A 55,385-nucleotide genomic window follows, 5' to 3' on the forward strand; every position below is an offset into this window, starting at 1 on the left:
TTCTGCGTAAGGAGTTCATCCAGATGCGCCGTGACCGGCTGACCTTCGCCATGATGCTGGGCGTGCCGATCATGCAGCTTTTTCTGTTCGGCTATGCGATCAACAGCGATCCCCGGAACATGCCCGCGGCGCTGGTCGCCCCGGTGCAGGACCGCTTCAGCCGCAGTTTTGCCGCGGCGCTGGAAAACAGCGGCTATTACCGTATCACCCACCCGGCCGCCTCGGCCGAGGAAGCCGAGCGGCTGATCACCCGGGGCGAGGTTTCCTTTGTGGTGACGGTGCCCGCCGATTTCGGCCGGCGCATGGAGCGCGGCGACCGGCCGCAGATCCTGGTCGAGGCGGACGGCTCGGACCCGTCGGCGACCAGCGGCGCCATCGCCGCGCTGCCGCGCCTTGCGGACGGCGCCTTTCGCCGCGACCGCCCCGGCGAGCCGGCGCGGACCGGCCCCGAGATCGTCATCCACCGCCGCTACAATCCCGAGGGCGTCACGCAATACAACATCGTCCCCGGCCTGCTGGGGGTGATCCTGCAGATGACCATGGTGATGATGACCGCCATGGCCCTGACCCGCGAGATCGAGCGCGGCACCATGGAGAACCTGCTGGCCATGCCCGCCACCCCGGCCGAGATCATGCTGGGCAAGATCACCCCCTTTCTTGCCGTGGGCGCGGTGCAGGTTCTGGTCATCCTGGGCGCGGCCTGGGCGGTGTTCGGCGTGCCTTTCGTGGGTTCGCTGGGACTTTTGCTGGCGGGGGTGATGGTCTTCGTGCTGGCGCTGGTGCTGCTGGGCTATCTGATCTCGACCGCGGCGCGCACGCAGATGCAGGCGATGCAGATCGCGATCTTCGTCTTCCTGCCCTCGATCCTGCTTTCCGGCTTCATGTTCCCGTTCCGCGGCATGCCCGGCTGGGCGCAGGCCCTGGGCGAGGTGCTGCCGGTGACGCATCTGCTGCGGCTGGTGCGCGCCATCATGCTGAAGGGTGCCGGCCCGGCCGATGTCGCGCCGCAATTCGCCGCGCTGTCGATCATGGTGGCGGTGCTGGGCGGGCTGGCGTTGCTGCGGTTCCGCCGCACGCTGGACTGAGCAGGCCTTTGCCCTTCACCCCCCGCCAAGGGGCGGCCAGATGCGCTGCCAGACCCCGTCGCGGCGCAGCAGCGCGTGCTGCAGCGCCGCCGAGACATGCACCGCCAGCACCGCGATCAGCAGCAGGGCGGCAAGGAAATGCAGCCCCTGCGCGGCGCCGGCCAGGGCCTCGGATTTCGGCAGCCAGCGCCCGGCCCCCATCGCGTCGAGCAACTCGATGGGAAAGCCGCCTGCCCGCACCCGCACGAAGCCGCTGAGCGGCATCACCACCAGCAGCACGTAAAGCGTCAGATGCGAGACCGCCGCCGCCCGCCGCTGCCAGCCGGGCACCGAATCCGGCAGCGGCGGCGGCGGGTGCAGGCGGCGATAGACGATCCGCGCCAGGATCAACGGGATCAGCAGCGTGCCGGTATTCTTGTGAAAGATGAACAGCGTGTCCTGCAGCCCGCGGTCCAGCCCCTCGCGGGTCATGATCAGCCCGGCCGGGATCATCAGCAGCACGGCAAGCGCGACGATCCAGTGGAACAGGCGGGCGGGCGTTCGGTAACCGCATGCGGACTCGGTCATCGGCTGGCTCCTTTGCGCCATCCTAGCGCAACCGCCGCCGCCCGCAAAGCCGTGGCATCTTGACGGAATCCCTGCTTGGCGTAGCATTTTTCCATGTCCGATCACGATCACGGCCCGCTTGCGCCGCCGCCTCGTCCGGCGGCCGGAATCCCGGCGCAGGTTGCCGCCAGCACCGCCATGGGCGTTTTCGCCATGCAGGCGCTGCGGCTGGCCGGCATCGGCGGCACGGCCGCGGGCTGGCTGGCCGCCAGCGCGCTGTATCTGGGCGGCTGCGCCATGATCCTGGCGCAGATGCGCCGCAGCTATCCGCATGACCGGATCGGCGGCTGCAACGCGGTGACGCTGCTGCGCGCCGCCATCGCCTGCGCGTTGCTGGCGCCGCTGGCGGACGGGGCCGCGGCGGGATGGGCGGTCGCGATCGTCGGGGGTGTGGCGCTGGCGCTCGACGGGGTGGACGGCTGGCTGGCGCGGCGCTCGGGGCTCGTCTCGGGCTTCGGGGCGCGGTTCGACATGGAGGTGGACGCCGCTTTCGCCCTGACCCTGGCGCTGCACGCCTGGCTGGGCACGGCGCTGGGGCCCGGGGTGCTGCTGCTTGGGGTGCTGCGCTATGGCTTCGCCGCCGCCGGGCTCGTCCTGCCCTGGCTGCGGGCCGAGTTGCCGCAGCGGCAGCGGCGCAAGGCGATCTGCGTGCTGCAGCTTGCCACGCTGATCCTGTTGCAGACGCCGCTGCCGGGCCATGCGCAGGCCGGGTTCCTGGCCTGGTTCGCCACGGCGGCGCTGGCGCTGTCCTTCGCGCTCGACATCCGCTGGCTGTGGCGGCGCCGGTCATGACGATGCGCCGGGCGCTGCCCTTGCTGGTTGCGGCGCTGGCGATGCAGCTGGCGCTGATCCTGCCCGGTGCCGCGTTGCGCCCGACGCCGGAACTGCCGCTGTTGCTGCTTGTCCTGGTCCTCGGCGGCGGCGTGGCACGCCTGCCGGTCGCGGCGGCGCTGACGCTGCTGGCGCTGCAGAAGCTGGCCGATCTTGGCATGGGCGCGGCGCTGGGACGGCCCTTCAACCTGGCGGCCGACCTGCCGCTGCTGGACGCGGCGGTGCGGCTGCTGGCCGGCAGCCTTGGCACGCCTGCGGCTTTCGGCGCCGTGCTCGCCGCCGCCCTCGCCGCCCTGGGCATCGCCGCGGCGCTGTGGTGGGCAACCGGGCTGTGGACCCGCCCGGCCTCGGGGTGGCGCGGTCGCATCGGTCTGACGGCGGCGATCGGGCTGGTCCTGCTGCCGGCCATGGCGCCGGGGCTCGGGAATGCCCGCTATGCCAGCCAGCGCGCCGGGTTGGTCGCCGGCACCCTCGCCGCGCTGCGCGACTTCCGGGCAGTCGCGGCAAACGACCCGATGGCCGACCGGCCGGGCCTGCTGGGCGCCATCGACCGCGACGTGCTGGTGATCTTCGTCGAAAGCTATGGCCGCGCCAGCTTCGCGACGCCCTTCTACGCCGAAACCCACCTTGCCACCCTGCGCCGGGCCGAGGCCGATCTGGCGCGGGCCGGCCTTGCCATGCGCTCGGGCTTTCTCGCCTCGCCGACGCAGGGCGGGCAAAGCTGGCTGGCACATGCGACATTCGCCTCGGGCCTGTGGATCGGCGACCAGCCGCTTTACCAGGCCATGCTGGCCAGCGGGCGGCTGGGGCTGTTCCATTACGCGCAGCGCGCCGGGTTCCGCACCGCCGCCGTGATGCCGGCCATCACCCGCCCCTGGCCCGAGGCCGCGCGGATGGGTTTCGACCGCGTCCTGGCCGACGCGGATCTGGGCTATCGCGGCCCGCCCTTCAACTGGGTGACCATGCCCGACCAGTTCACCCTGGCCGCCGCAGACCGGCTGCTGCGCCGGCAGGACGGCGCGCCGCTTTTCGCGCAGGTGGTGCTGATTTCCTCGCACGCGCCCTGGGTGCCGGTGCCGCGGCTGATCGGCTGGGACCAGGTCGGGGACGGTTCCGCCTTCGCCGCCATGGCCGCCGCCGGGGAAAGCCCGCAGGCGGTCTGGCGCGACCCGGCAAGCATCCGGCGGCATTACCGGGACGCCATCGACTATGCCCTGCAGACGGTGACGGCCTATGCGTTGCGTCACGCCGACGAGGCGCCGCTGATCCTGGTTCTGGGCGATCACCAGGCCGCGCAAAGGATCGCGCCGGATGGCGGGCGCGATGTGCCCATGCATGTGATCGGCCCCGCGGCGCTGGTCGAACGCAGCGCCGCCTGGGGTTTTGTCCCCGGGCTGATCCCCGGCGCGGACAGCCCGGCGATCCCGATGGACCGGATGCGCGACCTGATCCTGCAAGGCTTCGCCGCGCCGGAGCCGGGGCCGAGGGAACGCCTCGCCGGGCACGGTCGTTCGTCCCCAACCCCATGATGACCGAAACGGAGGTGCCCCGATGACCCATCCCCCGATGACACGCCGGCGGCTCTTGCGGACGGGGGCGGCGGGGCTGGCGCTCGGCCTCTCCGGCCTGCCGCGCGGGGCGCGGGCGCAGGAAGCGGTGGCGCTGCAGCTCTCCTGGCTGCATTCGGTGCAGTTCGCCGGCAGCTATATCGCGCTGCGGAACGGCTGGTGGCACGAGGCGGGGCTGGAGGTTTCGCTGCTGCAGGGCGGCCCGAACGCCCCGGTCGAGCCGCCGGTGGTGGCCGGGACGGCGCTGGTCGGCATCTCGGCCGCCGATTATGCCGCGGCGGCGGTGGCGCAGGGCGCGCCGTTCCGCATCATCGGCGTCGCCATGCAGAAGAACCCCTTCGCCATCGCCTCGCTGCCGGGCAATCCGGTGGAAACCCCCGCGGACCTGCCGGGGAAAAGCATCGGCATGGCCATCGCCAACACCCCCGTGCTGCAGGCGCTGTGCAAGCTGAACGATGTCGATTTCGACGCCATCCGCATCGTGCCTACGCAATATTCCGCCCAGCCGCTGATCGCGGGCGAGGTGGACTGCCTGCTCTGCTGGGAAACCGACCTGCCGGTCGCCATGGCGATCCAGGGCATCGAGGCCCGCACCATGCTGATGGCCGATCACGGCTATGCCCTGCATTCCCAGACCTATATCGCCACCGAGGACAGCCTGGCCCACCGCCGCGGGGCGCTGGTGGCGCTGATGGCCGGCGAGGCACGGGGCTGGGAGGCCTGCCGTGCCGACAGCGATGCGGCGGCCGAACTGACCGTCGCCCTGTTTCCCGATGCCGGGCTGGACCTGCCCACGCAGAAATTGCAGGCCCGCCGGCAATTGCCGCTGATGTTCTCGGATCTGACCGACAGGCACGGGTTCGGCTGGTGGAGCGACGAGGCGGTCGAGGCCAATATCCGCACCCTCTCGCTGCTGGGGCGCGAGGTGACGCCCGCGCTTTGGGACCGCTCGATCCTGGAGGCGGTCCATGCGGGATAGCGGCGCCGGGATCGCCTGCCGGGCGCTGACCAAGACCTGGCCCGGCGGCGTGCGGGCGGTGGCAGAGTTCGACGCCGATTTCGCCGCCGGGCAAACCACGGCGCTGATCGGCCCCTCGGGCTGCGGCAAGTCCACGCTGCTGCGGCTGATCGCCGGGCTGGAACTGCCGGACGGCGGGCAGGTGCGCATCGGCGGGCTGGACCCGGCCCGGCAGCGCCGGCAAGGCGCGATCTCGGTGGCGTTCCAGGATCCCTCGCTGCTGCCCTGGCTCAGCGCCGCGCAGAACGTGGCGCTGGCGCGCAAGCTCGTCCGCCAGCCCGCCGATCCGGGCAAGGTGGCGCGGCTGCTGCGGCTGGTCGGGCTGGAGGGCTTCGCGGCCGCCCGGCCGGCGGCGCTGTCGGGCGGCATGCGCCAGCGCGCCGCCATCGCCCGGGCGCTGGTCACCGCGCCGCAAGTGCTGCTGCTGGACGAACCCTTCGGCGCGGTCGATGAACTGACCCGCCGCCAGCTGGCGCAGGATCTGCCGCCGCTCTGGCAGGCGCAGGGCACCACGGCGCTGCTGGTCACCCATTCTCTGGCCGAGGCGGTGTGGCTTGCCGACCGCATCCTGGTCCTGTCGCCCTGCCCGGCCCGGATTACCGCCGACATCGCCGTGCCTCTGCCGCATCCGCGTCGCCCCGGGCTGGCCGACAGCCCCGACTTCCGCCGCATCGAGGCCGCGGCGCGGGCGGCGCTCTCTGCCCCCGCTGGCGCGGCATGAGCGTGCGGGCCGCGCTGGCCGGTCCGGTCCTGCTGCTGGTCCTGTGGCAGGGGCTCGCGCTGGCCTTGGCGGGCCGCTACCTGATCGCCGGCCCCGCCGAGGTCGCGCAATGGACCGTTGCCCATGCCGGCCTGCTGTCGCGGGCGCTGGCCGTCACCGGGGCCAATGCGGCGGCAGGCTTTCTGCTGGGCAATCTGGCCGCCGTGGCGCTGGCCGGCCTGGCGCTGCTCTGGCCCCGGCTGGCCGGGCTGGTCTCGGGCCTGGCGCTGGTGGTCTTCTGCCTGCCGCTGGTGGCGACCGGGCCGATCCTGCGGGTGATGATGGGCCCGGGCGACGGGCCGCAGATCGCGCTGGCGGCGCTGGCGGTCTATTACACCACGCTGATCCCGCTGCTGGCCGGCCTGCGCGCCGTGCCTGCCGCCTGGCTGGACCTGATCCATGTCTATGGCCGCGGCCGCATGGCCGAACTGCGTCATGTCCGGCCGCGCGCCGCCCTGCCCTATCTGGTCGCCGGGCTGCAGATCTCGGCCCCCGCCGCCTTCCTCGGCGCGCTGGTGGGCGAGTTCACCGGGGCCGAGCGCGGCATGGGCGTGCTGACCATCCGCTTCACCCGGGCGCTGGACTTGCCCGCGCTCTGGAGCATCGCCGTGCTGGCGGCCGCCGTCGCGGTCGCGGCCTATGCGCTGATCGGCGCGGCGGCCCGCCGCTTCCTGGACGAATCGCCGCCCGTGCTGCTGGCGCCGCCGGGCGCCGCGTCCGGTTCGCGCCGCGCGGCGCCGGCCTTGGCGCTGGCGGTGGTCGCGCTGGTGCTTGGGGCTTGGTGGGCGGCGCTGCGGCTGGCCGGGCTCAGCCCGTTCTTCGCCAAGCGGCCGGGCGACGTGCTGGCGGCGCTGGCCTTCGCCCCGGATGCCGCCCAGACCCGGCAGACCCTTGCGCAGGCGCTGGTGCAGTCCGGCGCGCATGTGCTGCCGGGCTATGCGGCGGGGCTGGCGGCGGGGGCGGGGCTGGCGGTCCTGCTGGGGCTGCTGCCGGCGCTTTCGGCGCTGGTCACGCCGCTGGCCATCGCGCTGCGCGCCATCCCCATCGTGACCACGGCACCGCTGATCGTGCTGCTGGTCGGGCGCGGCGCGGCGGGGGTGGTGGTGCTGGTCGCGGTCATGGTGTTCTTTCCGACCTTCGTCGCCTGCCAGCAGGGGCTGCGGCAGGCGCCCGGCCAGATCCTCGACGTCTTCCGCAGCTATGCCGCCGGTCGTTGGCGGCAGATGATCCATGTCCGCATCCCGGCCATGTTGCCCGCGCTTTTCGCCTCGGCGCGGATGAGCGTGCCGGCGGCGGTGCTGGCCGTGACCGTGGTCGAATGGCTGGCGACGGGTGGCGGCATCGGCGGGCTGATGGCCCTGTCCGCCTCGGTTTCGGATTACGACATGCTCTGGTCCGCGGTGGTGCTGGTGACGCTGCTCTCGTGGCTGGGCCATGCCGCGGTCGGCGCGGCCGAGCGTCGCGTTCTGGCCCGCTATGCCCCCGAACAGGTGCGCCCATGACCCGGCCTTGCGCCGCCGCCTTCGCCATCCCTGGCGACATCGCCACGCTGACCGGCGGCTATATCTATGAACGCCGGCTGCTGGAGGGGCTGCGCGCCCTGGGCCACGACATGCGCCACCTGCATCTGCCCGCCGGTTTCCCCGACCCGACCCCGGCCGAGATGGCGGCAGCCGTAACGGTGCTGGCGGCCGAAGACCGGCCGCTGATCATCGACGGGCTGGTCTTCGGCGCCATCGACACGGCCGGCCTTGCCCGGGTCCGCGCCCCCGTCGTGGCGATGATCCACCACCCGTTGGCGATGGAGACCGGGCTCGACCCGGCGCGGCGCGCGCATCTCTACCGGACCGAGCGCGACAACCTGCAACTGGCGCGGCATGTTCTGGTCCCCAGCCGCCATGCCCGCGCCATGCTGACCAAGCGCTACGACGTGCCCGCCGAGCGCATCACCATCGCCCGGCCGGGGGTGGATCCGGCGCGGCTTGCCCCGTCGCCGGCCAACCCGCCGCTGATCCTGTCGGTGGGCATCCTGCATCCGCGCAAGGGCCACGACCTGCTGCTGACCGCGCTGGCGGAATTGGCCGATCTGGACTGGCGGGCGGTGATCGTCGGCAATCCCTGGGACCGGGCCCATGCCGCCGCGCTGGCCCGGCAACTGGCCGAAAGCCCGGTCGCGAACCGGGTCACGCTGGCGGGGCGGGTCGATGCCGGTCGGCTGGAGCGGCTTTACGCGAGGGCCTCGATCTTCGCGCTCGCGACGCGATACGAGGGTCACGGGCTGGTCTTTGACGAGGCCCTGGCGCATGGCTTGCCGATCGTCAGCTGCGCGACCGGTGCCGTCCCCGACACCGTGCCCGCCGCCGCGGGGCTGCTGGTGCCGGCCGAGGATCCGCCGGCCTTCGCCGCCGCGCTGCGCCGCCTGCTGGGCGACGCGCCGCTGCGGGCGCGGATGGGCGATGCGGCAGCCCGGGCCGGTGCCGCCCTGCCCGGCTGGACGGCAACTGCGGCCACAGCCAGCCGCGTGCTGCAAGACCTTGCCGCGCCGCGATCCCGTCCCGCCGCCCGCCCCCGGCGCTGAAGGCAGGATGCTGCCAAGCCGCGCAGACCTATCGGCGGATTGCCGCGGCCGGCCGGGGCGGGGCGTGGGCGCGGCCGCGAAACACGATAAGGTTGCAACGTCTGTCACCGTTTCACCCAAGGTTCCGCCATGTCCTTTGCATCCGCGCACGAGCGCTATTTCGCCAGCCTGGTCAACCAGTCGCGCCGGGCCGAGGGCCTGCCGGCCCTGGCGCTGGAAAAGCGCCTGAACGATTCGGCCGAGAGCCACAGCCGCTGGATGCTGAACACCGACGTGTTTTCGCATACCGGACGCAACGGCTCGTCCTCGCGCGAGCGGATGGAGGCGGCGGGCTTCGACCTGGCCGGGGCCTGGATGACCGCCGAGAACATCGCCTATGTCAGCATCCAGGGCGAAGCCGACCTGCGCGACGAGATCCGGCAACTGCACCAGAACCTGATGAACAGCCCCGGCCACCGCGCCAACATCCTGAGCGACGCGGCCTTCGTCGGCATCGGGCTCGAGGTTGGCTATCTCGAGCTTGGCGGCCGCCAGTACAAGGTGCTGATGGCGACGCAGAACTTCGCCGACACCGACGGGCCGGTGCGCGTCGATACCGGCACCTTCATGCGGGTCGCCAATCCGGGCGCCGACCTGTCGCTGCAAAGCCGCGCCGACTGGCTGGAGGACTTCGACGGCAAGGTCTTCGTCACCCCCGGTCCGGCGCAGAACACGCCGCGCGCCGACGATTACCGGCTGACGGCCCGGAACGACATGGCCATGGCCGGGAACGGCAACGACTGGATGGACGGCAAGGCCGGCCACGACACGCTGAACGGGGCGGCCGGCAATGACCGCATCCTGGGCGCCGACGGCTTCGATTCCCTGTTCGGCGGGCTGGGCCATGACACGTTGCAGGGCGGGAACGGCAACGACACCCTGGCCGGCGCCGACGGCAACGACCAGCTGCGGGGCGAGGTCGGCAACGACCTGCTGCGCGGCGGCACCGGCCAGGACACCATGCTGGGCGGGCTGGGCGCCGACCTGCTGGATGGCGGTGCCGGCGATGACTGGCTGCGCGGCGAGCTCGGCAATGACCGGCTGCTGGGCGGGGCTGGCCGCGACACGCTGCATGGCGGCCAGGGCAATGACCTGCTGAACGGCGGCGCCGGGGCGGATGCCTTCGTCTTCCAGGACGGGCACGGCGCCGATACGATCAACGGCTACCAGCGCGGCCTCGACCGGCTGCTGATCGACGATGCGCTGCTGGATGCGAACCCGGCCGCCTTCATCCGCGATCACATGCGCAAGACCGCGACCGGCGTGGTCATCGACTTCGGCGATGGCGACCGGATCGTCGTCAACGGTCAGGGCCTGACCGTCGCCGGCCTGGCGGACGACATTTTCGCGATCTGACCGGCCCCGCCGGCGGCCCGCAGAAAAACCCGGATGGCGGGGAACATTTTTCGCGATGCCGCATCCAATCCGGTATGAGCCCGACCAGCGGGCTCGGATCGGAAAGGACAAGACATGCGCATCATCGCCCCCGTTCTGCTGGGCTCGCTGGCCGCCGCCGGCATGGCGCTGGCCCAGGACGCCGCCCTCACCGCACCGCCCGCCGCCCCCTTCGCCAAGGTCAGCACCCTGGTCACCCTGCCGGATTTCATCCCCGGCCTCGGCACGCTCTATGTCGATCCGGCCAGCCTGCCGGCAGGGCCGTTTCTGGGCTACGACCATGACGGCCGGCTTTCGGCCACCATCTACATGGTGCCGATCGAGGATCTGACCGCCGGCAAGGCCTTCGACAAGCTCGCGGTCGGAACCGACAGCGTGGCCGGCGTCGATATCTATTACAATGCCGGCCATCCGGGCGTGGAAAAGCCCCATGCCCATGTGGTGCTGTTCCACGACGCCGACGCCCGCGCCCGGCTGGCGAAATGAGGCTGTCGCGCCGCCATCTTCTGGCCCTGGGCGGCGGCCTGGCCGCCCTGGCAGGCGGCGCCGGCGCCGCCGGCCCGCCCATCGAGATCGCCATGCGCGGCAGCGCGCGCGGCGAAAGGGTCTGGTTCTCGCCCCGGGGCCTGGCGGTGGTGCCCGGAACGACCCTGCGTTTCGTGAACCGCGATCCCGGCAACAGCCATACCAGCACCGCCTATCACCCGGCGCTTTTCGATCGCCAGCGCCGGATTCCGGCGGCGGCGCGGCCGTGGGACAGCGGTTTGCTGTTGCCGGATCAAGCTTTCCAGATCACCCTGACCCTGCCCGGCGTCTATGACCATTACTGCCAGCCGCACGAGATGGCGGCGATGGTCGGGCGGATCGTGGTGGGCCGGCCCGGCGATCCCGGCTGGGAAGGCCCGGCTCCGGACAGCGAGGATCTGATGCCCGAGGTGCTGGCGGCATTTCCCCCGGTCGACGCCATCCTGGCCGCCGGCCGGGTCGAGGCGGAGGGCGCGGCATGATCCGCGCCCGCCCGCTGGCCGCCGCGCCGGACGACCCGGACTGGCAGCTGGTCGCGGCGGCCCGGGCCGGGGACGAGGCCGCCATCCGCGAGCTGGTGCGCCGCATGAACCCGCGGCTGTTTCGCATCGCCCGCGGCATCCTGCCCTCGGACGCCGAGGCCGAGGAAGCGGTGCAGGACGCCTATCTGGCCGCCTTCACCCATCTGGACAGCTTTCGCGGCGAGGCGCGGTTTTCCACCTGGATCAGCCGCATCGCCATCAATGCCGCGCGGATGCAGGCCCGCCGCCCGCGCCCCGACAGGGACCATGCCCCGGTGAACGACGACCTTGCCGCCTCGGCCGATGTGCTGGCCTTTCCCGGCGCCGAAACCGCCGAGACCGACGTGGCCCGCCACCAGGTCCGCGCCCTGCTGGAGGAGACGCTGGCCCGCCTGCCGCCCGAGTTGCGGCTGCCCTTCCTGCTGCACGAGGTCGAGGGCCAGCCGGTGCTGGCCATCGCCCATGATCTGGGGCTGAACCCGATCACCGTGCGCACCCGGCTGTTCCGCGCTCGGCGGCAGTTGCGCCGAGCGCTGGAGGTCCGGCTGCGCGGCGGCTTCGACGCGGTCTTTCCCTTCGACGGCGCGCGCTGCGCCCGGATGGCGGATCGCGTGATCGTGGCCTTGCGCGGCCGGCCGTGACCGCCGCGCCCCGGCCGAGGCCGGCAGCAAGGCCGCGTTCAGTCCTCGCTGGCGGCGTCGGCCGGGTTGACCATGGCGTCCAGGATCGCCGGCAGGTCGATGGTTCCGACCAGCCCGCCATCCGCGTCGCGGACCTGCGCCTCGGACACGCCGGCCTTGGTCATGCGGCGCGCCACCAGGTCCAGCTTCGAGCGCGCCTTGACCGTGAAGCCGGGCAGCTCGCCCCCCTCGGCGGCGGGCGCGGCGATGGTCTGCGCCTCGATGATGCGGCCGCGGTTCACCTCGCGCACGAATTCGGCGATGTAGTCGTTGGCCGGGCGCAGCACGATGTCCTGGCCGGTGCCGACCTGCTCCATGGCGCCGTCGCGCAGGATGGCGATCTTGTCGCCCAGCCGCAGCGCCTCGTCGAGGTCATGGGTGATGAAGATGATGGTCTTGCGCAGCTCCTGCTGCAATTCCAGCAGGATCGCCTGCATGTCCATGCGGATCAGCGGGTCCAGCGCCGAGAAGGCCTCGTCCATCAGCAGAATCTCGGCATCGTTGGTCAGCGCCCGCGCCAGCCCGACGCGCTGCTGCATGCCGCCGGAAAGCTGGCGGGGATAATAGTCCTCGTAGCCCTGCAGGCCGACGCGGCCGATCCAGTGCCGGGCGCGGTCCTCGGCCTCGGCGATGCCCCGGACGTTCAGCCCATAGGCGGCATTGCGCAGCACCGTGCGATGCGGCAGCAGCGCGAATTTCTGGAACACCATCGCCGTCTTCTGCCGCCGGAAATCGCGCAGCTGCGCCGGCGTCATCGTCACCACGTCCTGCCCGTCATACAGCACCTGCCCCGCCGTCGGCCGGATCAGCCCGTTGATGTGGCGGATCAGCGTCGATTTGCCCGAGCCCGACAGCCCCATGATCACGGTGATCCGGCCATGCGGGATGGTCAGGTTGATGTCCTGCAGGCCCAGGACGTGATTGTGCCGGTCGTTCAGCTCGGCCTTGCCCAGCCCGGCCTTGACCGCCTCGACATGGCGGGCCGCCTCGGGGCCGAAGATCTTGTAGAGGTCGCGGATCTCGATGTCGTGCTTGCCTGCTTCGGTCATTTGCCGGCCTCCGCGTGCTTTTGCAGCCGCTTGCCATAGGCTTGCGTGGTGCGGTCCATGATGATGGCGATGGCGACGATGGCCAGCCCGTTCATCACCCCCATGGTGAAATATTGCTGGTTGATCGCCTGCAGCACCGGCTGGCCCAGGCCGCGCACCCCGATCATCGAGGCGACCACGACCATGGCGAGGCTCATCATGATGGTCTGGTTCACCCCGGCCATGATCGTCGGCAGCGCCAGCGGCAGCTGCACCTCTCGCAGCTTCTGCCAGCTGGACGAGCCGAAGGCCTCGGCCGCCTCCAGCACGTCGGGCGCCACCTGCCGGATGCCCAGATTGGTCAGCCGGATCACCGGCGGGATGGCATAGATCACCACCGCGATCACCCCCGGCACCTTGCCCAGGCCGAAGATCATCACCACCGGGATCAGGTAGACGAAGCTCGGCATGGTCTGCATCATGTCGAGGATCGGCGTCACCAGCCCGTTCATGCGGTTCGATTGCGCCATCAGGATGCCGACGGGAATGCCCAGCACCACCGCGACCAGGGTGCAGACCGCAACCATGGCGATGGTGCGCATCGTGTCCTCCCACATGCCGAAATAGCCGACGACCAGCAGCGCCAGCACCGCTCCCAGCGCGATCCTCCAGCTGCGGCTGGCCAGCCAGATCGCCACCGCCAGCACCGCCAGCACCGCCACCCAGGGCGAGCGGATCAGCAGGTTCTCGATGAAGGTCAGCAGGCTTTGCAGGGGCGCGAACAGCGCCTCGAGCGTGTCGCCCCAGGCGCGGGTGAAGTCGCGGAAGGCGCCGTCGACGGTCTGGCGCATGGCGCGCAGGCTGCCGCGGCTCATTTCCGGGAAGCGGATCAGGTCCATGTCTTTCGTCCTTTGGAAATGGAAAGGGGCAAGGCCGCGACCCGCGACCTTGCCCGTCAGGCGCGATGGCGCGGCTTACAGCGCCGCCTTGACCTTCTCGGCCACCTCGGCGGGAACCCACTCGGTCCAGACATCCTCGCGGGTTTCGAGGAATTCATAGGCGGCGTCCTCGTTGCTGGCCTGGTTCTCGGCCATCCAGGCCAGCATGGCGTTCACCGTCTCGTTGCTCCAGGCGCGGGTCTCGACATAGTCCATGGCCACGCCGGCCTTGTCGGCGAATTCCTTCGTCACGGCGGTATAGACATCCGAGACCGGCCATTCCGTCACCTGCGGATCGGCGCAATCGGGCTTGACCATGCATTCGTCCCAGCGTTCGCGGTCGAGCCCGGCCTCGAGATCCAGCCGGGTCATGTCATACTGGCCCAGGATGGCCGTCGGCGCCCAGTAATAGCCCAGCCAGCCCTCTTTGCGGTTGAAGGCCCGCGCGATCGAACCGTCCAGCGCCGCGGCCGAGCCGGAATCGACCAGCTCGAAGCCCTTTTCCTTGGCGCCCGAACCCAGGAACTGGTTGCGGTTGATGGCCTGGCAGGCCCAGCCCGAAGGGCAGCCGAACCAGGCGCCCTTGCTGTCATCCTCGGCGCCGGGGAACAGCTCGGGGTGTTCCAGCGCGTCCTTGAGCGTGCGGATGTCGTGCTCTTCGGCCAGCCAGGTCGGCACCCAGATGCCCTCGACGCCGCCATCGGACAGGATCTTCGAGGCGATGACGATGCGCCCCTCGGCCACCGCCTGGTCGAGCGGCTCCTTGACGGCATTGACCCAAAGCTCGGGCGCCATGTCCGGCTCGGCCTTTTCGTTCATCGAGGCGAAGGTCGGCATGGTATCGCCCACCACCAAGGCCACGTCGCAGCCATAGCCTTCCTCGAGGATGATCTTGTCGACCCAGGCCGCCAGCCCGGCCGAGGCCCAGTTCATCTCGGCCACGGTGATGCTGCCGCATTCCTCCTCCTCCGCCAGCGCGGGTGCGGCCAGTGCGAAAAAGGCAAGCGAGGTCGAAGCAAGAAATCTGCCCATTAAACGATATCTCCGGATTGTCAGCGCGCCGGCGCAAGGCGGCGCAAGGGGGGGCGAAACCGACCGGCGCTGGATGCCGGTCACCTCCGCGGGTCTGTCGCGACCCTGTTGCATGGAATGGGGCAAGGCCCCGATTTCGAGGCGGTCAGTATACAGTCCCGCGGGAAAAGTTCAAATCCCTGCCGGCATTTGGCCGGATCAGTGCGCGCCGGGCCGCATGCGGGGCGGCGCGAGGCGGGGCGGGATCCAGCCCGAAAGGCCCTTGTTCGGCGGCCTGGTCCCGGGGGTCAGAACGGTCGGGACGGGCCGGATCGTGCAGGCCCGTCCATGCCCCGGCGCACCCTGCTGCGGGCGGTCCGGCATGGCGCCGGGGATCGCCAGACCAGCCGCCGCAAGCGCGCCGCCGCGCCAGGTGGCGGCGACCGGCGGGAACATCCCGCCGCCATGCCGGTTGATCCGGCGCAGGCCCGAAGCGCTTGGGAGGGAAAGGCCAATGTCGGATGCAGAGGTCGTGGCGGACTCGCTCGGCGCGCTGGCCGAGGCCGAGACCGCCTGCACGCGCTGCCCGCTCTATCGAAACGCGACGCAGGTGGTGCCGGGCGAGGGACACCGGCAGGCGCGGATGATGGTGGTCGGCGAACAACCCGGCGACAAGGAAGATCTGGCGGGGCGGCCCTTTGTCGGCCCGGCCGGGCGGCTGTTCGACCAGGTTCTGGCCGAGGCCGGCATTCCCCGCGACCGGATCTTCGTCACCAATGCCGTCAAGCATTTCAAGTTCGAGCCGCGCGGCAAGCGGCGCCTGCACCGCAGCCCGAATGCCGGCGAGATCGACCGCTGCAGATGGTGGCTGGGCCAGGAACTCAAGCTGGTCGCGCCGGCGGTGCTGGTGGCGATGGGGGCGTCCGCGCTGCGCAGCCTGCTGGGCCGGCCGGCCACTATCGCCTCGCTGCGCGGCGCCATCCGCGAGATCGAGGGCGGCACACCGCTGATCGCGACGATCCATCCCTCGCTGTTGCTGCGTCTCCGCGATGCCGAAGCGCGGGACCGGGAAAGGGCGCAGTTCATGGCCGACCTGCAGCGCGCCTGGCAGCTGACAGGGTGAACCGCCGCTGCGGCGCCGTCGGCGCCGGCAGGTCGGCGGGGGCGGCCGGGACGCGCCCGGGGCCATCGACCGGATCGGAAAACGGAAGAATAAGCCATGCGCTGGCTGCTCGCGACCGGCGGGGTGCCGCTTGCTATCCGGGTGCCTTTCCGTCGGCGCGATCGACCGTGACGGCGGGAAGATGGGGCAGGACAGCGCCAATCCCCTTTCCGGCAGGAACAGGCCGGGGCGGCCCGGAGCCCGGAAACCGCTGCCTTATCGGGTCATCGCCTCGATGGGCCGCGGCGGAACCGCTTGCGTCACCAGATGGCTTTTCCGCTTCTCGTAGAAGGCATTGCCGCCCGCGACCAGGACGTAATGCATGTTGTCATAGGGGAATCTGTGCCCGGCGGTGTGGAAGAACATGGCATTGCCGATCAGCGGGTGGCGCTCGCCGCGCAGGACCGACCGCGCCGCCTCGCGGACCTGGGGCGGAACCCTGTCCATGCGCCGCGTCATCACCCCCGGCGCAAATTGCCGCTTCTGACCCACGACGCCGCAGACGGTGTTCGGGTACTGGTCCGAACGGACGCGATTCATCACCACGCTGCCGACCGCCACCAGCCCGTCGCGGCTCGAGCGGTTGGCCTCGAAATACATCGCGCGCTCCATGCATTCCAGCTCGCTGTGCCGGCGGAAGGAACAGCCGGCCAGAACCAGCAGCGCCGCGGCCAGCAGGGCGCCGGCGCGCAATTTCGGGATCGTCATCATCTGCCCATCCTGCCGTGCATGGCATGTTATTGTGGTTTGCCCTTGCCGGCAGAATAGCAGCAGCCGGAACGCCGCATCAACCCTGCCCTGCCCCGCCGCCTGAACCGGCCCTTACGCGGTCAGATCGTCGCCGGTGGCATGTTCATGGCCGCAAAGCGCGTGGTTGCCCAGCACCTCGATCACCCGGCAATCGGCGATCCGCCCCGAGGAGCAATGCGCCAGCATCCGTTCCAATTCGTCGCGCAACGCCTCGAGCCGGCGCAGGCGGGCGTTCACGGCGGCAAGCTGTCGCCCGGCGATGCGGTCGGCGGCGGCGCAGGACCGGTCGGGATTGTCGGACAAGGCCAGCAATTCGCGGATATCCTCCAGCGCGAAGCCCAGTTCGCGGGCGTGGCGGATGAAGGCCAGCCGCTCTTGCGTGCGGCGCCCGTAAAGCCGCTGGTTGCCGCTGCTGCGCTCGGCCTCGGGCAGCAGGCCGATCTGTTCGTAATAGCGGATGGTCGGCACCTTCACCCCGGTCGCCCGGCTCAGTTTTCCGATACTCAGCATGAAATGACCCTTGAAGCTCTAGCGACTAGAGATCCTATCTTCCCGAATCGAAGAAGGCAATTGAAGGGAAATGAGATGACGGAACGGCTGGAATGGCGGGTGACCGGCATGGATTGCGCGGGCTGCGCGCGCAAGCTGACCGATGCCGTGGCTCGGCTCGATGGCGTGGAACAGGTCAATGTCGGCCTGATGGCCGAACGCCTGTCCCTGACCCTGCAGCCCGGGCCGACCAGGGCGCAGGATATCGAGACGGTGGTGCGCCGGCTGGGCTACGGCATTGCCGTGCCGGCCGGGGACACCCTTCCGATCCGCGACGCCTGCTGCGGCGGCGATCATGCGCGCGCCCAGCCAGAACCGTCGCCGCGCTGGTACGAAACGGTCCGGGGGCGGCTGGTCCTAGGCACCGGCGCGCTGCTGGCCCTGGCCTGGGCGGTCACGCTGTGGGGGCCGGCAGAGGCCGGGCGATGGGCCTTCGTGCTGGCCTGCCTGATCGGCACGGCACCGGTGGCCTGGCGGGCGGCGCAGGCCCTGCGCATGGGCCAGCCCTTCACCATCGAAAGCCTGATGACCATCGCCGCCATCGGCGCCCTGGCCATCGGCGCGGCCGAGGAGGCGGCGCTGGTGGTCTTCCTGTTCGCCCTGGGCGAGCTTCTGGAAGGGTTCGCCGCCAACCGCGCCCGCGACGGCATCCGGGCGCTGGCCCGGCTGGTGCCGCAGACCGCCCTGCTGATCGAGGGCGAGCGCCTCCGCGAGATCCCCGCCGGCCGGCTGCGGCCCGGCGATCCGGTGCTGGTGCGGCCCGGGGCGCGCATCCCCGCCGATGGCGAGATCGTCGAGGGGCTGGGCGGCATCGACGAAAGCCCGGTGACCGGCGAAAGCCTGCCCGTCACCCGCGGCCCGGGCGATCCGGTCCTTGCCGGCACCGTCAATGCCGAGGCGGCGCTGCGCATCCGCGTGACCCGCGCCGGCGCCGACAACACCATCGCCCGCATCATCCGCCTGGTCGAGGAGGCCGAGGAGGCGCGTGCCCCGACCGAGCGCTTCATCGACCGCTTCAGCCGCTGGTACATGCCCGCGGTGGTGCTGCTCGCGGCGCTGGTCATGCTGCTGCCGCCGCTTCTGGCCGGCGAGCCCTGGGGCACCTGGATCTATCGCGGCCTCGCGCTGTTGCTGATCGGCTGCCCCTGTGCGCTGGTGATCTCGGTGCCGGCGGCCATCGCCTCGGCGCTGTCCAGCGGCGCGCGGCGCGGCCTGCTGCTGAAGGGCGGCGCGGCACTGGAGGCGGCGGCGCGGGTGCAGAGCCTAGGCTTCGACAAGACCGGCACGCTGACCGTCGGCCGCCCCGAGGTGACCGGCATCGTGGCCCTGGCCGCGGCCGAGCAGGAGGAGGTGCTGGCGCTGGCCGCCGCGGTCGAAAGCGCCTCGAGCCATCCGCTGGCGCAGGCGATCCTGCGCCGGGCCGAAGCCCTGCCCCTGCCCCTGCCGCAGGCCAGCCAGGCCCGCGCCATCCCCGGCAAAGGCGTCGAGGCGGTGGTTGCCGGCCGGACCCTGACCGTCGCCAGTCCCGGCCATGCCGTGGCGGCCGGGGTGCTGGGCGCTGCCGAGACTGCCCGCATCCGGGCGCTGGAGGAACAGGGCCTGACCGTCGCCGTGCTTTATGACCGGCAGGCGCTTGGCCTGATCACCCTGCGCGACGAACCCCGCGCCGACGCCGCCGAGGCGATCCGCCAGATCCGGGCGCTGGACATCGCGCCGCTGATCCTGACCGGGGACAACCCGCGCAGCGCCGCCGCCATCGCCGGTCCCCTGGGCACCGATTGGCGGGCCGGCATGCTGCCCGAGGACAAGCTGGCCGCAATCCGCGACCTGGCCGCCCGGGGCGGGGTGATGATGGTGGGCGACGGCATCAACGATGCCCCGGCGCTGAAACAGGCCAGCATCGGCGTGGCGATGGGCTCGGGCGCCGACGTGGCGCTGGAGACGGCCGACGCGGCGATCCTGCGCGACCGGGTCACGGATATCGCCGCGCTGATCCGGCTGGCCCGCGCCACCATGGCGAATATCCGCCAGAACGTCGCTATCGCGCTGGGGCTGAAGGGCGTGTTCCTGGTCACCTCGGTCCTGGGGATCACCGGGCTGTGGATCGCCATCCTGGCCGATACCGGCGCCACGGTGCTGGTGACGCTGAACGCGCTGCGCCTGTTGCGGCTGGACCCGACGCGGGAATAGGCGGGGCGCGCGCGCAGGCGGCCCCGCCGCCGCTCAGCGCGCCTCGTTCACGATGCGGATCTGGGTGAATTCATGCAGCCCCTCCTCGGCGAATTCGACGCCGAGGCCGGATTGCTTGGCGCCGCCGAAAGGCATGTTCGGCCCGAAATCCAGGTGCTTGTTGATCCAGACCGTGCCGCTTTCCATGCGCTCGGCGACGCTGCGGGCCAGGGCGCGATCCTCGCCCCAGACCGAGCCGCCCAGACCGAGGTCCAGCCCGTTGGCGCTGGCCACCGCCGATTCCACATCCTCGAAGCGGATCACCGGCAGGATCGGGCCGAACTGCTCCTCGTCCACGATGCGGTCGCCGTCCCTGACATCGGCGACGATGGTCGGGCGGATGAAAAAGCCCGGCCCCTCGGACACCTCGCCGCCGGCCAGGATGCGGCCATCGGCGCGGGCCGAGTCGAGGAAGCCCCTGACCTTTTCGAACTGCATGCGGTTCTGCAGCGGGCCGATGGTGGTGCCCTGCTGCAAGCCGTCGCCCACCACCGCGGCCTCGGCCAGCGCGGCCAGGCGGGCGCAGACATCCTCGTAGATCGAGTCGTGCACATAGGCGCGCTTGATCGCCAGACAGACCTGCCCGGCATTCATAAAGGCGCCGGCGAACAGCCCCGGCGCGACCTTGGCGGGGTCGGCGCCCGGCAGCACGATGGCCGCGTCGTTGCCGCCCAGTTCCAGCGTCAGCCGCTTGATGGTGGATGCCGCGCTGGCCATGATCTTCTGCCCGGTCGCGGTCGAACCGGTGAAGGAGATCTTGGCGACATCGGGATGCGCGGTCAGCGCCGCGCCCAGATCGTTCTGGTCGGTGACGATGTTGACCACGCCCGGCGGCAGGATCCCGGCGATGATCTCGCCCAGTTTCAGCGTGGTCAGCGGCGTGGTCGGCGCGGGCTTGACCACCATGGTGTTGCCGGCCAGCAGCGCCAGCGGCAGCTTGAAGGCCACGATCAGCACCGGGAAGTTCCAGGGGATGATCGCGCCCACCACGCCCAGCGGCTTGCGGAACTGCCGCACCAGCCGGCTGTCATTGTCCTCGATCACCTTCACCGGCAGGTCGTAGCCCGCCAGGTGGCGGATGAAGGCGCAGGTATACAGGATCTCGGCCTGGGCCTCGGGCAGCGGCTTGCCCTGCTCTTGCGTCAGCAGCCGGGCGAATTCCTCGGCCCGGGCGTCAAGAGCCTCGGCGATCTGCAGGATCAGGGCGCGGCGCTCCTCGATCGGGCGGGCGGCCCAGCCTGGAAACGCGGTTCTGGCCGCCGCCACCGCCGCGTCGAGTTGCGCCCGCGAGGCGCGCGGCGCCTCGGCCAGCACCTGTTCGTTGGCGGGGTTCACGACCGCCATGGTCATGTCGCCCGCGACCAGCTTTCCGTCGATCAGCAGTCTGTATTCGGTCATCTTACCCCTCCCGGAACCTGGGCGCGATCCTGGACCAGGCCGGCGGCGCGATTCTTGCCAAATCCGGCCAATCGTCGCAGCGGCGCGGAAATCTGGCCGGAAATGTCAGGTTGCCCCCGGCCGCGATCTGCCGCGATCCCTGACAAAAATGACGCATTTGCAAAGGTTTCAGGACAATCTCCCTGCTCCGCGGTCCCATCGCGGGTTTCTTGGGGATCGCGGCGCGGCTGTGCTACAGTTTGTCGCAACAGGGAATTGCCGGGCCAAGGCGCGAGACAGCGGCCGACCCGGCGCAGCCACGGGAAATGCCATGCAGACGTCATGGATTCGCGGAGCCGTCGCATCGATGCTTCTGGGGCCGGAGGCCGAGCCCGTCCTTGCGGCGGCCGAGCCGCCGATGCCGCTGGAAACCTTCGTCGGCCGGTTGGAGCGGGAACGCGCCACCAGCACCGACAGCCTGCAATGGTGGCGCTCGGGCGAGGCCATCCGCCTGACCAGCATCGGCACCCTGGGCGAGGCCGTTGCGCCGCGCCGCACCCTGGGCGAGGCGCTGCGCACCTTTGCCCGCGGCTTTCCGGTGCTGCAATCGAACAGCACCGTCTCGCTGGAGGTGACCGGGGACGAGGCGCATGTCTCCTATCGCGTACTCGACCCGCGGATCTGGCCGCGCCGCTCGGATGCCGAGCTGACGCTGGGTCTGATCCGCGGCATCTGCGACCGCTACGGCGTCCCGCGCGAGGCGATCCAGGACCTGTGTTTCGAGCATGAGCCGGACCGCGACCTGCGGGCGCTGGCCCGCCACCTGGGCCGCGCGCCGCGTTTCGGCCAGGACGAGAACCGCATCACCTTCCGCGCCGAGGTGCTGGCCCACCGGCTGCGGGCCGAGCCGCAGGGGGATGCGGCGGAAAGCGTCAAGCGGCTGGATTCGGCGCTGATCGAGCTGCGCCGGCAGACCCCGGTCGCGCAGCGGGTGCATGAGCTGATCCTGGCGCAAATGGAGCGCGGGCTGGTCAACCAGGGCCATATCGCCGCGCAGCTCGGCATGTCCGAGCGGTCGCTGCGTCGGGCGCTGGCCGCCGAAGGCCAGCCCTTTCACGAGATCCTCGAGGAATGCCGCCGCGCCCATGGCTTCGCGCTGCTGGTGCGCAGCGACCGGCTGTTCGGCGAGATCGCGCTGCTTCTGGGCTATTCCGATCAGACCGCGTTTTCGCGGGCCTTTTCGCGCTGGTACGGCGCCTCGCCGCGCGAGCTGAGGAAGATGGGCGCCGAGGAGGTCAGCGTGATCCGCTGATCGAAGCGGCCCTCGCGCGCCGGGCCGCTATGGGCGATGAAGATGCGCGTGGCATCGCCGCGCCGCGCCTCGATCGCGGCCAGGATGCGCCGGCAGGCGGCATCGTCGATTTCCGAGAAGGCCTCGTCGAAGACCAGCACCTCGGCCGGGCGCAGCATCGCGCGGGCGATGGCGATGCGCTGGCGCAACCCGCCCGAGAGATTGGCCCCCGTCTCGCCGATGGGCGTGGCCAGCCCCGCCGCGGCCCGCGCCCAGCCGGCCAGGTCGGCGGCCTCCAGCGCCTGCCACAGCGCCGCGTCATCCGCATCCGGCGCGGCAAGGCGCAGGTTTTCGGCCAGCGTGCCGCGCAGAATCGCCGGGCGCTGCGCCAGGTGAGTGATGCGCGCGGCCAGCGCCAGCGGCCGCAGATGCGCGACCTCGGCGCCCGCAAGCCGGGCCGATCCCTCGGCCAGCGGCGCGTCGCGGGTCAGCACGGCCATCAGCCGCGACTTGCCGATCCCCGACGGCCCGTCCAGCAGCACGCGCTGGCCGGGCAGGATCGCGGCCGTCACCGGATGATGTGCGGCACCCTCGGCGCGGGCCTCGCGCAGGGCGATGGCCAGCGGCGCCGCGGGCGGCTCGGCGCCGGCGTCCGGGCGGGCCGAGGCGATTACCGCGCCCAGCCGGTCCGCCGCCACCCGCGCCCGGGCCTGCGCGTGGTAAAGGCCCAGCAGGTTGCGCAGCGGCCCCGACATCATCCCGGCATAGGCCAGGAAGGCGACCAGCGTGCCGATCTGCCATTCGCCGCGCACCACCTGCCAGCCGCCGACCAACAGAATGGAGCCGCGCAGGATGGCGGTGATGGTCTGGCTGACCGCGCCCACCGTCTCGGACCAGAGCCGCTGGCGGGTCAGCCCGGCGATCTGCGCCTGCTGTGCGGCGCCGAAGCCGGCCGCGCGCTGGTCCAGCGCCCCCAGGCCGCGCAGGGTGGCGCGGGCCGACAGCGTCTCGGCCATCTGCGCGGACAGCGCCCCGCGCTGGCTGCGCACCTCCTCGGCCAGCGCGCGGGTCCGGGGTCGGGCGCGGGACAGGAACCACAGCTCGAACGGCGCCGCCAGCAGTGGCAAAAGCGCCATGCGCCAGTCCAGCGCGATCATCAGGACCAGCCCGCCGGCCAGCCGGAACAGCGCGCCGACCGCGACCAGGGCGGTGTCGAAGGCGAAGCCCTGGATCTCGGCGCAATCGCCGTCGAGCCGCGCCATCGCCTCACCCAAGGGCAGGTCGGGGCGGTCAGGGTCGCGTGCCAGTGCCGCGCCGAACAGCCGGCCGCGCAGGTCGGCCAGCATCCGGGCCGAGGCGCGCAGGTGCAGCATGGCGTTCACCATCCCGAAACCCACCGCGCAAAGGCCGAGCGCAAAGGCCAGCCCGGCCCAGAAGATCAGCGCGCCCATGTCCCGCGCCATGATGCCGGCGTCGATCACCTGCCGGGTCAGCATCGGCATCGCCAGCCCCAGCGCCGCTGCGGCAAGCGATGCCGCCAGCACCACCAGCCCCGAGGGCAGCGCCCGCGCCATCACCGGCGCCAGCCAGCCCGCCGCTTCGGCGCCGAAGATCAGCCGTGCCATCCGTGCCGCCAGCCTATCCATGGCCGCTTTTCCGTTCCGGCCCGTGATGGAGCGCGCGTGCCGCCAGCGCCGCGATGGCGGCCGGTCCGTCCAGCCGGCCCGCCCCCGTCATGATCGCCGCCAGATGGCCGGCGACGCGGGCCGCGCCAAGGCTGGCGCCGCCCAAGCCGGGCGGGGCGTGCTCGGGCGAGTTGCACCAGGCGCCGAACAGCGCCGGGCCAAGCTGCGACAGATCCTGCCAGCCGCAGCGGGCATCGCCGGTGGCGGCGATGACGCCGGGATAGGCGGCCGGAAAGCAGGGCGCGCCGCGGGCCGGATGCGCCGCGACCAGCACCGCCCCGCCCGCCACCAGCGCCTCGCAGGCTCGGCGCAGCGGCGCCCGGTCGGCGCTCAGCCCCAGGCTCATGCAGATGACATCGGGCCGCCGCGCCCCCATGGCACCGAACCAGCGCAGCGCGGCGGCGACGCGCAGCGCGCTGGTCAGCGGCCGCGCGTCGAAGACCTGGGCATGGATGATCGCCGCGCCCGGACAGGCGCGGCGGATGATCGCGGCGACGGCGGTGCCGTGGCCCAGCCGGTCGGGCCCGGCCGCGATGGCCGCGCCGTCGGCCATGAAGGCGCGGGCGGCGTCGGCCTGATCCTCGGGGCCGGGGCCGCTGTCGATCACCCCCACCCGCAGCATGTCATTCGTCCCGCGTGAACAGCCGCACCGAGGCCAGCGACATCGAGGCGTTGCCGGGCAGGTCGACCTGGCCCTTCTTCTCCAGCGTTTCGGCGTCATAGGCGGCAAGGTCGCCAAGCGCGCCGCCCAGCCAGACCGTGCTGCCGTCGGTCGAGACGTTCACCGAATAATAGCTGTGCGGCAGCGGCACCCGCCGGATCGAGGCGTTCCTTTCCAGATCGAAACTTTCCAGCACGTTATAGGCGCCGAAGGCACGGGTCTTGGCCGGGTTCACCGCGGTCGAGAAATAGAACACGTCCATGATGCGCACCTCGCGCATCGCCATCTCGCCGGTCGCCAGATCCATGGTCAGCAGCCCGGTGCGATAGGCGGTCGGATCGGCCGGGTCGATATCCTTGCGCGCGGTATAGAAAGGCGTCGCCATCACCCCCGAGCTTTCGTGCTGGTTCCAGACCGCCAGCACGTCGGGCTGGGCATAGGTTTCGGATTCCCAGCTCTGGATCGGCTTGTCCTCGAGCAGCGTGCCGGTCTCGGGGTCCATCACATGCAGGTTGCGGCCCAGCCCGTAAAGCTTCGAGCCGTCGCGGGCCCAGGCCAGCATGGTGACCTGGCGCGGCGCCTCGAAATCCTTGCGCCGCGTCAGCGTCTCGGCGTCGTAAAGCGCGATGCGGGTGGGCTGGACCTCGAAATACGTCAGCGCCAGCTTTACCGGACTTTCATAGATGGCCAGCGTCTTGCCATCGGGGGACAGCGCGGCGCCGAACAGGCTTTTCACCCGCTCCTCGGGGGTGGACAGGTCGATGCGGCCCAGCGTCTCGCCGGTCAGCAGGTCGATCTTGACCAGGCTTTCGGACTTGTTGACCGTGGCATAGGCGATCTTGCCGCCCGGCGCGACCATCGGCACCATGGGCGTGGGGCCGGCGTCGTCGATCTCGATCACCTTCTCGACCGCCATTTTCTCGGTATCGACGACGACCAGCTTGTTCGGCCGCGCCGGGGCCAGGATGTAATCGCGCGCCAGCGCAGGGCCGGCCAGCAGCGCGGCGGCGGAGGCCAGGAGCAAAAGCGATGTGCGCATCAGGACGAGCCTTTCGTTTCCGGAAACACCGATTGCAGCTTGCGCCAGTCCTGCATGACGTCGTCGGCGCCGGCGCTCCAGTTCGGATAGGTGTTCAGCGTGTCGGCGACCTGCGCCGGCCACCAGCAGGGATCGGCGCAGCCGTACAGGTCCGCCTCCATCGGCTGGCACAGGTTCGAGACGGCGCCGAAGGCGTCCACCTCCCAGCCGGGGTCGAAGGAGGTGGTGCAGCCGACCAGCGAATTCATCGCCACGACCTCCTCCTCGCGGCCCTCGGCCTCGGCTTCGACAAAGGCCTTGGCCTTGGCGTTGGCGGGCGTCAGATGTTTCATTGGAGAACCTCCCTTGCTGGGCCGGACCGGGTGATCCGGGGCTCTAACTGGCTGCGGAAGAAGGACGGGTTGGCCTGCATGATGCGGACATAGGATTCGATGCCGAAATCGACCCAGTCCCGCATCAGGTCGCAGTAATGCCAGACCGGCGCGAAGGGATCGCCTTGCCGGGCATAGCTTTCGTGATAGCAGCCGCCGGCGCAGATACTGCGGATGCGGCAGGTCTTGCAGCCGAAGGCGCTGCGGTCCTGTGCGGTCTCGATGAAGCCGGCGAGCTTGGGGATGTCGATGCCGGTTTCGACATTGCCATAGGTCGGCTGGTTCGAGCCGACGAAGCGGTGGCAGAGGTGCAGCTCGCCCTCCTTGTCCACCGCCAGCATCCCCAGGCCCGCGCCGCAGGGCACCGCCTTCTTGGTGCCCTGGGCGATGTCGGTCAGAAGCTGGTGCATGTTGGAAAAGCCGATGTTCTCGCCCCGGCAGGCGGCCTCGACATAGCGCCGGCCCAAGGTCTTCATGTCCTCGAAGGCGGATTTCAGCGCCGCATCGTCCAGGTTGAAGACCGCGATCGGCCCCGAGGTCGCCGGACCGAAGCCGACCTCGTGAAAGCCCAGCTCGTTCTTCAGGTGGTCGTGGATGCCGATGACGTCGGTCACGCCCCGCGTCAGCGTCACCCGCACGCCCACCGGACGCGAGCGATAGCGCGCGAGCAGCATCCGCACATTGCGCGCCACCAGGTCATAGGTGCCCTTGCCGCCCACCGTCTTGCGGTTCGCGTCATGCAGCGCCTTGGGCCCGTCCATGCTGACGGTCAGCGCGAAGCGATGCGCGTCGAACCAGTCGACCAGTTCCGGCGTCAAGAGCGTCGCATTGGTGGTCAGCGAGAAATCGACCGTCTTGCCGAGTTCCGCCGCGCGCGGCAGGGCATAGGCCACCACCTCGCGGATCAGGGCCATGTTCGACAAGGGCTCGCCGCCGAAGAACACCACGTTCACCCGGTCCCGGGCATGGGCCTGTTTCAGCAGCAGCTCGAAACTGGCGCGCGCCGTCTCGAAGCCCATTTTCTGGCCCTTGGCGGGGGTGGTCAGGTCTTCCTTGTAGCAATAGGTGCAGGCCAGGTTGCAGCCGGTGTTCACGTTCAGGATGATCGTGGACAGCGGGATTTCCTCGACCTTGGCGATGGGGCGCGGCATCTCGGGCGTCTCGGCGTCGCGCAGGATGTCGAGCGCCAGGAAACTTTGCAGGCAGTCGGCCAGGGTGTCGGGGGCGTGATGCGCGCCCAGCTCGGCGCGCATCACATCGGGATCGACGGCGGACGAGCGGCGGAACAGGTCGTAGACGTCGCGCGCCACGCCGTCGAGCTCGAACAGGCTGGTCGTCGGCACATGCATCAGCATGGCATGGCCGTCGACATCGACGCGGTGGGCATTGTGGCGGATCAGGGTCAGGGCTCCCATGGCGTCACCGGATCGGCGCATCGACGAAGCGCTGCACCGTGGCGTAAAGATGCGCCTCGGCACTCAGCGGCCCGCCTTCGGCATCGACGGTGGCGACGACCTTCAGATTGCCGGCATTGTTGGTCTGCATCGGGCGGTCCGGATTCGGCCCTGCATCGGAGGGCGTGAACAGCCCCGTGTCGTCGATGGAGCCCGCATATTTCGCGTCCTGCATCTTTTCCGCCTCCTCGTCGAAATTGTCGGTGGCCCAGCTGGCCGGGAAGGCGCCCAGGGCGATGTCGTCCCCGGTGCCGGCCTGGCCGTCGGGGCCGTTCAGCCAGCCCATCGCCTCGAACTGCGCCGGCACCTTGGGGATCGGGCCGCCATTGCCGCCGATGCGGGCGATGGTCAGGTCGGGCACGATGCTGATGCGGTCGGGCCGGTCATAGGCCACCAGTTCGACCTTTTGCCCGCCCAGATCCAGGCTGACCGGGCCGGGCGCGCCGCTGGCGGTCAGCTTCAGCACCGTCACGCCGTCCGCGGCGCTTTCGACGCGGCCGGCGACGCCCTCGGGCAGCACCAGTTCATCGCCAAGGCCGGTGCCGGCGACGCGGACCCGGGTTTCCTCGCCGATCTTCAGCCGCGCGGGGGCCGTCGCCAGAACCTGCGGCGCGGCATCGGATTTCACCGCCGCCAGCCGCCCGCCGATCACGTCGCTGTCGGCATGATACCAGCGGCCCGAGAAGCGGCCGTCCTCGAAGGCCAACACTTGGCGGATGGTGGTCTCGCCGTCGCTGAGCGTCGCCCGCCATTCGCCGGCCCCCAGGATGCGGCCGGTGCCGGCAAAGCTCCGGCTGCCATCGGCGAAGTCGAGGGTCATGGTCACCTCGTAATCCTCGCCCGCCTTCTTCAGCGTCAGCCGGCCGGTATAGTCGCCGCGTCCCGGCTGCCGTCCGGCCAGCACGTAATCGCCCGAAGCATCGCCGGCAAAGGCGGCCGGCGCTTCGCCCAGCGGATAGCTTTTGGCAAGGAAGGGGATGATCTCGGCCTGGGCGATGCCCCACCAGTCGCGGTCCCGGGCCAGCGCCTGATATTCCAGCGTCGGGAACTGGCCCAGGTGGAAGTTGACCAGGTGCTTCCAGTCCTCGGGCGCGCGGCGCTGCAGGGCGACGCGGGCATAGGAATGGCAGCGGCCGCAGGTCTGGGTCATCAGCGTGTCGGGGCCTTCGTCGAAGGCCACCGGCTCGCGCTCCAGGATGTAGCGGCGCTCGGCGGTTTCCGCCAGGGTCAGGCCGCGCGTGTCGGACAGGTAGCGCACCACGGCGGCACGTTCCTCCGGCTCCAGCGCGACGCCGTGGTTGCGCATCATCCGGGTCACGGTCATGTCCCAGCCCTCGGGGGTCTTGCGGGCGGCGTCGATGCGCTCCCATCGGCCGTCCTCGTGCTTGACATGGCAGGCGGCGCAGGCGTTCTCCAGCACCTCCTCGCCGGACACCGCCAGCGCCGGGGCGGCGGCGGCAAGGGCGGCGACAGAGACCAGCGCGGTTCGGGTAAATGGCTTCATCTGGCGGCTTCCTCTGGCTCGTCGGGATGGATGGCCCGATTGCGTTGGCCTTTAGAAAAGCGCCGGGGGGCGACAGGATTCTTGTCATTCCCGGCCAGAGTCGCGGCAGATCGCCGCGCCGCGCGGCTTTGGCCGCAAATGTCAGGTTCGCAGGCCGCAAGCGGGCGCAGACTGCCGGTGGGCGGGCGACCGAAAGGGGAAGCGCATGGGCACGGATGCCGATCTGATCGTGCTGGGCGGCGGGCCGGCGGGTGCGGTTTCGGCCTGGCTCGCCGCGCGCGACGGGCTGCGCGTGCTGCTGGTCGATCCCGGCCGCGGCCGGCCGCGGCTCGAGGGGCTCAGCCCGCGCCTGCATCGCTGGCTGGCCGGCCAGGGCCTGCTTGATGGGTTCGACGGCATTACAGGCCCGCTGCGGCGGCAGGTGGACTGGGCCGGGATCAGCGAAAGCAATGCCGAGCATGTGGTCGAGCGAGCGGCGCTGGACGCGCATCTGCGCCGTTGCGCCGAAGCCGCCGGCGCCCGGCTGGTGATCGGCAGCGGCCGGCCGGAGCCGGGCGGGGTCTGGCTTGGCGGCGCAAGGCTGCGCGCGCCCATGGTCATCGACGCCAGGGGCCGCCGGTCGCCCGCTGCGGGCGGCAAGGCCCCGGCCACCCTGGCGCTGTCCGGCTGGGTCGGGGCCGCCCTGCCCGCCGGCATCCGGCTGACGGCGCTGGCGCAGGGCTGGCTGTGGCGCGTGGCGCTGCCCGATGGGCGGATCTGGGTGCAGGCGATGCTGGATGCCGCCGGCGACGGCCCGCCGGCGGACCGATTGCGGGCCGCCATGGCCGCGGCCGAGCCTATGCTGGCCGATGCGCCGCTGACGGGCCCGCCGCTGCTGCGCGAGGCGGCGCCGCGCCTGCCCGCGCCGGTTGGCGCGCTGGACCTGCTGCGGGTCGGCGACGCCTTTGCCGCCATGGACCCGCTGTCCGGCCATGGCCAGTTCTGGGCGGTGTCGAGCGCGCTGGCCGTCGCCGCCGTGCGCCGCACCCTGGCGGCCCGGCCCGGCGCCGAACCGCTCTGCCGGCGCTTTCTGGCCGAGCGCGCGCTGCAGACCAGCCTGCACCAGGCCCGGATCGGCCGCGACTTCCTGCGCGCCGAGCCGCGTTTCCGCGCCGCGCCCTTCTGGGCGGCGCGGCTGGGCTTTCCCGACGACCGGCCCGCCGCCGCGCCGCCGACCGCCCCGCATGTCGCCCGCGCCATCCTGGTCGAGAACGGGCTGCTGGCCGAGCGTGCGGTGCTGCATACCCCCGGCGCGCCGCAGGGCGTCGGCTGGTTCGGCAACATTCCGGCGGCCGAGGCCTGGCGGTCATGGCAGCAGGGCGGCGCCCCCGCCCTGCAGGCCCGATGGGGCGAGACGGGGGCCCGTCTCGCCCGGCAGTTTCAGGCGCTGGCGCAGGTCGGGGCTCAGGTCGGCTGACCCAGCGCCCTGGTCCGGCGGCGCAGCACCGCATAGGCCAGCCCCGCGATCACGAAGGTGGCAGGGGCCGAGAAGGATGCGGCAGCGCCGCCGATGAAATGCAGGGCCAGCCCGCCGGCCGAGGCGATCAGCCAGGCCCCCAGCCCGGCGGGGTTGACGGCGCGGACGCGCTCGGTGTCCTCGGGCTCGGCGCGCTCGCCGCCGGTGATGTGGACCAGGGCGATGGCGACCCAGGCCACCACGAAGATTCCCTGATAGGCCAGCGCTTGCAGGATATAGGCGAAGACATCGGCCAGCATCAGCGCATAGGCGATGGCGCCGACCACGCAGGCCCAGACCCATTTCGGCAGGCGCAGGCGAAACACGGTGCGGGCGAAGCTCTCCATGTTCACGGCGGCGAGGTAATAGTTGGCGGTGTTGATCCGGGTCTGCGAGATCCAGACGAAGGCCAGCCCGGCCACGCCCATCAGTTGCACCAGCGCGAAAACCACCGAGACTTCCGAGATGCTGCCCTGGCTCGGCAGGCTGGCGGCCAGGAAGATGCCGACCAGGCCGTTGAGCAGGAAGGCCACCGCATAGAAGGGCGCGCCGAAGCTGAGGGTGGCGTGGAACGTTGCGTCCTCGGGCCGGCCGAAGCGGGCATAGTCATAGGTGAACATCATCAGGATCCAGACGCCCATATAGGCGGTGAAACAGTCCCACCAGCCGCCGGCCGGCGCGCCGCCCGGCGGGCCAAGGGTCAGCCAGGCATCCGAATAGCCGTATTCCGCCACCGCCAGCGCCACCGCCGCGACCAGCCCCAGCAGGTAGAAGGGCAAGAGCACGCCGTTGAACCGGTCCAGCCAGTTCTGGATCGAGCCGAAGATCAGCGCCACCGAATAGACCGCCACCACCAGCGCCGCCAGCGGATAGGCGATGCCGGCATATTCGCGCAGCGCGACCGCGATCACCGAGCCCTCGAACACCGCGTAATAGATTGCGGTGGCAAAGAAGATCAGCGTCGCCACCGCCGCACCGCTTCGGCCCAGCAGGATGCGCGAGAACAGCGAGACGCTGAGCCCGGTGCGGATCGCGTGCCGCACCAGCACCGCGTTCACCGCGGCATAGGCGATGACCGACAGCACCAGGCCGATGATGGCGTTCCTTGCGCCATAGGCCAGCGCCAGCGAGGCGGCGATGACCAGGTAGAACATGGCCGAGCAGACCGACCACCAGGCCATGGTCAGGGGCAGCCGGCCCATGCGCTGGTCGCGCGGCACCGGCCGATCCGAGAATTCCAGTTCTTCCGCATTGTCCAAAGATCCAGCCATGGCTGAAACTCCCTGTTTGGTTTTTTGTGATTGTTTCCGGATGGGCGGGGCCTTGGGGCGGCCCCGCCCGGCCTGTGCTCAGGCCTCGGCCAATGCGGCGGCCCTTTCGGGCGCAGCCTCGGCGGCGTTGGCCACGGTCACGACATAGACGCCGTTCTGATCCAGCTCGGCGACCCAGCCCGGCTCGATGACGATGGTGGTCGTCACCTCCTGGATGACCGCCGGGCCGGTGACGACATCGCCCGCGCCCAGCTTCGCGCCGTCATAGACCGGGGTTTCGTGTCTGCGGCCCACGGCGTCGAAGATCATCTCGCGCGTGCCGGCCAGCGCCGCATGGGCGCCCTGTCCCGCGGCGATGCGCATCCGCGCCGGCCGCTCGACCGCGCCCGAGATGGCGCTTTCCACATTCACCACCTCGACCGGGCTGTGCGGCTCGGCATAGGTGTAGAGTTCCTCGTGGCGGGCGTGGAAGGCGGCCTTGAGGCGCTCCAGCGCCGCCTCGTCGATGGCGAAGGGATCGACGCTGACCGTGCATTCGTGCACCTGCCCGACATAGCGCATGTCGAGGCTGCGGCGAATGCCGACCCGATCGGGGGCGAAATCGTCGGCCAGCAGGTCGGCGCGGCCCTTGTCCTCGAGCCGGGCGAAGGTCTCGTCGAGACGACGGGCCGCCTCGGCCCCTTCCAGCCGCGCGGCGATGGGGGCCATGTAGTTGTATTTCACGTCCGAGATGATCTGGCCAAAGGCGCACAGCCCTGAGGCGAGCTTCGAGACCAGCACCTTGCCGATCCCCATCTCGCGCGCAAGCGCCGTGATATGCGCGCCGGTCGCGCCGCCGGCGCAGTTCAGCACGAAGTCGCGCGGATCGTAGCCGCGCTCGACCGAGACGCGGCGGATCGCGTTCACCATGTTGTGGTTGACGATGGTGAACATGCCGTAGGCCGCGGTCTCGACGCTGATGCCCAGCGGCTCGGCCAGATGCCGGCGGATCGCCTCGCGCGCCTTCTCGACGCTGAGCGGCAGCCGGCCGCCCACCAGCCCCTGCGGGTTGAGATAGCCCAGCACCAGGTTGGCATCGGTGGTCGTCGGCCGCTCGCCGCCCTTGCCATAGCAGGCCGGACCGGGTTCGGAGCCAGCCGATTGCGGCCCCATCTGCATCAGCCCCATCGAGTCGATCCAGCCGATCGAGCCGCCGCCCGCGCCCAGGGTCTCCACCTGGATCATCGGGATTCCAATGCGATAGCGCAGGAAGTCGATGTTCTTTGAAACATTGGCTTCACCGTCGCGGGTCAGGGTGATGTCGAAGCTGGTGCCGCCCATGTCGACGGTGATGATGTCCGAAAGCCCGTAGGGCTCACCCAGGTAAAGCGCCGCGCGCGGCGCCGAGGCGGGGCCGGAATTGATCGCATAGACCGATTGCTCCGAGACCACCGACCCCAGGGCGAGCCCGCCGTTCGACTGGAAATAGCGCACCGGCTGGCGCGCGCCGAGGCTTTGGAAATAGCCGTCCACCGCCCGGACATAGCGCGACAGGATCGGCGCCAGATAGGCGTTCACGATGGCGGTCGAGGTGCGGGTGTATTCGCGCACCTGCGGATAAAGCTGGCTGCCGACGGTCAGGCGCACCTCCGGCATCATCTCGCGCACGATCTCGGCGGCGCGGCTTTCGTGGTCGGGATGCAGCACCGACCAGACGAAGCTGATGGCGACCGATTCGACGCCTTCGCGCAGGAAATGCCGGCAGGCCTCGCGCACCTCCTCCTCGTTCAGCGGTGTGTGGACGGCGCCGGTCGAGATCACCCGCTCTGAGACCCCGCGCCGCAGGTAGCGCGGCACCAGCATGGTGGCGGGCGGATAGTCCGGATCGTAGCGGTAGCCGTCCTCCTTGTGGCCGAGGCGGATCTCGATGCTGTCCTCGTGACCGCGGGTGGCGATCAGGCCGGTCTTGGCGCCGGTATGGGTGATCAGCGCATTGAGCCCGACCGTGGTGCCGTTGATGCACAGATCCGCGTTCGAGACCAGCTCGCGCGGGCTGATGCCCGTTTCCTCCTCGATCACCGCGAGGCCGTTGCGGATCGCCAGGGTCGGATCCTGCGGAGTCGACAGCGCCTTGAAGATGCGCAAGCCCCCTTCGCGGTCGGCGAGGATGAAATCGGTGAAGGTGCCGCCGGCGTCGATGCCCAGGCGATATTGGTGTTTCATGGCGGGTTCCATCTTTGGCTGGCTCCGGCGGGCCTGGCGCCGGGGGCTTCGCGCCCCCGGACCCCCGCGGAGTATTTGGAAAACGGTGAAAGGCTTACGCGGCGCGCAGGGCGGCGGTGGCGGCGTGATCGACGGCGAGGGTCGCGGCATCGGCGATGACCACGCCGTAATCGAGCCGGGCGCCCTCCAGGCTGACGAGGCCGTTCCTGACATCCTCGACCACCTTCTCGACCGGGCGGGCATAGGGGTCGCCATAGCCGCCGCCGCCGGGATTGCGGTTCGCGGCACGCTCGCCGGGCTGGATGGTCTCGATGACGTTTTCGGTGATGATCCGGGTCTCGCCATGCCGGGTCAGTTCCAGCCGGCCGACCTTGGGCGGGATCAGGGCCGAGCGTGCGCCCGCCGCGCCCATGGCCGGGATGCGCCGGCCCTCGCCGAAGGTGACGAGCGTCATCGGGCTGTCCAGCGGCTCGACCTCCCAGCAGGTGCCGGAGCCGCCGCGGAACTGGCCGGCGCCGCCCGAATCCTGCATCAGCGAATAACGGTGGATGATGATCGGATAGCTGTGCTCCAGCATCTCGATATCGCCCGAGGTCAGCGCCCCGAAGCAGCATTCCGGCCCGCAGGCGTGCCAGCCGTCCTGGCTGGCGGTGGCCCCGGCGCCCGAGATGATCGAGGCCAGCACCATGGTGACGTATTCCTCGTCATGGCGCTTGTCCCAGCCGGCGATGTTGCAGCCATTGGCATGGCCCCATGAGGCCGAGACCTTGGCCGGCGCCGCCTGTTCGAAGGCGAGCCGCACCGCGTCGGTGAGCGTTTCCATCGGCGTCGTGGTGCAGTTCATGTGCGGCGCGGGCGACTTCGCGTTGCAGAGCGTGCCCTTGGGGCCCATGTCGGTGGTCACGCAGCGATAGAGCCCCTCGTTATAGGGCGGCGGCAATTGCGCGAACATCATCAGGCCCAGATAGACGCCGGAATGGCTGTTGCCTTCGTAGCTGTTGATGAAATAGGGCACCTGCGGCGGCGAGCTGACGGCGATGTGGCAGCCGTCGCCCTGAATGGTCACCGTGGCGGTGATGTCCATGTCGCCGAAGCCGTGGCCGGCATCCTCGAGCACCGCCGTGCCGGTATAGGTGCCGTCCGGAACCTGGGCGATGAGCTTGCGCATATGCGCCTCGGCCATGTCCAGAAGCTCGGCGATGCAGTCCTGCACCACCTGCTTGCCGTATTTGTCCATCAGCCGGACCAGATTGCGCGCGCCGACCTGGCAGGCGCCGATCAGGGCGTTGAAGTCGCCCTCCTGGTCGCGGCGGGCGCGCATGTTGGTCAGCAGCAGGTTCATCACGTCGTGGCGCGGCTTGCCGCGGTCCCAGAGCTTGACCGGCGGGATGCGCAGCCCCTCGGCATAGATCTCGGTGGCGTTGGGGTTGTAGCCGGCCGGGACCGGGCCGCCGACATCGGTCAGGTGGCCCTTGCAGACGGTCCAGAACACCAGCTCGCCCTGGTAGAAGACCGGGTAATACATGCAGGTGTCGATGATATGGCTGCCGCCATAGGCCGGGTCGTTGTGCAGGATCAGGTCGCCCTCGTGGATGTCGCCCTGGAAGAACGCCGCCACCGATTTCATCGCCGGGATCAGGCTGCCCAGATGGATGGGAATGTCCTGGCCCTGCAGGATCATCTCGGGCGTGTGGTTGAACAGCGCGGTCGAATAGTCATGCGCGAGGTTGAAGACCGAGCTGCGGGCGGTCTGTTCCAGCGTCAGCGTCATCTCGCACTGCGTGGTCTCGAGGACGCCCCGCACCACCGAAAGCGTGATGGGGTCGGGTTTGGGTCTGGTCATGGCTCTTTCCCTGTCTGGGCCGCATGGGCGCACGTCAGGGCAGGCCGCGAGGCGGGCGGCGCCGGTCATGCCGATCTCCCTGTGACGTGCCGTCTTGCGCGGCATCTTTTCGTGCCTGCCATGGTGCGCTGCGCCAGCGGACCGGTCTTGGCGGCAGCTGCGCATAAACTTGTCAGCCAGCGCAGGGCCGGCAGAAACTTGCCGCTGCGCGCAGGAAAACTTGTCGGGCCGCGCAGCCCTCGCGGGCGCGCGCGAGAATCCTTTTGCCCGAATGTCACGCACAGGTTACGAATCGCCAATGTCTGTGCGTGGAGGCGCCGCATGGTCCTGGAAAGCTACAGCACGGCTGCGGCCGCCCCGCCCGAGCGCGCGGCGCATTGGTCCGCCATCATTGCCGACACCTATTTCCCGCTGCAGTTGAGCTATCGCGATCCGGCCACCTTCCAGGGCCGGCTGGAACGGCGCAGCGCCGGCCCGGTCTCGCTGTCGCGGCTGCGCACCGAACCGGCCTGCTACGAGCGGGTGCCCGGCCTGATCCGCCATGGCGAGGCCGAGGAATATCTGGTCACCATCCCCAGCGTCGCGCCGGTGCTGTTCCGGCAGCTTGGCCGCGACGTGACCTGCGGGCCGGGCGGCTTCCTGCTGGAGCGCGGCGACGCGCCCTATCGCTTTGCCTACGAGGCCAGAAACGACCTGCTGGTGATGAAGATCGCCCATAGCGCCCTGGCCGAGCGCCTGCGCCAGCCCGACCGGCTTTGCGCCACGATCTTCGACGGCCGGGACGGGCTGGGCGGGCTTTTCGCCGAGACGGTGCGCCGCGCCCATGCCATGCCCCAGGATGCCGGCGCCGCCGAAGTGCTTGGCCGGCACCTGATCGAATTGCTGGCCCTGGCCCTGGATCGCCAGGCCGAGACCGACCGCGGCGCCGGAACGGTGGTCCGGGCTGCGCATCTGCAGCGGGCGCAACAGGCGATCCGGCGCGAGATCCGCGATCCCGCCCTGTCGCCGGAAAGCGTGGCCCGGGTCTGCGGCATCTCCAAGCGCTATCTGCACGACCTGTTCAGCGAGACCGGCACCACCGTCGCGCAGCATATCCGCGAGACCCGGCTGCAAGCCGCGCGCGACATGCTGCAGATGCCGGGCGACCTGTCGCTGGCCGGCATCGCCTATCGGCTGGGATTTTGCGACCAGGCCCAGTTCTCGCGCCAGTTCCGCGCCTTTTTCGGCCAGACCCCGCGCGACTATCGCAATGCCTGCCGCGCGCGGCAGCCGCAGGGGTAGATCTGCGCAGCATCCTGCGCGACGGGTCGGCCATCCGAACTGGCGGCGGGTCCGGTTTGGCGCTAGGATGCCGGAAAGCCACGAGCGGGGGATGGATGCAGGATTTCGACGTCGGCGCAAGGCTCAGGGAATTGCGCGGCGAGGCCGGGCTGTCGCAGCGGCAGCTGGCCGAGGCCTCGGGGGTCCCGCATGGCCAGATCTCGATGATCGAGACCGGCCGCAGCAGTCCCTCGGTCGCCTCGCTGCGCAAAATCCTGGGCGGACTGGGGGTGACCATGTCGCAGTTCTTTGAACCCGACAGCGGCCCCAGCGGCACGGTCTTCTTCACCCCGGCCGAGCTGCGCGACCTGACCTCGCGGCTTTATTCCACCTTCGAGGGGCCCGCCGGCCGCATGAGCCTGCGCCAGGTCGGCGACGCCCGCGCGCATAACCTGCAGATCCTGCACGAACGCTACGAGGCCGGCGCCGATACCGGCGAGACCATGCTGCAGCATCACGGCAGCGAGGGCGGCATCGTCATCTCGGGCGAGATCGAGCTGACCGTGGGCGGCGAGACCCGCATCCTCAAGGCCGGCGACAGCTTCCTGTTCGCCTCGAACCAGCCGCATCGCTTCCGCAATGTCTCGGATCGCGAGGCGGTGGTGGTCAGCGCCTGCACGCCGCCCTATCTCTAGCCCTTGCGGGTGACGAACCGGGTCTGCAGATAGGCACCGATGGCCTCCGAGCCGCCCTCGGTGCCCATGCCGGAATCGCCGATGCCGCCGAAGGGCAGTTCCGGCAGCGACAGGCCGATATGGTTGACCGTCAGCATGCCGGCGCGGATCTCCTCCTGCAGGCGCTGCATCCGGGCCGAGGACCGGGTCCAGGCATAGGCCGCCAGGCCATAGGGCAGCCGGTTGGCCTCGGCGAAGGCCTCGTCGTCCTGGCGGAAGCGGTTGACGATGGCGATGGGGCCGAAGGGTTCCTCGTTCATCACCGCCGCCTCGGCCGGCACGTCCAGCAGCACGGTGGGCGCGAAGAACCAGCCCTCGTTGCCGAGGCGCTGGCCGCCGGTGGCAAGCCGGGCGCCGCGGTCCAGCGCGTCGCGGATCAGCCGCTCGATGGCGGGGATGCGGCGTTCGTTGGCCAGCGGCCCCATCTGGCTGGCCGGATCGCTGCCGGGGCCGGGCTTCGCCTGCGCCATGGCCGCGACGAATCTTTCGGTAAAGCGGTCCGCGATCCCGTCCTGTACCAGGAAGCGGGTGGGCGAGATGCAGACCTGGCCGGCATTGCGCAGCTTGGCGGCGGCCATGGCGGCGGCGGCCGCGTCGACATCCGCATCGTCGAAGACCAGGACCGGCGCATGGCCGCCCAGCTCCATGGTGGCGGGCTTCATGTGCAGTCCGGCCAGCGCCGCCAGTTGCTTGCCGACCGGGGTCGAGCCGGTGAACGACAGCTTGCGGATCGCCGGATGCGGGATCAGGTAGCCCGAGATTTCGGCCGGATCGCCATAGACCAGGTTCAGCACCCCCGCCGGCAAGCCGGCATCGACGAAGCAGCGCGCCAGTTCGGCCGGCGAGGCCGGGGTTTCCTCGGCCGCCTTGACGACGATGGTGCAGCCCGCCGCCAGGGCGGCCGAGATCTTGCGCACCGCCTGGTTGATCGGGAAGTTCCAGGGCGTGAAGGCGGCGACCGGGCCCAGGGGCTCGCGGACCGTCAACTGCGTGACGCCCGGCACGCGGGCGGGGATGATCTGGCCATAGCTGCGCCGTGCCTCTTCGGCGAACCATTCGATGATCTCGGCCCCGGCCATGATCTCGGCGCGGGACTGGTCGAGCGGCTTGCCCTGTTCGGCCGTCATCATTGCCGCGATGCCGTCCACGCGGCCGCGCAGCAGGCGCGCGGCCGCGCGCATCAGGTCCGACCGGTGCAGCGGTGAGCTGCGGCCCCAATCGGCAAAGGCGCGATGGGCGGCCTGGACCGCCGCCTCGAGATCGGCGATGCCGGCATGGGCGACGCGGCCGATTTCGGCGCCGGTCGCGGGGTCGAGCACCGGCAGGCTGCGCCCGTCAAGCGCCGCGCGCCAGCTGCCGTCGATCAGGAGTTGCGTGTCGGGATAGGTCATCTGTCCTGCCTTGCTGGAACGGGGTGGCGGCGCCGGCGGCCGGGGGCTCCGCCCCCGCGCCATGCGCGTCCCTCAACGGGACGCGCATGGCGCTCCCCGGGGTATTTGGAAAACGGAGAAAGCCTCAGGACCGGTCACGGGGGGGCGAAATCCCAGGCGCCGGCGCCAAGCGCGGGGGCGGCGCGATCGGTCTGAAGCCGGCTGCGCGAAAAGCGCATCGGGCTGCGCAGGCCGGGAATGCCCTCGGGCGCGATCTGCAGGCCGCGGGCCCGCACCTGCGGCTCGGCCAAAGCCTCGGCCACATCGTTGACCGGGCCGGCCGGGACGCCCGCCGCTTCCAGCGCCGTGATCAGCGCGCTGCGGGTGAAGCGGCGCGTGGCCTGGACCAAGAGCGGCACCAGCCGGGCGCGGTTCGCCACCCGGGCGGGATTGGTGGCGTAATCCGGATCCCGGGCCAGGTCCGCCAGCGCCAGCACCCGGCACAGCGCGGCGAATTGCCGGTCATTGCCGCAGGCGATGATCAGGTGCCCGTCCAAGGCCGGGAACAGCTGATAGGGCACGATGTTCGGATGGGCATTGCCCAGCCGGTGCGGCACGGCCCCGCCCAGCAGGTAATTCGTCGCCTGATTGGCCAGGACCGCGACGCCGCAATCCAGCAACGACAGGTCGAGATGCTGGCCCAGCCCCGAGCGTTCGCGCTCGGCCAGCGCCGCCTGCACCGCGATCACCCCGTAGAGCCCGGTGAAGATGTCGATCCAGGCGACGCCGACCTTCTGCGGCTCGCCCGCGGGCTCTCCGGTCAGGTCCATGATCCCCGACATGCCCTGGACCAGGAAATCGTAGCCCGGCTGCGCCGCCCGGGGCCCATCCTGGCCGAAGCCGGTGATCGAGGCATAGACGAGGCGCGGGTTCCGGGCCGACAGGCTGGCATGGTCGAGACCGAACTTCCGCAGCCCGCTCAGCTTGAAATTCTCGACCAGCACGTCGGCCTCGTCGATCAGCCGCTTGAGCCGCTCCAGATCGGCCGGGTCGTTGAAGTCGCAAATCACCGAGGTCTTGCCGCGATTCGCGGCGTGGAAATAGGCGGCCACGGTCTCGGTCGAGCCGTCGGGACGCGGCCGTTCGATGAAGGGCGGCCCCCAGCGGCGGGTGTCGTCGCCCTCGGGTGCCTCGACCTTGATCACCTCGGCGCCCAGATCGGCCAGGGTCTGGCCGATCCAGGGACCGGCAAGGATGCGGGCCAGCTCGACGACCCGCAGCCCTTTCAGCGGCGCGGCGGACATCAGCCGAAGGCCTGGATGCCGGTTTGTGCCCGGCCGAGGATCAGCGCATGCACATCATGCGTGCCCTCGTAGGTGTTCACCGTCTCGAGGTTCTGCGCATGACGGATGACGTGATACTCGACCGAGATGCCGTTGCCGCCATGCATGTCGCGGGCCATGCGGGCGATGTCCAGCGCCTTGCCGCAATTGTTGCGCTTGACGATCGAGATCATCTCGGGCGCCATCTTGCCCTCGTCGAACAGCCGCCCCACGAGCAGGCTGGCCTGCAGACCCAGCGCGATCTCGGTCTGCATGTCGGCGAGCTTCTTCTGGTAGAGCTGCGTCGCCGCCAGCGGCCGGTTGAACTGCTGGCGGTCGAGCCCGTATTGCCGGGCGCGGAACCAGCAATCCTCGGCCGCGCCCATGGCGCCCCAGCTGATGCCGTAGCGGGCGCGATTGAGGCAACCGAAGGGGCCGCCCATGCCCTCGACGCCGGGCAGCAGCGCGTCCTCGCCGACCTCGACATCCTCCATGACGATTTCGCCGGTGACCGAGGCGCGCAGGCTCAGCTTGCCCTCGATCTTCGGCGCCGACAGGCCCTTCATGCCCTTTTCCAGCACGAAGCCGCGCACCTTGCCGCCATGCGCCTCGGACTTGGCCCAGACCACGAAGACATCGGCGATCGGCGAGTTGGTGATCCACATCTTGGCGCCGTTCAGGACATAACCGTCCGCGGTCTTCTTCGCGCGGGTCTTCATGCCGGCCGGGTCGGAACCCGCATCCGGCTCGGTCAGGCCGAAGCAGCCGATGAACTCGCCCGAGGCCAGCTTCGGCAGGTATTTCTGCTTCTGCGCCTCGCTGCCGTAAGCCTCGATCGGATACATGACCAGCGAGCTTTGCACCGAGGCCATCGAGCGATAGCCGGAATCGATGCGTTCGATCTCGCGCGCGACCAGGCCGTAGGCGACGTAAGAGGCGCCGACACCGCCATAGGCCTCGTCCACGGTCACACCCAGCAGGCCGGCCGCGCCCATCTCGCGGAAGATCTCGGGATCGGTGGTCTCGTTCAGATAGGCGTCCTTGATCCGGGGCGCGAGCGATTCGGCCGCGAAGGCCGCGGCGCTGTCGCGGATCATCCGCTCTTCCTCGGTCAGCTGGTCCTCCAGCAGGAAGGGGTCGTTCCAGGCGAAGGTGGCGGGTTTCTGGGCCATGCGGTCACTCCTCTGTTGCCGTCCGTTCTAGCCCAGGCGCGGCCGGAGTGCTAATGATGAGTGATCCGCAGTTCATGAGTTTCAGGAATGAACAAACCACCCCGCCCCAGCTATACCCCCAGCATTCAGGAACTGCGCGCATTGGTGTTTTGCGCCGAGACCGGCTCGGCCTCGCGCGCGGCCGAGATGCTGAACCTGACGCAAAGCGCGGTCAGCCGCTCGATCCGGGCGCTGGAGGACAGGCTGGGGGTGCGGCTGTTCCGCCGGGTGCGCCAGCGGCTGATCCTGTCGGATGCCGGGCGGGCGCTGGTGCGCGATTCGCGCCAGATCCTGGACCGGCTGGAAAACTCGGCGCGCATGGTCATGGCCTTTGGCGGCGGCGGCGATGTGCTGCGGCTGGCGGCGCTGCCGACCTTTGCCGCGACCTGGCTTATTCCGCGGCTGCCGGATTTCGCCCGACAGCATCCGGAGGTCTCGATCGACCTGACCGCGGCGCTGGCGCCGGTGGATTTCGAGGACAGCCCCTTCGACGCCGCGCTGCAACGCGCCGAGCTTGCCCGCCCGGGCAGCCGGGTCACGCCGCTGGTGGACGAAACCCTGATCGTCGTGGCCTCGCCCGGTCTGATCCCGCCCGAGCTGACGCCCGGCGCCGATGCTCTGGCGCGCTATCCGCTGATCCAGCAGGCAACGCGGCCCGGCTTGTGGAGCGACTGGTTCGCGCTGACCGGCAGCGACGCCCTGGACCGGCTGCGCGGGCCGCGGTTCCAGCATTTCGACATGGTGATCGCCGCCGCCCAGGCCGGGCTGGGCATCGCGCTGCTGCCCAACATCTTCGCCGCGGCAGCGCTGCGGGCCGGTACGCTGCGCCAGATCAGCCCGCTGCGCCTGCCCGGGCGCTGGCCCTATTGCCTGATCCGGCCGCAGGGCAGCGGCGAAAGCCGCGCGCTGGCCGCCTTTGCCGAATGGCTGGAGCACCGCGCCACGGCGCTTTAGCCGCGCGGCGCCGGGGCGGATCAGGCGTCGCCCTTGAACTCCATCCGCCCGGCCAGCAGCACGGCGATGGTCGAACAGACCGCGCCCGACAGCAGGTAGAGACCGGCGGCGGGCAGGCCCAGCCAGGCCGAGAGCAGCAGCGCCGTCAGCGGCGCGAAGCCGGCCCCGAACATCCAGGCCAGGTCCGAGACGATGGCCGAGCCGGTATAGCGGTTGCGCACCCCGAAAAGCGAGCCGACCGCCCCCGAGGACTGGCCGAAGCTGAGCCCGAGGATGAAGAAGCCGGCGATCATGTAGACCATCTCGCCGGTCTTGCCGGCCGAAAGCAGCAGCGGCGCCAGGATGGCGAAGCCGCCGATCAGCAGCGCGCCGACCAGCAACAGGCGCTGCCGGCCGATGCGGTCGGCCAGGAAACCGGACAGCAGGATGGCGGCGATGCCGGCCAGCGCGGCGACGGCCTCGATCACCAGGAAGCTGACCAGCGTCTCGTTGGTGTAAAGAAAGATCCAGGACAGCGGATAGACCGTGACCATGTGGAACATGGCAAAGCTCGCCAGCGGCACGAAGATGCCCAGCAGGACCGTCGGCCCGTCCTCGGCCAGGGTGGTGCGCAGCCGGGTGGGCTGCAATTCGCGCGATTCGAAAAGCTCCTGGAACTCGTCGGTGGCGACGATGCGCAGGCGCGCGAACAGCGCCACCACGTTCACCGAGAAGGCGACGAAGAACGGATAACGCCAGCCCCAGCCAAGGAAATCCTCGGCCGAGAGGTTCGCGGCCAGATAGGCGAACAGCAGGCTGGCCACGATCAGCCCGATGGGGGCGCCAAGCTGCGGCACCATGGCGTAGATGCCGCGCCGGCTTTTCGGTGCGGTCAGCGCCAGCAGCGAGGGCATGCCGTCCCAGGCGCCGCCAAGCGCCAGCCCCTGGCCGATGCGCAGCACCGCCAGGATGACGACCGCCCAGTAGCCGACATCCTCATGGCTGGGGATCAGGCCCATGGCGACGGTGGCCGTGCCCATCAGAAACAGCGCCGCGGTCAGTTTGCTGACCCGCCCGTGCCGGCGGTCGATGGCCATGAACAGCGCGCTGCCCAGCGGCCGCACCACGAAGGCCAGCGCCAGCAGCGCAAAGGACAGCAGCGTGCCGGTCAGCGGATCGGTGAAGGAGAAGATCCGCTGCGGGAACACGATCACCGAGGCGATGGCGAAGACGAAGAAATCGAAGAACTCGGAGGTGCGCCCGATGATCACGCCCACGGCGATGTCGGAAGGCGACACCCGATGGAGCGGCGAGGCGGGGGCGGAGGGGCCGGCATGGGCCGAAGGGGAAGTGCTCGACATGGCAGATGGTTTCGATCTGATCCAGATTCCTGCCGGGCCTCGACGGTCGTCACCCGGCGTCCTGCCCCTTCCCTGCCGCAAACCGAGGGCGCGCAGCATAGGGCAAAACGTCGCATGTCGCCTTGATCCAGATCAAGGTAACCAACCCACACTTGCCCGGCGCATTTCCGACTCGTTTCGTTGCGCCATCCACGGGACAGCAGGTAGTCCAATGAAAAGAAACCCAAAATTCACTCGCCTTGCATGGCTTTCGCTTCTGATCCCGCTTGCCGCGTGCAAGGCCGAGGTGCTGTTGCCCGCCGGTGACGTGGCGGCGCGAGAACGCGATCTTCTGGTCAGCTCGACGCTGCTGATGCTGCTCATCATCGTGCCGGTGATGGCATTGACGGTGTGGTTCGCCTGGAAATATCGCGAGCGCAATCGCGATGCCGAATACCGCCCGGACTGGGATCATTCGACCAAGCTGGAATTCGTGATCTGGGCGGCGCCGCTCCTGATCATCATCTCGCTGGGGGCGCTGACCTGGGTCGGCACCCACCTGCTGGATCCCTATCGCCCGCTGGACCGCATCTCCAAGGACCAGCCTGCCCCGCGCGAGATGCAGCCGCTGCGGGTCGAGGTGGTGGCGCTCGACTGGAAATGGCTGTTCATCTATCCCGAACAGGGCATCGCCTCGGTCAACCAGATGGCGGTGCCGGTGGACCGCCCGGTCGAGTTCACGCTGACCTCCTCCTCGGTGATGAACGCCTTTTACATCCCGGCCATGGCCGGCATGGTCTATGCCATGCCGGGGATGCAGACCAAGCTGCACGGGGTCTTCAACAATCCCGGCGAATACAAGGGCATCGCCTCGCATTATTCGGGCCACGGTTTCTCGGGCATGCATTTCAAGGCGCTGGCCACCGACCAGGCCGGCTTCGATGCCTGGATCGCCAAGGCGCGCGAGGCCGGCGGCACGCTGGACCGTCCGCGCTACCTGGAACTCGAGGCGCCGAGCGAGAACGTCCCGCCCATGACCTTCGCCGAGGTCGATCCGCAGCTTTACCCGCGCATCGTCAACATGTGCGTCGAGCCGGGCAAGATCTGCATGGCCGAGATGATGGCGCTGGACGCCCAGGGCGGGACCGGGCTGGCCGGGACGATGAACGTCACCGCCCTGACCTATGACAAGCACCAGCGCCGCGGCGCGCGCGCGCCGGTGCTGGGCTGGAAACCCTTCCAGGTCGCCTCGTTCTGCACGCCCGAGGAAGCGGCGCTGATGTTTGGCAACATGCCGGACGTGGTGCCGGAACGGGCGGACATGACGCCGCTGCGCGGCCTGGCGATGACGCCGCCCCAGCCCTTCCGCCTTACGCATGAAAACGACGTCACGCTGCTGGAAGCCGCCGAGAGCGGCGCGGCGCGGAATTTCTGATCGGACGCACGCATGGTTACGCCTTCCAACGAAACCACCTTCCTTCTGGGCCGCCTGAACTGGGACGCGATCCCGAAGGAGCCCATCGTCTGGGCCACCTTCGCCGCCGTCGCCATCGGCGGGGTCGCGCTGCTTGCGGTGCTGACGAAATACCGGCTCTGGGGCTATCTCTGGAAAGAATGGTTCACTTCGGTCGATCACAAGAAGATCGGCATCATGTACATCATCCTGGCGCTGATCATGTTCGTGCGCGGCTTTGCCGATGCGATCATGATGCGGTTGCAGCAGGTCTGGGCCTTCGGCGGCTCCGAGGGCTACCTGAACAGCCACCACTATGACCAGATCTTCACCGCCCATGGCGTGATCATGATCTTCTTCGTGGCCATGCCCTTCGTCACCGGGCTGATGAACTACGTCGTGCCGCTGCAGATCGGCGCGCGCGACGTGTCCTTCCCGTTCCTGAACAATTTCTCGTTCTGGATGACGGTGGGGGGCGCGGTCATCACCATGGCCTCGCTGTTCGTGGGCGAGTTCGCGCAGACCGGCTGGCTGGCCTTTCCGCCGCTTTCGGGCATCGGCTACAGCCCCTGGGTCGGGGTCGACTATTACATCTGGGGTCTGCAGGTCGCCGGCGTCGGCACCACGCTCTCGGGTATCAACCTGCTGGTGACGATCCTGAAGATGCGGGCGCCGGGCATGACGATGATGCGGATGCCGGTCTTCACCTGGACCTCGTTCTGCACCAATATCCTGATCGTCGCCTCGTTCCCGGTGCTGACCATGACGCTGATCCTGCTGACGCTGGACCGCTATGTCGGCACCAACTTCTTCACCAACGATCTTGGCGGCAATCCGATGATGTATATCAACCTCATCTGGATCTGGGGCCATCCCGAGGTCTATATCCTGATCCTGCCGCTGTTCGGGGTGTTCTCGGAAGTCGCCTCGACCTTCTCGGGCAAGCGGCTGTTCGGCTATTCCTCGATGGTCTACGCGACCGTCTGCATCACGGTGCTGTCCTATCTGGTCTGGCTGCACCATTTCTTCACCATGGGCTCGGGCGCCTCGGTGAACTCGTTCTTCGGGATCACCACGATGATCATCTCGATCCCGACCGGGGCCAAGCTCTTCAACTGGCTGTTCACCATGTATGGCGGCCGCATCCGCTATGAACTGCCGATGTTGTGGACGGTGGCCTTCATGCTGACCTTCGTCATCGGCGGCATGACGGGCGTGCTGCTGGCGGTGCCGCCGGCCGATTTCGTGCTGCACAACTCGCTGTTCCTGATCGCGCATTTCCACAACGTCATCATCGGCGGCGTGTTGTTTGGCTGCTTCGCGGCGGTGAACTACTGGTGGCCCAAGGCCTTCGGCTTCAAGCTGGACGTGTTCTGGGGCAAGGTTTCGTTCTGGTTCTGGGTGGTCGGCTTCTGGTTCGCCTTCATGCCGCTCTATATCCTGGGGCTGATGGGCGTCACCCGTCGGCTGCGGGTCTTCGACGACCCGGACCTGCGGATCTGGTTCGCCATCGCCGCCTTCGGTGCGGTGCTGATCGCCTGCGGCATCGCCGCCATGTTCGTGCAGTTCGGCGTCTCGATCCTGCGCCGCAACCGGGCGGATTATCGCGACGTGACCGGCGATCCCTGGAACGGCCGGACGCTGGAATGGGCGACCTCCTCGCCGCCGCCGGCCTATAACTTCGCCTTCAACCCGATCTCGCACGGGCTGGACAGCTGGTGGGAGATGAAGCAGAACGGCGCCGCGCGCCCGACCGCCGGCTTCATGCCGATCCACATGCCGAAGAACACCGGCACCGGCGTGATCCTGGCGGCGCTGGCCACCATCTGCGGCATGGCGCTGATCTGGTATATCTGGTGGCTGGCGGCGGCCAGCTTCCTGGGCATCATCGCCGTCTCGATCGGCCATACCTTCAACTACAACCGCGACTATTACATCCCGGTCTCGGAAATCGAGGCGACCGAGGATGCCCGGACGCGCCAGCTTGCGCAGGGGGCCTGAGCCATGAGCCACGCGACAACCGACACCATGGACCGCTACTGGGAACTGGAGCCCCATCACCACCCCGAAGGGGCCTCGACCAGCCTGGGCTTCTGGGTCTACCTGATGAGCGACTGCCTGATGTTCGCGGTGCTCTTTGCGGTCTATGGCGTGCTGGGCACCAGCTTCGCCGCCGGGCCGGGCCCCAAGGATCTGTTCGACCTCGAGCTGGTGGCGGTCAACACCGCCATGCTGCTGCTCTCGTCGATCACCTTCGGCTTCGCCATGCTGGCCATGGGCAAGGGTGACAAGCGGGCCACGCTGCGCTGGCTGGCGGTGACGCTGTTCTTCGGCCTATGCTTCCTGGGCATCGAGCTTTACGAGTTCCACCACCTGATCCATGTCGGCGCCGGGCCGCAGCGGTCCGGCTTCCTGTCGGCCTTCTTCACGCTGGTCGGGACGCACGGGCTGCATGTCACCTTCGGCTCGATCTGGCTGGTGACGCTGATGGTGCAGATCACCCGCACCGGGCTGATCCCCGCCAACCAGCGCCGCATGGTCTGCCTGTCGATGTTCTGGCACTTCCTCGACGTCATCTGGATCGGCGTCTTCACCTTCGTCTATCTGCTGGGGATGATCTGATGTCTGCCGAACACGCGCATTCGCATCTCGACGATCACGGCCACGACCATGGCAGCCATGCCTCTTACCTCAAGGGGTTCCTGCTCTCGGTGATCCTGACCGCCCTGCCCTTCGGCATCGTCATGGCCGGCGGCTTCGAAAGCCGCGGGCTGACGGCGCTGGTCGTCATCGGCTTCGCCGTCGTGCAGATTCTGGTCCACATGGTCTATTTCCTGCACATGAACGGCAAGCAGGAGGAGGGCTGGACCATGCTCTCGACCATCTTCACCGTGGTGGTGGTGGTGATCCTGCTGGCCGGGTCGCTGTGGGTCATGTATCACATGAACACCAACATGATGCCGCAGATGGATCACGAGATGATGCAGGGCATCGGCTCGTGACCGGGCCGGCGGTTGCGGGGGCGCGGGTGGCGCGTTCCCGCTTCGCGCGGCTGGCGCTCCTGACCGGGGCGCTGGCCATTTTCGTTCTGCTTTGCGGGCTGGGCATCTGGCAGGTGCAACGCCTGGCCTGGAAGACCGACCTGATCGCCCGGGTCGAGACCCGGCTGGCGGCCGAGCCGGCGCCCGCCCCCGGTCCGCGGGACTGGCCGGAACTTTCGGCCGGGGCGGACGAATACCGCCGCCTGACCGTCTCGGGCCGCTTCCGCGCCGGCAGCGATACGCTGGTCAAGGCGGTGACGGATCGCGGCGCCGGCTTCTGGGTGATGACGCCGCTGCTTACCGACCAGGGCTGGCCGGTGCTGGTCAATCGCGGCTTCGTCCCCGGAACCGCCCGGGCCGAGGCCGACCGGGTGCTGCCCGGCGGCCCGGTCACGATCACCGGGCTGCTGCGCATGAGCCAGCCCGGCGGCGCCTTCCTGCGCAAGAACGATCCCGAGGCCGGCCGCTGGTATTCCCGCGACGTCGCGGCCATCGCCGACCGGCGGGGACTGACCGGCGCCGCGCCCTATTTCATCGACGCCGATGCCCGCGCCGATGCCGATCTGCCCATCGGCGGGCTGACCGTGGTCAGCTTCCGCAACAGCCATCTGGGCTATGCGTTCACCTGGTTCTCGCTGGCCGCGCTTTGGGCCGGCTGGCTGATCTGGCTGTGGCGGCGCGGCGCCGGCCAGGGCTGAGCGCCGCTATTTCCAATACTGGTCGATATATTTCTGCATCTCGGCGCGCATGAAGCGGCCGGAGTGATCGGCGCGGTCCTCCCAGGCGAAGACGCAGGCGGTCATGATGCCGTCGAAGCCGATCTCGGCCAGGGTGCCGAAGAAATCGTCCCAGGGCACCTCGCCCTGGCCGATGTCGAGATGCTGGTGCACGCGGGCCTGGGTGCCCGGCGGGTTCAGGATGTAGCGCAGGCCCGAACTGGCCTTGTGGTTGAACGTGTCGCCGACATGGACATGCGCCAGCACATCGGCGGCCTCGCGCAGCATCGCCTTGGTGTCGTCGCCGAAATAGAAGGTATGCGGCGCACAATAGAGGAATCTCACCCGCGGCGAATTCACCGTGCGGATGATGTCGAGCGCCGGCTGCAGGGTCTCGCACCAGTCCTCGGGATGCGGCTCGACATGCAGGGTGATGCCCTCGCGCTCGAAGATCGGAACCAGTTCCTCCATGCTGCGCCACCAGGCGTCCTCGCAGGACTCGATCATGCTGCCGGTATGACAGCAATAGCAGCCGCCCTTGTCGGGATGCGGGCCGCGGCCGAATTCGCTGTTCATGGTATCCACGCCCAGCTCGACGGCGATCTCGATGGCGCGTTTCCAGTGCCTGACGGCGGCCTGGCGCTCGGTCTCGTCGTTCGAGGCCCAGCGATACATCGGCAGCAGGCTGGCGATGCCGACCTCGGCCTTGTTCAGCGCCCGTTTCAGCGTCTTGATGCGGTCGGGAAAGACGCGCGGCGCCTTGAACCATTCCAGGAAATCGCCGCGCGGGCTCAGCTCGATCCAGTCGTAGCCGAGTTCCTTGACCTTGGCCGGGATCTGTTCCAGCGGCAGGTGACGGTGCATGAAGGGGTCGATGGCAATGCGCATGGTCGGGGTCCTTGCTATGGGGTGGGGTCGCGCACCGGCCCGCCCCGGCGGCGGGCAGCAGGCGGCGATCAGAGTGGTATTGCGCCTGGTTTTCGGGCGTGACCGGCCCGAAGGGCACCCGGATGGCGCGCTCAACCGGCTCGCCCCGGACCATGGCGATGGCGGTCCGCCCGGTTCGTGGCGTTCTGATCGACGGTGAGGTCCAGGCCGCTCGCCGGCCTCGCCGCCAGCCCGTCCCGGCCACCGCCACCTTGTCCATCGTCACGTCCGCGGCCTTCAGTGATGGATCTTGATGCCGTCCAGGGGAATGGTCAGGAAAGGATTGTCACAGGAGGTCATCGCCGCCCCGATCCGCATTTCCTGCGCCATCGCCGTCAAGCCCCCGGATTTCATTCGGTCCCTCCCCCTTCTGCAGCGCCGCGGCCGCCCAAGCACGGACGCCGGCCGGCTGCCCAGGCCGGGCCGGGATGCGGCATGGTGTTGAAGACGGGCGCTCTCCTCTGGCCCGCCTGGGCAGGGTTGTCGCCGGCCGGCCGATTCAGGTCAATGCGGGACGGTGCGCGAAACCGATCATCCGTGATGGATAATGATTGACGGCATGATGGGATTCCGTCACGCCGTCGCAGCCTTTCAACCCTCGACGCGGCGGCCGGTTTCCGGGTCGAAGAAATGCAGATGCGCGGCATCCGGCACCGCCTGGATGCGGTCGCCGCGCTCGGCCCGGCTGCTGCCGGGCAGCCGCAGCACCATCGCCACATCCGACCCCTCGATCACGCCATAGCCGAAGGCATCCGCGCCCAGCCGCTCGACCGAGCGCAGCAGCACCGGGATCGCCGCCTCGCCGGCCTGCGCCAGCCGCAGATGTTCGGGGCGCAGCCCAAGGCGCAGGTCGCCGCCGCGCGGCGGGACCGGCAGCGGCAGGACCGCGCCGCCCGGCAAGGTGACGCCGCCCTCGCCCGCCCGGACGGTGAAGATGTTCATCGCCGGCGAGCCGATGAAGCCCGCCACGAATTCGCTGGCCGGGCGTTCGTAGACCTCCAAAGGCGTCGCGATCTGCTCGGCCACGCCCTTGTTCATCACGATCAGCCGGTCGGCCAGCGTCATCGCCTCGACCTGGTCATGGGTGACGTAAAGCGTGGTCTGGCCGGTGCGCAGGTGCATCTCCTTGATCTGCAGGCGCATCTGCACCCGCAGCTTGGCGTCGAGATTCGACAGCGGCTCGTCCAGCAGCAGCGCCGCCGGCTCGCGCACCAGCGCCCGGCCCATGGCGACGCGCTGGCGCTGGCCGCCGGACAGCGCGCGCGGCTTGCGGTCCAGATAGGGCTCCAGCTCCAGCATGGTCGCGGCCTTGGCCACGCGGGCCGCGATCTCGGCTTTCGGCAGCCGGGCGATCTTGAGGCCATAAGCCATGTTCTCGCGCACCGACATATGCGGATAAAGCGCATAGTTCTGGAACACCATGGCGATGTCGCGCTGGCGCGGCTCCAGGTCGTTGACCACCTTGCCGCCGATCTCGATGGTGCCGGCGCTGATCGCCTCCAGCCCCGCCACCATGCGCAGAAGCGTGGACTTGCCGCAGCCCGAGGGGCCGACGATCACCACGAATTCGCCGTCCGCGACCTCCATGCTGATGCCGTGGATGACCTGGTTTCCCGCATAGCTCTTGCGGACGTCATTGAGCAGGATGCCGGCCATCTATTTCTCCGTCTCGACCAGGCCCTTGACGAACCAGCGCTGCATCAGCACCACCACCAGGATCGGCGGCAGGATGGCCAGCACGCTTGTGACCATCACCAGGTTCCAGGGCGTATCGGCATCGGCAAAGGAGATCATCTTCTTCAGCGCGATGACGATGGTGTTCATTTCATTGGAATTGGTGACCAGCAGCGGCCACAGGTATTGCGTCCAGCCATAGATGAACTGGATCACGAAGATCGCCGCCACATTGGTCAGCGACAGCGGCCACAGGATGTCCTTGAAGAACCGCCACGGGCCGGCGCCATCGACGCGCGCGGCCTCCAGCAACTCGTCGGGGATGGTCATGAAGAACTGCCGGAACAGCAGCGTCGCGGTGGCCGAGGCGATCAGGGGCAGGATCAGCCCCGGATAGGTGTCGATCAGCCCCAGATCGACCATGACCTTGTAAGTGGGCTGGATGCGCACCTCGACCGGCAGCATCAGGGTGATGAAGATCAGCCAGAAACAGGCCATGCGCAGCGGAAAGCGGAAGAAGACGATGGCATAGGCCGAGGCCATGGAAATGGCGATCTTTCCCAGCGCGATGCCCATGGCGACGATGGTGGTATTGGCCAGCAGCCGCCACAGGCTGACGCCGCCGATGCGCCGCACGCCGCCCTCGAAGGCCTCGCCGTAATTCGCCGCGGCCTCGGGACCGGGCAGCAGCGGCAGCGGCGGGCGCAGGATGGTCTGGGTGCTGTGGGTCGAGGCGATGAAGACGTAATAGACCGGGAAGGCCACCACGATCACGCCGAGGATCATCCAGAAATGCGCGACCAACCGGCCCGGCCCGCGGGGGGCCAGGGGGGATGCCTCAGCCATAATGCACCCGCCTTTCGATAAAGCGGAACTGGAAGGCGGTCAGGCCGATGACGATGAGCATCAGGATCACCGATTGCGCGGCGGAATCGCCCAGGATCAGGTTCACGAAACCGTCGTTATAGACCTTGTAGACCAATGTTTCCGTGGCCTTGCCGGGGCCGCCGCCGGTCACCGCATGGATGATGCCGAAGGTGTCGAACAGCGCATAGACCGTGTTCACCACCAGCAGGAAGAAGGTGGTCGGCGTCAGCAGCGGGAAAACGATGGTCCAGAAGGCGTGCCGCCGCGAGGCGCCGTCGATGGCCGCCGCTTCCAGAAGAGATCGAGGAATCGCCTGCAAGCCAGAGACAAAGAACAGGAAATTATAGCTGATCTGCTTCCATGTCGCCGCCGCCACCACCAGGATCATGGCGTGATCGGCGTCCAGCAGCGGGTTCCAGCGAATGCCCATCTGCCGCAGCGGCCAGGCCAGCGTGCCGAAGGACGGGTTGAACATGAACAGCCACAGCATCCCGGCGATGGCCGGCGCCACCGCATAGGGCCAGATCATCAGCGTGCGGTAGAACCCCTTGCCGCGGATGACCTTTTCCGCCTGCACCGCCAGGAACAGCGCGATCGCCATGGCGAAAAGCGCCACCAGTGCCGAAAAGACCGCGGTGACCTGCACCGCGTTCAGGTAGTTCGGATCGCCCAGCACCTTGCGGAAATTCGCCAGGCCCACGAAGGTCGATTTCAGCCCGAAGGCATCCTCGCGCAGCATGGATTGCCGGAACGCCTGCGCCGCCGGCCAGTAGAAGAAGATCAGCGTGATTGCCAGCTGCGGCGCCAGCAGCAGCCAGGGCAGCAGCTTGTGCGGAAAGACCGTGCGCCTCATCCGTCCCCCAATGCAGAGGCGGGCGCAACAGGGCGCCCGCCGCCAAAGTTCAGCCGCCCACGGCTTCCTTGATCGCGGCATTGCCGCGTTCTGCCGCGTTCTTCAGCGCCGTGGCCGCATCCTGCTGACCCGCCAGCATCTTCTCGTATTCCTCGTTCTGGATGTCGCGCAGCTGCGGCAGGTTCGGGGCGCGGACACCCTTGGAGTTTTCGGTCGGCGGCTTGCCCATCATCTGCAGGATCGGCGTCTCGCGGCCCGGATTCTTCTGGTAGAAATCCGAAGCCTTGGTCGCCTCGTAAGCCGCCATGGTCACCGGCAGATAGCCCGACTGTTCGTGCAGATATTGCTGCACCTCGGTCTGCGACAGGAAGTTGAAGAAGGCGGCGACGCCCTTGTAGGTCTCGTCCGACTTGCCGCCCATCACCCAAAGCGAGGCGCCGCCCGGCGTGGTGTTCTGCGGCGCGCCCTCGGCAGTCTCGTCATAGGGCAGCTGGCCGATGCCGTAGTTCATGCCCGACTTGACGATATCGCCCAGGCCGCCCGAGCTTTCGGTCAGGATGCCGCATTCGCCCGAGGTGAAGTTCTGCTTGGCCTCGCTGGTGCGGCCGCCATAGACGAAGACGCCCTCTTTCGCCAGGTCCGCAAGCTCCTGGAAATGCTTGACGAACAGCGGGCCGTCGATCTTCAGCTCGGGGGTGCCGGCCAGGCCGTTCTCGTTCGTGGCCCAGCTGACATTGTTCCAGGCGGCGAAATTCTCGGTATGGATCCAGGTCAGCCAGGTCGAGGTATAGCCGCAGCTCGCGGCGCCCGATTCCTTGATCTTGCGGGCGGCGGTCCAGACCTCGGCCCAGGTCTTGGGCGGATTCTCGACGTCCAGCCCCGCCTTTTCGAAGATGTCCTTGTTGTAATACAGGATCGGCGAGGAGGAGTTGTAGGGGAAGGACAGCATCTCGCCCTCGGGGGTCGAGTAATAGCCGACGATGCCGGGAAGATACTGGCTCTTGTCGAAGTCGTAGCCGCCTTCCTTCAGCACCTCGGCCACCGGCTTGATGGCGCCCTGGGCGCCCATCATCACCCCGGTGCCGACGTCGAAGACCTGGATGATGTCCGGGGCCTGCCCGGCGCGGAAGGCGGCGATGCCGGCGTTCAGCGTCTCGGGATAGGTGCCCTTGAAGACGGGCTTGACCTCGTAATCTTCTTGGCTGGCGTTGAAATCGCTGGCGATCTTGGTCACCACCTCGGCATTGGCGCCGGTCATGGCGTGCCACCAGGAAATCTCGGTCTTGGCCTCGGCCGCGACGGGCAGCGCCATCAGCCCGGCAAGCCAGAAAACGGTTCTTTGCATGGTCTTCCTCCGAATCGTGCCTTTTTCGGCTCTTCGCTCCCGGGCGGCATTCCTGGGAACCACGGGTTCCGCGCGCAGCATCCGCCTCCCTGGACGAAACTGTCACCTGCCAGGGGCCGAGGTGTCAATTCGCTTCGTATGGCAGATGCCGCCCCGGAGCCACGCCGAGCACCGCGGCGCTTTCGCATTTCTTTGTAAAAATCACATGACGGCAATGCCATGTACGAAATTTTTAATGCGTTTCATGAAATCGACACATTGCGCGAAAAATCACGCTTTCCGTGCGTTTCTTCTTGAAGCGCGCCCCGAATTTGACCGCAAGCGGCGGAGTGCGGCAGATGCGTTTTCCGGTCAGACATGGTATCGAAGCGATGCAACGAAAGGCCGCGACCATGGATCAGCGTCCCCTTCCCCCCCAGAACGATCCGCGCTGGCAGCAGGTGCTGGCACGCGACGCCACCGCCGACGGGCGTTTCGTCTATGCGGTGCGCTCGACCGGGGTCTATTGCCGGCCCTCCTGCCCGTCGCGCCGTGCCCGGCCCGAGAACGTCCGCTTTTTCCCCGGCCCGGACGAAGCCGAGGCGGCGGGCTTTCGGCCCTGCCGGCGCTGCAACCCGCGCGGGCTTTCGACGGCCAAGGCCAATGCCGCCCTGGTCGCCGCCGCCTGCCGGCTGATCGAGGCATCGGACAGCCCGCCCAGCCTCGACGCGCTGGCCGAGGCGGCGGGGATGAGCCGGTTCCATTTCCACCGCCAGTTCAAGGCGGCGACCGGGCTGACGCCGCGCGCCTATGCCGCCGCGCATCGCGCGGGACGGCTGCGCGAGCGGCTGCGGGGCAGCGACAGCGTGACCGGGGCGATCTACGAGGCCGGTT

At 69.3% G+C, this 55,385-nt stretch carries 50 protein-coding genes (2 of these 50 only partly in view); 24 read left to right on the forward strand and 26 right to left on the reverse strand.

What is annotated here, in order from left to right; translation table 11 throughout:
* A protein-coding gene (locus NBE95_RS19430; protein ID WP_289896106.1) for an ABC transporter permease crosses the window boundary here: on the forward strand, nucleotides 1-1,085 show its 3' portion. 31 nt of this gene lie to the left of the window's left edge; only the last 1,085 of its 1,116 coding nucleotides appear in the window; its start codon lies beyond the left edge, outside the window; its stop codon occupies nucleotides 1,083-1,085.
* A gap of 15 nt (nucleotides 1,086-1,100) precedes the next feature.
* Here the strand turns inward: NBE95_RS19430 and NBE95_RS19435 are convergent, their stop codons facing one another.
* Complete coding sequence (locus NBE95_RS19435) at nucleotides 1,101-1,652, reverse strand: cytochrome b (protein WP_289896107.1); 552 nt, start codon at nucleotides 1,650-1,652, stop codon at nucleotides 1,101-1,103.
* Between the two features lie 93 nt (nucleotides 1,653-1,745).
* Between NBE95_RS19435 and NBE95_RS19440 the strand changes: the two genes are divergently transcribed.
* From NBE95_RS19440 to NBE95_RS19485, 10 genes are all read left to right on the forward strand, one after another.
* Entirely contained in the window at nucleotides 1,746-2,483 is a 738-nt protein-coding gene (locus tag NBE95_RS19440; protein ID WP_289896108.1) for a CDP-alcohol phosphatidyltransferase family protein, read from the forward strand.
* A complete protein-coding gene (locus NBE95_RS19445) occupies nucleotides 2,480-4,051 on the forward strand; it encodes a sulfatase-like hydrolase/transferase (protein WP_289896109.1) in 1,572 nt (523 codons plus the stop codon). The genes NBE95_RS19440 and NBE95_RS19445 overlap by 4 nt, the downstream gene beginning before the upstream one ends.
* Nucleotides 4,052-4,073: 22 nt before the next feature.
* On the forward strand, nucleotides 4,074-5,069 hold the full coding sequence (locus NBE95_RS19450; RefSeq protein ID WP_289896110.1) for an ABC transporter substrate-binding protein: 996 nt from the start codon (nucleotides 4,074-4,076) through the stop codon (nucleotides 5,067-5,069).
* Entirely contained in the window at nucleotides 5,059-5,829 is a 771-nt protein-coding gene (locus NBE95_RS19455) for an ABC transporter ATP-binding protein (RefSeq protein WP_289896111.1), read from the forward strand. The genes NBE95_RS19450 and NBE95_RS19455 overlap by 11 nt, the downstream gene beginning before the upstream one ends.
* On the forward strand, nucleotides 5,826-7,370 hold the full coding sequence (locus NBE95_RS19460; RefSeq protein WP_289896112.1) for an ABC transporter permease subunit: 1,545 nt from the start codon (nucleotides 5,826-5,828) through the stop codon (nucleotides 7,368-7,370). The genes NBE95_RS19455 and NBE95_RS19460 overlap by 4 nt, the downstream gene beginning before the upstream one ends.
* Nucleotides 7,367-8,446: a glycosyltransferase family 4 protein gene (locus tag NBE95_RS19465; RefSeq protein ID WP_289896113.1), complete on the forward strand. Its 1,080-nt coding sequence runs from the start codon at nucleotides 7,367-7,369 to the stop codon at nucleotides 8,444-8,446. The genes NBE95_RS19460 and NBE95_RS19465 overlap by 4 nt, the downstream gene beginning before the upstream one ends.
* 129 nt (nucleotides 8,447-8,575) lie before the next feature.
* Nucleotides 8,576-9,841: a CAP domain-containing protein gene (locus NBE95_RS19470; RefSeq protein WP_289896114.1), complete on the forward strand. Its 1,266-nt coding sequence runs from the start codon at nucleotides 8,576-8,578 to the stop codon at nucleotides 9,839-9,841.
* A gap of 114 nt (nucleotides 9,842-9,955) precedes the next feature.
* Entirely contained in the window at nucleotides 9,956-10,366 is a 411-nt protein-coding gene (locus tag NBE95_RS19475; RefSeq protein WP_289896115.1) for a hypothetical protein, read from the forward strand.
* The gene (locus NBE95_RS19480) at nucleotides 10,363-10,887 is read left to right on the forward strand and encodes a plastocyanin/azurin family copper-binding protein (RefSeq protein WP_289896116.1); all 525 of its coding nucleotides are present in this window, start codon (nucleotides 10,363-10,365) and stop codon (nucleotides 10,885-10,887) included. The genes NBE95_RS19475 and NBE95_RS19480 overlap by 4 nt, the downstream gene beginning before the upstream one ends.
* On the forward strand, nucleotides 10,884-11,567 hold the full coding sequence (locus NBE95_RS19485; RefSeq protein ID WP_289896117.1) for an RNA polymerase sigma factor: 684 nt from the start codon (nucleotides 10,884-10,886) through the stop codon (nucleotides 11,565-11,567). Before NBE95_RS19480 ends, NBE95_RS19485 begins: the two co-directional genes overlap by 4 nt.
* Before the next feature lie 38 nt (nucleotides 11,568-11,605).
* Here the strand turns inward: NBE95_RS19485 and NBE95_RS19490 are convergent, their stop codons facing one another.
* The 4 genes from NBE95_RS19490 to NBE95_RS19505 all read right to left on the reverse strand — a co-directional run bounded on the left by NBE95_RS19490 (nucleotide 11,606) and on the right by NBE95_RS19505 (nucleotide 15,039).
* Complete coding sequence (locus NBE95_RS19490) at nucleotides 11,606-12,655, reverse strand: betaine/proline/choline family ABC transporter ATP-binding protein (protein WP_289896118.1); 1,050 nt, start codon at nucleotides 12,653-12,655, stop codon at nucleotides 11,606-11,608.
* Complete coding sequence (locus NBE95_RS19495) at nucleotides 12,652-13,533, reverse strand: proline/glycine betaine ABC transporter permease (RefSeq protein WP_289896119.1); 882 nt, start codon at nucleotides 13,531-13,533, stop codon at nucleotides 12,652-12,654. Before NBE95_RS19495 ends, NBE95_RS19490 begins: the two co-directional genes overlap by 4 nt.
* Before the next feature lie 75 nt (nucleotides 13,534-13,608).
* Entirely contained in the window at nucleotides 13,609-14,604 is a 996-nt protein-coding gene (locus NBE95_RS19500; protein ID WP_289896120.1) for an ABC transporter substrate-binding protein, read from the reverse strand.
* Nucleotides 14,605-14,802: 198 nt separating this feature from the next.
* Nucleotides 14,803-15,039: a hypothetical protein gene (locus NBE95_RS19505; protein ID WP_289896121.1), complete on the reverse strand. Its 237-nt coding sequence runs from the start codon at nucleotides 15,037-15,039 to the stop codon at nucleotides 14,803-14,805.
* 58 nt (nucleotides 15,040-15,097) lie between these two features.
* On the opposite strand from NBE95_RS19505, the gene NBE95_RS19510 reads away from it, so the two are divergent.
* Nucleotides 15,098-15,706 carry a UdgX family uracil-DNA binding protein gene (locus NBE95_RS19510; RefSeq protein ID WP_289896122.1) on the forward strand — a complete coding sequence of 203 codons (609 nt, stop codon included), beginning with the start codon at nucleotides 15,098-15,100 and terminating at the stop codon, nucleotides 15,704-15,706.
* A gap of 255 nt (nucleotides 15,707-15,961) precedes the next feature.
* On the opposite strand, the gene NBE95_RS19515 is transcribed toward NBE95_RS19510, so the two are convergent.
* Nucleotides 15,962-16,453 (reverse strand): cell wall hydrolase, encoded by a 492-nt coding sequence (locus NBE95_RS19515; RefSeq protein ID WP_289896534.1) that lies wholly within the window; start codon nucleotides 16,451-16,453, stop codon nucleotides 15,962-15,964.
* Between the two features lie 114 nt (nucleotides 16,454-16,567).
* The gene (locus tag NBE95_RS19520; protein ID WP_289896123.1) at nucleotides 16,568-17,005 is read right to left on the reverse strand and encodes a helix-turn-helix domain-containing protein; all 438 of its coding nucleotides are present in this window, start codon (nucleotides 17,003-17,005) and stop codon (nucleotides 16,568-16,570) included.
* Nucleotides 17,006-17,080: 75 nt separating this feature from the next.
* Here NBE95_RS19520 and NBE95_RS19525 point away from each other — a divergent pair, with 75 nt between their 5' ends.
* Complete coding sequence (locus tag NBE95_RS19525) at nucleotides 17,081-19,234, forward strand: heavy metal translocating P-type ATPase (RefSeq protein ID WP_289896124.1); 2,154 nt, start codon at nucleotides 17,081-17,083, stop codon at nucleotides 19,232-19,234.
* Nucleotides 19,235-19,267: 33 nt separating this feature from the next.
* Here NBE95_RS19525 and NBE95_RS19530 read toward each other — a convergent pair whose 3' ends face one another.
* Nucleotides 19,268-20,671 (reverse strand): aldehyde dehydrogenase family protein, encoded by a 1,404-nt coding sequence (locus NBE95_RS19530; RefSeq protein WP_289896125.1) that lies wholly within the window; start codon nucleotides 20,669-20,671, stop codon nucleotides 19,268-19,270.
* 346 nt (nucleotides 20,672-21,017) lie between these two features.
* Here NBE95_RS19530 and NBE95_RS19535 point away from each other — a divergent pair, with 346 nt between their 5' ends.
* A complete protein-coding gene (locus tag NBE95_RS19535; RefSeq protein WP_289896126.1) occupies nucleotides 21,018-21,962 on the forward strand; it encodes an AraC family transcriptional regulator in 945 nt (314 codons plus the stop codon).
* On the opposite strand, the gene NBE95_RS19540 is transcribed toward NBE95_RS19535, so the two are convergent.
* From NBE95_RS19540 to peaA, 6 genes are read right to left on the reverse strand one after another with little or no spacing between them, the layout of a single operon-like run.
* Complete coding sequence (locus NBE95_RS19540) at nucleotides 21,866-23,587, reverse strand: ABC transporter ATP-binding protein (protein ID WP_289896127.1); 1,722 nt, start codon at nucleotides 23,585-23,587, stop codon at nucleotides 21,866-21,868. The two genes, NBE95_RS19535 and NBE95_RS19540, sit on opposite strands and share 97 nt — an antisense overlap.
* Nucleotides 23,580-24,248: a S8 family serine peptidase gene (locus NBE95_RS19545; protein WP_289896128.1), complete on the reverse strand. Its 669-nt coding sequence runs from the start codon at nucleotides 24,246-24,248 to the stop codon at nucleotides 23,580-23,582. Before NBE95_RS19545 ends, NBE95_RS19540 begins: the two co-directional genes overlap by 8 nt.
* Nucleotide 24,249: 1 nt before the next feature.
* The gene (peaD, locus tag NBE95_RS19550) at nucleotides 24,250-25,326 is read right to left on the reverse strand and encodes a quinohemoprotein amine dehydrogenase subunit beta (protein ID WP_289896129.1); all 1,077 of its coding nucleotides are present in this window, start codon (nucleotides 25,324-25,326) and stop codon (nucleotides 24,250-24,252) included.
* On the reverse strand, nucleotides 25,326-25,658 hold the full coding sequence (qhpC, locus tag NBE95_RS19555; protein WP_019353605.1) for a quinohemoprotein amine dehydrogenase subunit gamma: 333 nt from the start codon (nucleotides 25,656-25,658) through the stop codon (nucleotides 25,326-25,328). The genes peaD and qhpC overlap by 1 nt, the downstream gene beginning before the upstream one ends.
* Nucleotides 25,655-27,112 carry a quinohemoprotein amine dehydrogenase maturation protein gene (peaB, locus tag NBE95_RS19560; protein ID WP_289896130.1) on the reverse strand — a complete coding sequence of 486 codons (1,458 nt, stop codon included), beginning with the start codon at nucleotides 27,110-27,112 and terminating at the stop codon, nucleotides 25,655-25,657. The genes qhpC and peaB overlap by 4 nt, the downstream gene beginning before the upstream one ends.
* A 4-nt stretch (nucleotides 27,113-27,116) precedes the next feature.
* A complete protein-coding gene (gene peaA / locus NBE95_RS19565; protein WP_289896131.1) occupies nucleotides 27,117-28,655 on the reverse strand; it encodes a quinohemoprotein amine dehydrogenase subunit alpha in 1,539 nt (512 codons plus the stop codon).
* Nucleotides 28,656-28,860: 205 nt separating this feature from the next.
* On the opposite strand from peaA, the gene NBE95_RS19570 reads away from it, so the two are divergent.
* Nucleotides 28,861-30,111, forward strand: coding sequence for an NAD(P)-binding protein (locus NBE95_RS19570; protein WP_289896132.1), 1,251 nt, complete (start codon nucleotides 28,861-28,863; stop codon nucleotides 30,109-30,111).
* Here NBE95_RS19570 and NBE95_RS19575 read toward each other — a convergent pair.
* The 3 genes from NBE95_RS19575 to NBE95_RS19585 form a co-directional block, all read right to left on the reverse strand.
* A complete protein-coding gene (locus NBE95_RS19575) occupies nucleotides 30,099-31,421 on the reverse strand; it encodes an allantoin permease (protein ID WP_289896133.1) in 1,323 nt (440 codons plus the stop codon). The two genes, NBE95_RS19570 and NBE95_RS19575, sit on opposite strands and share 13 nt — an antisense overlap.
* A 78-nt stretch (nucleotides 31,422-31,499) precedes the next feature.
* The gene (locus NBE95_RS19580) at nucleotides 31,500-33,623 is read right to left on the reverse strand and encodes a hydantoinase/oxoprolinase family protein (RefSeq protein ID WP_289896134.1); all 2,124 of its coding nucleotides are present in this window, start codon (nucleotides 33,621-33,623) and stop codon (nucleotides 31,500-31,502) included.
* A 94-nt stretch (nucleotides 33,624-33,717) separates the two neighbouring features.
* Nucleotides 33,718-35,466, reverse strand: coding sequence for a hydantoinase B/oxoprolinase family protein (locus tag NBE95_RS19585; RefSeq protein WP_289896135.1), 1,749 nt, complete (start codon nucleotides 35,464-35,466; stop codon nucleotides 33,718-33,720).
* A 321-nt stretch (nucleotides 35,467-35,787) separates the two neighbouring features.
* Between NBE95_RS19585 and NBE95_RS19590 the strand changes: the two genes are divergently transcribed.
* Nucleotides 35,788-36,747, forward strand: coding sequence for a helix-turn-helix domain-containing protein (locus NBE95_RS19590; protein ID WP_289896136.1), 960 nt, complete (start codon nucleotides 35,788-35,790; stop codon nucleotides 36,745-36,747).
* Nucleotides 36,748-36,842: 95 nt separating this feature from the next.
* Nucleotides 36,843-37,421, forward strand: a complete 579-nt coding sequence (locus tag NBE95_RS19595) for a cupin domain-containing protein (protein ID WP_289896137.1) — start codon at nucleotides 36,843-36,845, stop codon at nucleotides 37,419-37,421.
* Here the strand turns inward: NBE95_RS19595 and NBE95_RS19600 are convergent.
* The 3 genes from NBE95_RS19600 to NBE95_RS19610 form a co-directional block, all read right to left on the reverse strand.
* Entirely contained in the window at nucleotides 37,418-38,851 is a 1,434-nt protein-coding gene (locus NBE95_RS19600; protein WP_289896138.1) for an NAD-dependent succinate-semialdehyde dehydrogenase, read from the reverse strand. The two genes, NBE95_RS19595 and NBE95_RS19600, sit on opposite strands and share 4 nt — an antisense overlap.
* A 134-nt stretch (nucleotides 38,852-38,985) precedes the next feature.
* Nucleotides 38,986-40,134: a CoA transferase gene (locus tag NBE95_RS19605; RefSeq protein ID WP_289896139.1), complete on the reverse strand. Its 1,149-nt coding sequence runs from the start codon at nucleotides 40,132-40,134 to the stop codon at nucleotides 38,986-38,988.
* Nucleotides 40,134-41,324 (reverse strand): acyl-CoA dehydrogenase, encoded by a 1,191-nt coding sequence (locus tag NBE95_RS19610; protein ID WP_289896140.1) that lies wholly within the window; start codon nucleotides 41,322-41,324, stop codon nucleotides 40,134-40,136. Before NBE95_RS19610 ends, NBE95_RS19605 begins: the two co-directional genes overlap by 1 nt.
* A gap of 87 nt (nucleotides 41,325-41,411) precedes the next feature.
* On the opposite strand from NBE95_RS19610, the gene NBE95_RS19615 reads away from it, so the two are divergent.
* Nucleotides 41,412-42,317, forward strand: coding sequence for a LysR substrate-binding domain-containing protein (locus NBE95_RS19615; RefSeq protein WP_289896141.1), 906 nt, complete (start codon nucleotides 41,412-41,414; stop codon nucleotides 42,315-42,317).
* Between the two features lie 20 nt (nucleotides 42,318-42,337).
* Here the strand turns inward: NBE95_RS19615 and NBE95_RS19620 are convergent, their stop codons facing one another.
* The gene (locus tag NBE95_RS19620) at nucleotides 42,338-43,657 is read right to left on the reverse strand and encodes an MFS transporter (protein ID WP_289896142.1); all 1,320 of its coding nucleotides are present in this window, start codon (nucleotides 43,655-43,657) and stop codon (nucleotides 42,338-42,340) included.
* A gap of 211 nt (nucleotides 43,658-43,868) precedes the next feature.
* Between NBE95_RS19620 and cyoA the strand changes: the two genes are divergently transcribed.
* From cyoA to NBE95_RS19645, 5 genes are read left to right on the forward strand one after another with little or no spacing between them, the layout of a single operon-like run.
* Nucleotides 43,869-45,071, forward strand: a complete 1,203-nt coding sequence (gene cyoA, locus NBE95_RS19625; RefSeq protein WP_289896143.1) for a ubiquinol oxidase subunit II — start codon at nucleotides 43,869-43,871, stop codon at nucleotides 45,069-45,071.
* A 12-nt stretch (nucleotides 45,072-45,083) separates the two neighbouring features.
* The gene (gene cyoB, locus NBE95_RS19630; protein WP_289896144.1) at nucleotides 45,084-47,090 is read left to right on the forward strand and encodes a cytochrome o ubiquinol oxidase subunit I; all 2,007 of its coding nucleotides are present in this window, start codon (nucleotides 45,084-45,086) and stop codon (nucleotides 47,088-47,090) included.
* Between the two features lie 3 nt (nucleotides 47,091-47,093).
* Entirely contained in the window at nucleotides 47,094-47,711 is a 618-nt protein-coding gene (cyoC, locus tag NBE95_RS19635) for a cytochrome o ubiquinol oxidase subunit III (protein ID WP_289896145.1), read from the forward strand.
* Nucleotides 47,711-48,091, forward strand: a complete 381-nt coding sequence (gene cyoD, locus NBE95_RS19640; protein WP_289896146.1) for a cytochrome o ubiquinol oxidase subunit IV — start codon at nucleotides 47,711-47,713, stop codon at nucleotides 48,089-48,091. The genes cyoC and cyoD overlap by 1 nt, the downstream gene beginning before the upstream one ends.
* A 50-nt stretch (nucleotides 48,092-48,141) precedes the next feature.
* Nucleotides 48,142-48,828, forward strand: coding sequence for an SURF1 family protein (locus NBE95_RS19645; RefSeq protein ID WP_289896535.1), 687 nt, complete (start codon nucleotides 48,142-48,144; stop codon nucleotides 48,826-48,828).
* A 6-nt stretch (nucleotides 48,829-48,834) separates the two neighbouring features.
* On the opposite strand, the gene NBE95_RS19650 is transcribed toward NBE95_RS19645, so the two are convergent.
* The 5 genes from NBE95_RS19650 to ugpB form a co-directional block, all read right to left on the reverse strand.
* A complete protein-coding gene (locus NBE95_RS19650; RefSeq protein WP_019353260.1) occupies nucleotides 48,835-49,734 on the reverse strand; it encodes a sugar phosphate isomerase/epimerase in 900 nt (299 codons plus the stop codon).
* A gap of 630 nt (nucleotides 49,735-50,364) precedes the next feature.
* Nucleotides 50,365-51,429: a sn-glycerol-3-phosphate import ATP-binding protein UgpC gene (locus tag NBE95_RS19655; RefSeq protein ID WP_289896147.1), complete on the reverse strand. Its 1,065-nt coding sequence runs from the start codon at nucleotides 51,427-51,429 to the stop codon at nucleotides 50,365-50,367.
* On the reverse strand, nucleotides 51,430-52,293 hold the full coding sequence (gene ugpE, locus NBE95_RS19660; RefSeq protein WP_289896148.1) for a sn-glycerol-3-phosphate ABC transporter permease UgpE: 864 nt from the start codon (nucleotides 52,291-52,293) through the stop codon (nucleotides 51,430-51,432).
* Nucleotides 52,286-53,167, reverse strand: coding sequence for a sn-glycerol-3-phosphate ABC transporter permease UgpA (gene ugpA / locus NBE95_RS19665; protein ID WP_289896149.1), 882 nt, complete (start codon nucleotides 53,165-53,167; stop codon nucleotides 52,286-52,288). The genes ugpE and ugpA overlap by 8 nt, the downstream gene beginning before the upstream one ends.
* Nucleotides 53,168-53,216: 49 nt before the next feature.
* Complete coding sequence (ugpB, locus tag NBE95_RS19670) at nucleotides 53,217-54,512, reverse strand: sn-glycerol-3-phosphate ABC transporter substrate-binding protein UgpB (RefSeq protein WP_289896150.1); 1,296 nt, start codon at nucleotides 54,510-54,512, stop codon at nucleotides 53,217-53,219.
* A 392-nt stretch (nucleotides 54,513-54,904) separates the two neighbouring features.
* Here ugpB and ada point away from each other — a divergent pair, with 392 nt between their 5' ends.
* A protein-coding gene (gene ada, locus NBE95_RS19675; RefSeq protein ID WP_289896151.1) for a bifunctional DNA-binding transcriptional regulator/O6-methylguanine-DNA methyltransferase Ada crosses the window boundary here: on the forward strand, nucleotides 54,905-55,385 show its 5' portion. It continues 581 nt past the right edge of the window; the window shows 481 of its 1,062 coding nt (coding positions 1-481); the start codon lies at nucleotides 54,905-54,907; its stop codon lies off the right edge, out of view.

This window comes from Paracoccus sp. TOH (genome assembly GCF_030388245.1).
GTDB lineage: Bacteria > Pseudomonadota > Alphaproteobacteria > Rhodobacterales > Rhodobacteraceae > Paracoccus > Paracoccus simplex.

What these genes read in the sequence shown, in the direction of transcription:
- NBE95_RS19435 (WP_289896107.1), bottom strand. Translation starts at nt 1,652, where the DNA reads ATGACCGAGTCCGCATGCGGTTACCGAACGCCCGCCCGCCTGTTCCAC.
- NBE95_RS19440 (WP_289896108.1), top strand. Translation starts at nt 1,746, where the DNA reads ATGTCCGATCACGATCACGGCCCGCTTGCGCCGCCGCCTCGTCCGGCG.
- NBE95_RS19445 (WP_289896109.1), top strand. Translation starts at nt 2,480, where the DNA reads ATGACGATGCGCCGGGCGCTGCCCTTGCTGGTTGCGGCGCTGGCGATG.
- NBE95_RS19450 (WP_289896110.1), top strand. Translation starts at nt 4,074, where the DNA reads ATGACCCATCCCCCGATGACACGCCGGCGGCTCTTGCGGACGGGGGCG.
- NBE95_RS19455 (WP_289896111.1), top strand. Translation starts at nt 5,059, where the DNA reads ATGCGGGATAGCGGCGCCGGGATCGCCTGCCGGGCGCTGACCAAGACC.
- NBE95_RS19460 (WP_289896112.1), top strand. Translation starts at nt 5,826, where the DNA reads ATGAGCGTGCGGGCCGCGCTGGCCGGTCCGGTCCTGCTGCTGGTCCTG.
- NBE95_RS19465 (WP_289896113.1), top strand. Translation starts at nt 7,367, where the DNA reads ATGACCCGGCCTTGCGCCGCCGCCTTCGCCATCCCTGGCGACATCGCC.
- NBE95_RS19470 (WP_289896114.1), top strand. Translation starts at nt 8,576, where the DNA reads ATGTCCTTTGCATCCGCGCACGAGCGCTATTTCGCCAGCCTGGTCAAC.
- NBE95_RS19475 (WP_289896115.1), top strand. Translation starts at nt 9,956, where the DNA reads ATGCGCATCATCGCCCCCGTTCTGCTGGGCTCGCTGGCCGCCGCCGGC.
- NBE95_RS19480 (WP_289896116.1), top strand. Translation starts at nt 10,363, where the DNA reads ATGAGGCTGTCGCGCCGCCATCTTCTGGCCCTGGGCGGCGGCCTGGCC.
- NBE95_RS19485 (WP_289896117.1), top strand. Translation starts at nt 10,884, where the DNA reads ATGATCCGCGCCCGCCCGCTGGCCGCCGCGCCGGACGACCCGGACTGG.
- NBE95_RS19490 (WP_289896118.1), bottom strand. Translation starts at nt 12,655, where the DNA reads ATGACCGAAGCAGGCAAGCACGACATCGAGATCCGCGACCTCTACAAG.
- NBE95_RS19495 (WP_289896119.1), bottom strand. Translation starts at nt 13,533, where the DNA reads ATGGACCTGATCCGCTTCCCGGAAATGAGCCGCGGCAGCCTGCGCGCC.
- NBE95_RS19500 (WP_289896120.1), bottom strand. Translation starts at nt 14,604, where the DNA reads ATGGGCAGATTTCTTGCTTCGACCTCGCTTGCCTTTTTCGCACTGGCC.
- NBE95_RS19505 (WP_289896121.1), bottom strand. Translation starts at nt 15,039, where the DNA reads ATGTTCCCGCCGGTCGCCGCCACCTGGCGCGGCGGCGCGCTTGCGGCG.
- NBE95_RS19510 (WP_289896122.1), top strand. Translation starts at nt 15,098, where the DNA reads ATGTCGGATGCAGAGGTCGTGGCGGACTCGCTCGGCGCGCTGGCCGAG.
- NBE95_RS19515 (WP_289896534.1), bottom strand. Translation starts at nt 16,453, where the DNA reads ATGACGATCCCGAAATTGCGCGCCGGCGCCCTGCTGGCCGCGGCGCTG.
- NBE95_RS19520 (WP_289896123.1), bottom strand. Translation starts at nt 17,005, where the DNA reads ATGCTGAGTATCGGAAAACTGAGCCGGGCGACCGGGGTGAAGGTGCCG.
- NBE95_RS19525 (WP_289896124.1), top strand. Translation starts at nt 17,081, where the DNA reads ATGACGGAACGGCTGGAATGGCGGGTGACCGGCATGGATTGCGCGGGC.
- NBE95_RS19530 (WP_289896125.1), bottom strand. Translation starts at nt 20,671, where the DNA reads ATGACCGAATACAGACTGCTGATCGACGGAAAGCTGGTCGCGGGCGAC.
- NBE95_RS19535 (WP_289896126.1), top strand. Translation starts at nt 21,018, where the DNA reads ATGCTTCTGGGGCCGGAGGCCGAGCCCGTCCTTGCGGCGGCCGAGCCG.
- NBE95_RS19540 (WP_289896127.1), bottom strand. Translation starts at nt 23,587, where the DNA reads ATGGATAGGCTGGCGGCACGGATGGCACGGCTGATCTTCGGCGCCGAA.
- NBE95_RS19545 (WP_289896128.1), bottom strand. Translation starts at nt 24,248, where the DNA reads ATGCTGCGGGTGGGGGTGATCGACAGCGGCCCCGGCCCCGAGGATCAG.
- peaD (WP_289896129.1), bottom strand. Translation starts at nt 25,326, where the DNA reads ATGCGCACATCGCTTTTGCTCCTGGCCTCCGCCGCCGCGCTGCTGGCC.
- qhpC (WP_019353605.1), bottom strand. Translation starts at nt 25,658, where the DNA reads ATGAAACATCTGACGCCCGCCAACGCCAAGGCCAAGGCCTTTGTCGAA.
- peaB (WP_289896130.1), bottom strand. Translation starts at nt 27,112, where the DNA reads ATGGGAGCCCTGACCCTGATCCGCCACAATGCCCACCGCGTCGATGTC.
- peaA (WP_289896131.1), bottom strand. Translation starts at nt 28,655, where the DNA reads ATGAAGCCATTTACCCGAACCGCGCTGGTCTCTGTCGCCGCCCTTGCC.
- NBE95_RS19570 (WP_289896132.1), top strand. Translation starts at nt 28,861, where the DNA reads ATGGGCACGGATGCCGATCTGATCGTGCTGGGCGGCGGGCCGGCGGGT.
- NBE95_RS19575 (WP_289896133.1), bottom strand. Translation starts at nt 31,421, where the DNA reads ATGGCTGGATCTTTGGACAATGCGGAAGAACTGGAATTCTCGGATCGG.
- NBE95_RS19580 (WP_289896134.1), bottom strand. Translation starts at nt 33,623, where the DNA reads ATGAAACACCAATATCGCCTGGGCATCGACGCCGGCGGCACCTTCACC.
- NBE95_RS19585 (WP_289896135.1), bottom strand. Translation starts at nt 35,466, where the DNA reads ATGACCAGACCCAAACCCGACCCCATCACGCTTTCGGTGGTGCGGGGC.
- NBE95_RS19590 (WP_289896136.1), top strand. Translation starts at nt 35,788, where the DNA reads ATGGTCCTGGAAAGCTACAGCACGGCTGCGGCCGCCCCGCCCGAGCGC.
- NBE95_RS19595 (WP_289896137.1), top strand. Translation starts at nt 36,843, where the DNA reads ATGCAGGATTTCGACGTCGGCGCAAGGCTCAGGGAATTGCGCGGCGAG.
- NBE95_RS19600 (WP_289896138.1), bottom strand. Translation starts at nt 38,851, where the DNA reads ATGACCTATCCCGACACGCAACTCCTGATCGACGGCAGCTGGCGCGCG.
- NBE95_RS19605 (WP_289896139.1), bottom strand. Translation starts at nt 40,134, where the DNA reads ATGTCCGCCGCGCCGCTGAAAGGGCTGCGGGTCGTCGAGCTGGCCCGC.
- NBE95_RS19610 (WP_289896140.1), bottom strand. Translation starts at nt 41,324, where the DNA reads ATGGCCCAGAAACCCGCCACCTTCGCCTGGAACGACCCCTTCCTGCTG.
- NBE95_RS19615 (WP_289896141.1), top strand. Translation starts at nt 41,412, where the DNA reads ATGAACAAACCACCCCGCCCCAGCTATACCCCCAGCATTCAGGAACTG.
- NBE95_RS19620 (WP_289896142.1), bottom strand. Translation starts at nt 43,657, where the DNA reads ATGTCGAGCACTTCCCCTTCGGCCCATGCCGGCCCCTCCGCCCCCGCC.
- cyoA (WP_289896143.1), top strand. Translation starts at nt 43,869, where the DNA reads ATGAAAAGAAACCCAAAATTCACTCGCCTTGCATGGCTTTCGCTTCTG.
- cyoB (WP_289896144.1), top strand. Translation starts at nt 45,084, where the DNA reads ATGGTTACGCCTTCCAACGAAACCACCTTCCTTCTGGGCCGCCTGAAC.
- cyoC (WP_289896145.1), top strand. Translation starts at nt 47,094, where the DNA reads ATGAGCCACGCGACAACCGACACCATGGACCGCTACTGGGAACTGGAG.
- cyoD (WP_289896146.1), top strand. Translation starts at nt 47,711, where the DNA reads ATGTCTGCCGAACACGCGCATTCGCATCTCGACGATCACGGCCACGAC.
- NBE95_RS19650 (WP_019353260.1), bottom strand. Translation starts at nt 49,734, where the DNA reads ATGCGCATTGCCATCGACCCCTTCATGCACCGTCACCTGCCGCTGGAA.
- NBE95_RS19655 (WP_289896147.1), bottom strand. Translation starts at nt 51,429, where the DNA reads ATGGCCGGCATCCTGCTCAATGACGTCCGCAAGAGCTATGCGGGAAAC.
- ugpE (WP_289896148.1), bottom strand. Translation starts at nt 52,293, where the DNA reads ATGGCTGAGGCATCCCCCCTGGCCCCCCGCGGGCCGGGCCGGTTGGTC.
- ugpA (WP_289896149.1), bottom strand. Translation starts at nt 53,167, where the DNA reads ATGAGGCGCACGGTCTTTCCGCACAAGCTGCTGCCCTGGCTGCTGCTG.
- ugpB (WP_289896150.1), bottom strand. Translation starts at nt 54,512, where the DNA reads ATGCAAAGAACCGTTTTCTGGCTTGCCGGGCTGATGGCGCTGCCCGTC.